59 protein-coding genes and 1 other RNA gene (2 of these 60 cut by a window edge) are annotated in these 57,326 nt (G+C 45.1%); 41 read left to right on the forward strand and 19 right to left on the reverse strand.

Annotation, left to right across the window (positions count from 1 at the left end; genetic code table 11):
• The 8 genes from K6Y31_RS14655 to tldD form a co-directional block, all read left to right on the forward strand.
• A protein-coding gene (locus K6Y31_RS14655) for a rod shape-determining protein (RefSeq protein ID WP_232799954.1) crosses the window boundary here: on the forward strand, positions 1-904 show its 3' portion. The gene continues 143 nt to the left of window position 1, outside the view; only the last 904 of its 1,047 coding nucleotides appear in the window; the start codon falls outside the window, past its left edge; its stop codon occupies positions 902-904.
• A gap of 251 nt (positions 905-1,155) precedes the next feature.
• On the forward strand, positions 1,156-2,061 hold the full coding sequence (mreC, locus tag K6Y31_RS14660) for a rod shape-determining protein MreC (protein ID WP_232799953.1): 906 nt from the start codon (positions 1,156-1,158) through the stop codon (positions 2,059-2,061).
• Positions 2,054-2,536: a rod shape-determining protein MreD gene (gene mreD, locus K6Y31_RS14665; RefSeq protein WP_232799952.1), complete on the forward strand. Its 483-nt coding sequence runs from the start codon at positions 2,054-2,056 to the stop codon at positions 2,534-2,536. Before mreC ends, mreD begins: the two co-directional genes overlap by 8 nt.
• Complete coding sequence (locus tag K6Y31_RS14670) at positions 2,536-3,099, forward strand: Maf family protein (RefSeq protein WP_233053707.1); 564 nt, start codon at positions 2,536-2,538, stop codon at positions 3,097-3,099. The genes mreD and K6Y31_RS14670 overlap by 1 nt, the downstream gene beginning before the upstream one ends.
• A 245-nt stretch (positions 3,100-3,344) precedes the next feature.
• Positions 3,345-4,814 (forward strand): ribonuclease G, encoded by a 1,470-nt coding sequence (rng, locus tag K6Y31_RS14675; protein ID WP_233053708.1) that lies wholly within the window; start codon positions 3,345-3,347, stop codon positions 4,812-4,814.
• 8 nt (positions 4,815-4,822) lie between these two features.
• Positions 4,823-8,743, forward strand: a complete 3,921-nt coding sequence (locus K6Y31_RS14680) for a YhdP family protein (RefSeq protein ID WP_233053709.1) — start codon at positions 4,823-4,825, stop codon at positions 8,741-8,743.
• Positions 8,694-9,527: a carbon-nitrogen hydrolase family protein gene (locus tag K6Y31_RS14685; protein WP_233053710.1), complete on the forward strand. Its 834-nt coding sequence runs from the start codon at positions 8,694-8,696 to the stop codon at positions 9,525-9,527. The genes K6Y31_RS14680 and K6Y31_RS14685 overlap by 50 nt, the downstream gene beginning before the upstream one ends.
• 2 nt (positions 9,528-9,529) lie before the next feature.
• Positions 9,530-10,975, forward strand: a complete 1,446-nt coding sequence (tldD, locus tag K6Y31_RS14690) for a metalloprotease TldD (protein ID WP_233053711.1) — start codon at positions 9,530-9,532, stop codon at positions 10,973-10,975.
• Positions 10,976-11,110: 135 nt separating this feature from the next.
• On the opposite strand, the gene yjgA is transcribed toward tldD, so the two are convergent.
• Complete coding sequence (gene yjgA, locus K6Y31_RS14695; RefSeq protein ID WP_232799946.1) at positions 11,111-11,620, reverse strand: ribosome biogenesis factor YjgA; 510 nt, start codon at positions 11,618-11,620, stop codon at positions 11,111-11,113.
• A 108-nt stretch (positions 11,621-11,728) separates the two neighbouring features.
• Here yjgA and pmbA point away from each other — a divergent pair, with 108 nt between their 5' ends.
• Complete coding sequence (gene pmbA / locus K6Y31_RS14700; protein ID WP_233053712.1) at positions 11,729-13,072, forward strand: metalloprotease PmbA; 1,344 nt, start codon at positions 11,729-11,731, stop codon at positions 13,070-13,072.
• A 128-nt stretch (positions 13,073-13,200) separates the two neighbouring features.
• Here pmbA and mgtE read toward each other — a convergent pair whose 3' ends face one another.
• From mgtE to K6Y31_RS14755, 11 genes are read right to left on the reverse strand one after another with little or no spacing between them, the layout of a single operon-like run.
• The gene (gene mgtE, locus K6Y31_RS14705; RefSeq protein ID WP_233053713.1) at positions 13,201-14,562 is read right to left on the reverse strand and encodes a magnesium transporter; all 1,362 of its coding nucleotides are present in this window, start codon (positions 14,560-14,562) and stop codon (positions 13,201-13,203) included.
• 56 nt (positions 14,563-14,618) lie between these two features.
• The gene (locus K6Y31_RS14710) at positions 14,619-14,894 is read right to left on the reverse strand and encodes an HPr family phosphocarrier protein (protein WP_233053714.1); all 276 of its coding nucleotides are present in this window, start codon (positions 14,892-14,894) and stop codon (positions 14,619-14,621) included.
• Positions 14,894-15,739: an RNase adapter RapZ gene (gene rapZ, locus K6Y31_RS14715; RefSeq protein ID WP_233053715.1), complete on the reverse strand. Its 846-nt coding sequence runs from the start codon at positions 15,737-15,739 to the stop codon at positions 14,894-14,896. Before rapZ ends, K6Y31_RS14710 begins: the two co-directional genes overlap by 1 nt.
• A gap of 10 nt (positions 15,740-15,749) precedes the next feature.
• A complete protein-coding gene (ptsN, locus tag K6Y31_RS14720; RefSeq protein WP_233053716.1) occupies positions 15,750-16,196 on the reverse strand; it encodes a PTS IIA-like nitrogen regulatory protein PtsN in 447 nt (148 codons plus the stop codon).
• An 8-nt stretch (positions 16,197-16,204) separates the two neighbouring features.
• The gene (gene hpf, locus K6Y31_RS14725) at positions 16,205-16,492 is read right to left on the reverse strand and encodes a ribosome hibernation promoting factor (RefSeq protein WP_233053717.1); all 288 of its coding nucleotides are present in this window, start codon (positions 16,490-16,492) and stop codon (positions 16,205-16,207) included.
• 20 nt (positions 16,493-16,512) lie between these two features.
• Positions 16,513-17,964 (reverse strand): RNA polymerase factor sigma-54, encoded by a 1,452-nt coding sequence (locus K6Y31_RS14730; protein WP_233053718.1) that lies wholly within the window; start codon positions 17,962-17,964, stop codon positions 16,513-16,515.
• 51 nt (positions 17,965-18,015) lie between these two features.
• Complete coding sequence (gene lptB / locus K6Y31_RS14735) at positions 18,016-18,741, reverse strand: LPS export ABC transporter ATP-binding protein (protein WP_233053719.1); 726 nt, start codon at positions 18,739-18,741, stop codon at positions 18,016-18,018.
• Positions 18,741-19,286 (reverse strand): lipopolysaccharide transport periplasmic protein LptA, encoded by a 546-nt coding sequence (gene lptA / locus K6Y31_RS14740; RefSeq protein WP_233053720.1) that lies wholly within the window; start codon positions 19,284-19,286, stop codon positions 18,741-18,743. The genes lptB and lptA overlap by 1 nt, the downstream gene beginning before the upstream one ends.
• Complete coding sequence (lptC, locus tag K6Y31_RS14745; RefSeq protein WP_233053721.1) at positions 19,273-19,827, reverse strand: LPS export ABC transporter periplasmic protein LptC; 555 nt, start codon at positions 19,825-19,827, stop codon at positions 19,273-19,275. Before lptC ends, lptA begins: the two co-directional genes overlap by 14 nt.
• Positions 19,824-20,372 (reverse strand): 3-deoxy-manno-octulosonate-8-phosphatase KdsC, encoded by a 549-nt coding sequence (gene kdsC / locus K6Y31_RS14750; RefSeq protein WP_233053722.1) that lies wholly within the window; start codon positions 20,370-20,372, stop codon positions 19,824-19,826. Before kdsC ends, lptC begins: the two co-directional genes overlap by 4 nt.
• Before the next feature lie 32 nt (positions 20,373-20,404).
• Positions 20,405-21,382, reverse strand: a complete 978-nt coding sequence (locus tag K6Y31_RS14755; protein WP_232799934.1) for a calcium/sodium antiporter — start codon at positions 21,380-21,382, stop codon at positions 20,405-20,407.
• A 125-nt stretch (positions 21,383-21,507) separates the two neighbouring features.
• Here K6Y31_RS14755 and K6Y31_RS14760 point away from each other — a divergent pair, with 125 nt between their 5' ends.
• The 7 genes from K6Y31_RS14760 to murA all read left to right on the forward strand — a co-directional run bounded on the left by K6Y31_RS14760 (position 21,508) and on the right by murA (position 26,145).
• Positions 21,508-22,302 (forward strand): ATP-binding cassette domain-containing protein, encoded by a 795-nt coding sequence (locus tag K6Y31_RS14760; protein WP_233053723.1) that lies wholly within the window; start codon positions 21,508-21,510, stop codon positions 22,300-22,302.
• Positions 22,299-23,072: a lipid asymmetry maintenance ABC transporter permease subunit MlaE gene (mlaE, locus tag K6Y31_RS14765; RefSeq protein WP_233053724.1), complete on the forward strand. Its 774-nt coding sequence runs from the start codon at positions 22,299-22,301 to the stop codon at positions 23,070-23,072. Before K6Y31_RS14760 ends, mlaE begins: the two co-directional genes overlap by 4 nt.
• Positions 23,073-23,087: 15 nt before the next feature.
• On the forward strand, positions 23,088-23,564 hold the full coding sequence (mlaD, locus tag K6Y31_RS14770; protein WP_233053725.1) for an outer membrane lipid asymmetry maintenance protein MlaD: 477 nt from the start codon (positions 23,088-23,090) through the stop codon (positions 23,562-23,564).
• 3 nt (positions 23,565-23,567) lie between these two features.
• The gene (locus K6Y31_RS14775) at positions 23,568-24,188 is read left to right on the forward strand and encodes an MlaC/ttg2D family ABC transporter substrate-binding protein (RefSeq protein ID WP_233053726.1); all 621 of its coding nucleotides are present in this window, start codon (positions 23,568-23,570) and stop codon (positions 24,186-24,188) included.
• Entirely contained in the window at positions 24,189-24,449 is a 261-nt protein-coding gene (locus tag K6Y31_RS14780) for an STAS domain-containing protein (RefSeq protein WP_233053727.1), read from the forward strand.
• A gap of 172 nt (positions 24,450-24,621) precedes the next feature.
• A complete protein-coding gene (locus tag K6Y31_RS14785; protein WP_233053728.1) occupies positions 24,622-24,879 on the forward strand; it encodes a BolA family protein in 258 nt (85 codons plus the stop codon).
• Between the two features lie 12 nt (positions 24,880-24,891).
• A complete protein-coding gene (gene murA, locus K6Y31_RS14790) occupies positions 24,892-26,145 on the forward strand; it encodes a UDP-N-acetylglucosamine 1-carboxyvinyltransferase (RefSeq protein WP_233053729.1) in 1,254 nt (417 codons plus the stop codon).
• A 71-nt stretch (positions 26,146-26,216) separates the two neighbouring features.
• Here the strand turns inward: murA and degS are convergent, their stop codons facing one another.
• The 3 genes from degS to K6Y31_RS14805 form a co-directional block, all read right to left on the reverse strand.
• Positions 26,217-27,308, reverse strand: coding sequence for an outer membrane-stress sensor serine endopeptidase DegS (gene degS, locus K6Y31_RS14795; RefSeq protein WP_233053730.1), 1,092 nt, complete (start codon positions 27,306-27,308; stop codon positions 26,217-26,219).
• A gap of 94 nt (positions 27,309-27,402) precedes the next feature.
• Positions 27,403-28,764: a Do family serine endopeptidase gene (locus K6Y31_RS14800; protein WP_233053731.1), complete on the reverse strand. Its 1,362-nt coding sequence runs from the start codon at positions 28,762-28,764 to the stop codon at positions 27,403-27,405.
• Positions 28,765-28,887: 123 nt separating this feature from the next.
• Complete coding sequence (locus K6Y31_RS14805; RefSeq protein WP_233053732.1) at positions 28,888-29,454, reverse strand: Z-ring associated ZapG family protein; 567 nt, start codon at positions 29,452-29,454, stop codon at positions 28,888-28,890.
• Positions 29,455-29,684: 230 nt separating this feature from the next.
• Here K6Y31_RS14805 and zapE point away from each other — a divergent pair, with 230 nt between their 5' ends.
• From zapE to K6Y31_RS14845, 8 genes are all read left to right on the forward strand, one after another.
• A complete protein-coding gene (gene zapE / locus K6Y31_RS14810; RefSeq protein WP_233053763.1) occupies positions 29,685-30,791 on the forward strand; it encodes a cell division protein ZapE in 1,107 nt (368 codons plus the stop codon).
• 208 nt (positions 30,792-30,999) lie between these two features.
• A complete protein-coding gene (rplM, locus tag K6Y31_RS14815; protein ID WP_232799922.1) occupies positions 31,000-31,428 on the forward strand; it encodes a 50S ribosomal protein L13 in 429 nt (142 codons plus the stop codon).
• A gap of 16 nt (positions 31,429-31,444) precedes the next feature.
• Positions 31,445-31,834, forward strand: a complete 390-nt coding sequence (gene rpsI, locus K6Y31_RS14820; protein WP_232799921.1) for a 30S ribosomal protein S9 — start codon at positions 31,445-31,447, stop codon at positions 31,832-31,834.
• Between the two features lie 302 nt (positions 31,835-32,136).
• Positions 32,137-32,727 carry a ubiquinol-cytochrome c reductase iron-sulfur subunit gene (gene petA, locus K6Y31_RS14825; RefSeq protein WP_233053733.1) on the forward strand — a complete coding sequence of 197 codons (591 nt, stop codon included), beginning with the start codon at positions 32,137-32,139 and terminating at the stop codon, positions 32,725-32,727.
• Positions 32,727-34,004, forward strand: coding sequence for a cytochrome b (locus K6Y31_RS14830; RefSeq protein ID WP_233053734.1), 1,278 nt, complete (start codon positions 32,727-32,729; stop codon positions 34,002-34,004). Before petA ends, K6Y31_RS14830 begins: the two co-directional genes overlap by 1 nt.
• Positions 34,004-34,741, forward strand: coding sequence for a cytochrome c1 (locus K6Y31_RS14835; protein ID WP_233053735.1), 738 nt, complete (start codon positions 34,004-34,006; stop codon positions 34,739-34,741). The genes K6Y31_RS14830 and K6Y31_RS14835 overlap by 1 nt, the downstream gene beginning before the upstream one ends.
• A gap of 87 nt (positions 34,742-34,828) precedes the next feature.
• The gene (sspA, locus tag K6Y31_RS14840) at positions 34,829-35,464 is read left to right on the forward strand and encodes a stringent starvation protein SspA (protein WP_233053736.1); all 636 of its coding nucleotides are present in this window, start codon (positions 34,829-34,831) and stop codon (positions 35,462-35,464) included.
• Positions 35,465-35,474: 10 nt separating this feature from the next.
• Complete coding sequence (locus K6Y31_RS14845) at positions 35,475-35,879, forward strand: ClpXP protease specificity-enhancing factor (protein ID WP_233053737.1); 405 nt, start codon at positions 35,475-35,477, stop codon at positions 35,877-35,879.
• 48 nt (positions 35,880-35,927) lie between these two features.
• On the opposite strand, the gene dolP is transcribed toward K6Y31_RS14845, so the two are convergent.
• Genes dolP through K6Y31_RS14865 form a run of 4 tightly spaced genes read right to left on the reverse strand, consistent with a single transcriptional unit; the run spans position 35,928 to position 39,488 of the window.
• Positions 35,928-36,506 (reverse strand): division/outer membrane stress-associated lipid-binding lipoprotein, encoded by a 579-nt coding sequence (dolP, locus tag K6Y31_RS14850; protein ID WP_233053738.1) that lies wholly within the window; start codon positions 36,504-36,506, stop codon positions 35,928-35,930.
• Between the two features lie 8 nt (positions 36,507-36,514).
• Entirely contained in the window at positions 36,515-37,102 is a 588-nt protein-coding gene (locus tag K6Y31_RS14855) for an SIS domain-containing protein (RefSeq protein WP_233053739.1), read from the reverse strand.
• A 6-nt stretch (positions 37,103-37,108) separates the two neighbouring features.
• On the reverse strand, positions 37,109-37,462 hold the full coding sequence (locus tag K6Y31_RS14860) for a YraN family protein (RefSeq protein ID WP_233053740.1): 354 nt from the start codon (positions 37,460-37,462) through the stop codon (positions 37,109-37,111).
• Complete coding sequence (locus K6Y31_RS14865) at positions 37,446-39,488, reverse strand: penicillin-binding protein activator (RefSeq protein WP_233053741.1); 2,043 nt, start codon at positions 39,486-39,488, stop codon at positions 37,446-37,448. Before K6Y31_RS14865 ends, K6Y31_RS14860 begins: the two co-directional genes overlap by 17 nt.
• A 172-nt stretch (positions 39,489-39,660) precedes the next feature.
• Between K6Y31_RS14865 and rsmI the strand changes: the two genes are divergently transcribed.
• The 17 genes from rsmI to lpxC form a co-directional block, all read left to right on the forward strand.
• Complete coding sequence (gene rsmI, locus K6Y31_RS14870) at positions 39,661-40,497, forward strand: 16S rRNA (cytidine(1402)-2'-O)-methyltransferase (protein WP_233053742.1); 837 nt, start codon at positions 39,661-39,663, stop codon at positions 40,495-40,497.
• Between the two features lie 68 nt (positions 40,498-40,565).
• An RNA gene (gene rnpB / locus K6Y31_RS14875) (RNase P RNA component class A) lies at positions 40,566-40,925 on the forward strand.
• A gap of 321 nt (positions 40,926-41,246) precedes the next feature.
• The gene (gene mraZ / locus K6Y31_RS14880; RefSeq protein WP_233053743.1) at positions 41,247-41,705 is read left to right on the forward strand and encodes a division/cell wall cluster transcriptional repressor MraZ; all 459 of its coding nucleotides are present in this window, start codon (positions 41,247-41,249) and stop codon (positions 41,703-41,705) included.
• Positions 41,705-42,649 (forward strand): 16S rRNA (cytosine(1402)-N(4))-methyltransferase RsmH, encoded by a 945-nt coding sequence (gene rsmH, locus K6Y31_RS14885; protein WP_233053744.1) that lies wholly within the window; start codon positions 41,705-41,707, stop codon positions 42,647-42,649. Before mraZ ends, rsmH begins: the two co-directional genes overlap by 1 nt.
• The gene (gene ftsL, locus K6Y31_RS14890; RefSeq protein ID WP_233053745.1) at positions 42,646-42,957 is read left to right on the forward strand and encodes a cell division protein FtsL; all 312 of its coding nucleotides are present in this window, start codon (positions 42,646-42,648) and stop codon (positions 42,955-42,957) included. Before rsmH ends, ftsL begins: the two co-directional genes overlap by 4 nt.
• Positions 42,954-44,684 carry a penicillin-binding transpeptidase domain-containing protein gene (locus tag K6Y31_RS14895; protein ID WP_233053746.1) on the forward strand — a complete coding sequence of 577 codons (1,731 nt, stop codon included), beginning with the start codon at positions 42,954-42,956 and terminating at the stop codon, positions 44,682-44,684. Before ftsL ends, K6Y31_RS14895 begins: the two co-directional genes overlap by 4 nt.
• A 1-nt stretch (position 44,685) precedes the next feature.
• On the forward strand, positions 44,686-46,170 hold the full coding sequence (gene murE, locus K6Y31_RS14900; protein WP_233053747.1) for a UDP-N-acetylmuramoyl-L-alanyl-D-glutamate--2,6-diaminopimelate ligase: 1,485 nt from the start codon (positions 44,686-44,688) through the stop codon (positions 46,168-46,170).
• A gap of 40 nt (positions 46,171-46,210) precedes the next feature.
• Positions 46,211-47,587, forward strand: coding sequence for a UDP-N-acetylmuramoyl-tripeptide--D-alanyl-D-alanine ligase (locus K6Y31_RS14905; protein WP_233053748.1), 1,377 nt, complete (start codon positions 46,211-46,213; stop codon positions 47,585-47,587).
• Positions 47,581-48,663, forward strand: a complete 1,083-nt coding sequence (gene mraY / locus K6Y31_RS14910; protein WP_233053749.1) for a phospho-N-acetylmuramoyl-pentapeptide-transferase — start codon at positions 47,581-47,583, stop codon at positions 48,661-48,663. The genes K6Y31_RS14905 and mraY overlap by 7 nt, the downstream gene beginning before the upstream one ends.
• Before the next feature lie 26 nt (positions 48,664-48,689).
• The gene (gene murD, locus K6Y31_RS14915; RefSeq protein ID WP_233053750.1) at positions 48,690-50,003 is read left to right on the forward strand and encodes a UDP-N-acetylmuramoyl-L-alanine--D-glutamate ligase; all 1,314 of its coding nucleotides are present in this window, start codon (positions 48,690-48,692) and stop codon (positions 50,001-50,003) included.
• Entirely contained in the window at positions 49,994-51,166 is a 1,173-nt protein-coding gene (gene ftsW, locus K6Y31_RS14920; RefSeq protein WP_233053751.1) for a cell division protein FtsW, read from the forward strand. Before murD ends, ftsW begins: the two co-directional genes overlap by 10 nt.
• Positions 51,156-52,253 (forward strand): undecaprenyldiphospho-muramoylpentapeptide beta-N-acetylglucosaminyltransferase, encoded by a 1,098-nt coding sequence (gene murG / locus K6Y31_RS14925; RefSeq protein WP_233053752.1) that lies wholly within the window; start codon positions 51,156-51,158, stop codon positions 52,251-52,253. Before ftsW ends, murG begins: the two co-directional genes overlap by 11 nt.
• A complete protein-coding gene (murC, locus tag K6Y31_RS14930) occupies positions 52,253-53,716 on the forward strand; it encodes a UDP-N-acetylmuramate--L-alanine ligase (protein WP_233053753.1) in 1,464 nt (487 codons plus the stop codon). Before murG ends, murC begins: the two co-directional genes overlap by 1 nt.
• A gap of 164 nt (positions 53,717-53,880) precedes the next feature.
• A complete protein-coding gene (locus K6Y31_RS14935; RefSeq protein ID WP_233053754.1) occupies positions 53,881-54,687 on the forward strand; it encodes a cell division protein FtsQ/DivIB in 807 nt (268 codons plus the stop codon).
• Positions 54,668-55,924 (forward strand): cell division protein FtsA, encoded by a 1,257-nt coding sequence (gene ftsA, locus K6Y31_RS14940; protein ID WP_232799899.1) that lies wholly within the window; start codon positions 54,668-54,670, stop codon positions 55,922-55,924. The genes K6Y31_RS14935 and ftsA overlap by 20 nt, the downstream gene beginning before the upstream one ends.
• A 39-nt stretch (positions 55,925-55,963) precedes the next feature.
• Positions 55,964-57,133, forward strand: a complete 1,170-nt coding sequence (gene ftsZ / locus K6Y31_RS14945; protein WP_233053755.1) for a cell division protein FtsZ — start codon at positions 55,964-55,966, stop codon at positions 57,131-57,133.
• A gap of 173 nt (positions 57,134-57,306) precedes the next feature.
• Positions 57,307-57,326, forward strand: partial view of a UDP-3-O-acyl-N-acetylglucosamine deacetylase gene (gene lpxC, locus K6Y31_RS14950; RefSeq protein ID WP_233053756.1) — the 5' portion only. The gene runs 895 nt beyond the window's last position; the window shows 20 of its 915 coding nt (coding positions 1-20); its start codon is at positions 57,307-57,309; its stop codon lies off the right edge, out of view.

Raw genomic sequence — 57,326 nt, forward strand, 5'->3', positions numbered from 1 at the left:
TGGTCCAAAGAGTGTTGCTGCTGTGGGTAGTGATGCAAAGCAAATGTTAGGCCGTACGCCGGGTAACATTAAAGCGATTCGTCCGATGAAAGACGGGGTTATTGCCGACTTTTATGTGACCGAAAAAATGCTGCAACACTTCATCAAGCAAGTTCATAATAATAATTTTCTGCGCCCTAGCCCTCGTGTACTGGTATGTGTGCCTTGTGGTTCAACGCAAGTAGAGCGCCGTGCTATTCGTGAATCGGCTCAAGGAGCGGGTGCGCGTGAAGTGTACTTAATTGATGAGCCAATGGCGGCTGCAATTGGTGCGGGTTTGCCGGTTTCTGAAGCAACTGGCTCGATGGTTGTTGATATTGGTGGTGGTACCACAGAAGTGGCGATCATTTCATTAAATGGTGTGGTTTATTCTTCATCGGTGCGCATTGGTGGTGACAAGTTTGATGACGCTATCATTAACTACGTCCGTCGTAATTATGGCAGCTTAATTGGTGAAGCAACGGCAGAGCGTATTAAACACTCTATTGGTAGCGCTTATCCGGGCGATGAAGTAAAAGAAATTGAAGTGCGCGGTCGTAACCTAGCAGAAGGTGTACCAAGAAGTTTTACGCTGAACAGTAATGAGATTTTAGAGGCACTGCAAGAGCCATTGACGGGTATTGTCAGTGCTGTCATGGTGGCTCTAGAGCAATCGCCACCTGAATTGGCATCGGATATTTCTGAGCGTGGTATGGTGTTAACGGGCGGTGGCGCTTTATTGCAAGATCTTGACCGTTTATTAATGGAAGAAACCGGCATTCCAGTAGTGGTAGCAGACGATCCGCTAACCTGCGTTGCGCGCGGCGGTGGTAAAGCCCTTGAAATGATTGATATGCATGGTGGCGATTTATTCAATTACGAATAAACTTTAAAGCTGTGATTAACCATTAACATTGTTGTAAAACGAGGAACAGGATGTTCCTCGCTAATGTGTCAACTTAGCTTGGCAAAATGGTGCAGGTGATTGGAACGCCTTAAATCAAAACAAGTTAGGTAATGAAATTAGTGCGCGGCTATCTTTTTTGTCTCTCATGCTGCGATGATGATTTACCCTTTTTTTTCGTGTCGCGATCTCTTCGTGTATTTTGGAGCGACCTTGTTTTTTAGCGATAATTCATGAAACCTATGTTTGGCCGAGGGCCATCTCTACAACTTAGGTTGCTACTCGCGGTAGTAGCATCCGTTTCGTTGATCTTTCTGGACAGTAAATTAGATCTGTTCTCCCCCTATCGAGTTTTTCTCAATTCTTTGGTTAGTCCACTGCAGTACATGGCCAACGCGCCGAGTCAGCTATTTGATACAGTGGCTGGAAAGGTGATCAGTCGTGAGCAACTGCAAGCAAAAAACCAAGAATTAGAGCAGCAAGTGTTTTTGATCCGCAGTGATTTGCTGCAGATGGAAAACTTGAAAGAAGAAAACAATCGCTTGCGTCAATTATTAGGATCTCCCGTGCGTCAAGATGCGCGTAAAATGGTGGCTGAAATCATGGAAGTGGATTCAGACCCTTTTACCCATCAAGTGGTGATCGATAAAGGATCGTTAAACGGGGTATTTGAAGGCCAACCTGTGGTCAATGACCAAGGGGTGGTTGGTCAAGTATTACGGGTGGGCAGTACCACTAGTCGAGTACTGCTGATTACCGATAACAGTCACGGTATTCCGGTTCGCTTCCAGCGTAATGATATTCGAGCTTTAGCCAACGGCACTGGTGACTTAGAACGTTTAGATATTCCATTTATCCCACATAGTACTGATATTAAGGAAGGCGACATGTTGGTGACGTCAGGCTTAGGTGGGCGTTTTCCTGAAGGTTACCCTATCGCTGTGATTGACCGCTTTGAGTACGATGAAGGCATGCCTTATGCGCGTGTGGATGCTAAACCAGTCGTATCCCTTGACCGAATTCGCTATTTGCTGCTGCTGTGGCCCAGTGAGTCGCCAGATCCAGTTGTAACCCCTGAACCCGCTGTATCGCCTGAGCCAGATAATGCGCCAGCTAAATCGGAGGCTACCAATGGATAGAGCAAACAGCCGCGGCATGATTTATTTATCAATCATTGTTGCCATGATGCTAGCGATTTTACCACTACCAGCCCAGCTTGATGCGTTTAGACCGGATTGGTTAACCTTGGTTATTCTGTATTGGGTACTGGCATTACCCCATCGGGTTAATGTTGGCACGGCTTGGGTGGCGGGCCTTATCTTAGATATTTTATTAGGTTCAACCTTAGGTGTGCGCGCGCTAGGCTTGGCGGTGATCACCTATGTTTGCGCCATGAATTATCAATTGATCCGTAACTTTTCTGTTTGGCAACAAGCTGTGGTGATTGGCGTATTGACGGTGAGTTGTAAGTTGTTGATCTTTTGGGCAGAGCATTTAGTATCGGACATTATTCTGGTACCGCAATACTTCTGGTCGATTATTTCCACCATGTTGATTTGGCCTTGGGTATTTCTGATTTTACGGCGTACACGACGCCATTTTGGAGTGAGTTAATGGCACAGGTTTATCTTGCTTCGGCATCGCCACGTCGCGCCGAGTTGTTGACCCAACTTGGTGTGAGCTATGAATTAGTATTGCCTAACATTCCTGAGCAACGCTTAGGCAGTGAAGATCCTGAGCAGTATGTTAGACGCTTAGCATTGGCTAAGGCTCGCGCTGGCGAGGCATTAACGGCCGGCGATAAGCCCGTATTAGGCTCAGATACCATAGTCGTGATGGGGGAAAATGTACTAGAAAAACCCCTCGATTTTAATGACGCATGTCGGATTTGGCGTCAGTTATCGGCTAAAAAACATCAGGTTATGACTGCTGTTGCTTTAGTTCATGGTGATCTTGAACAAGTTGTTTGCGTCATAACTGAAGTAGAATTTGCGCACTTATCTGAATCAGATATGCAGCAATATTGGGACTCGGGAGAGCCCCAAGATAAAGCGGGTGCTTATGGCATTCAAGGGCTAGGTGGACAATTTGTGGTGGCCATTAATGGCAGTTACAGTGCTGTTGTTGGCTTGCCTTTGCACCAAACAAAGGCTTTAATTAAACAGTTTATTCAATAGCTTAAACCAATCAAAAAAATGACAGTTTAGCTTGTTATGTAGGCAAAATATCGCCCGCTAGGTTTTAATTGCGATGGTTGCGATTGTGCCAGTAATCGCCATATTGATGACAATATAAACAGGCTGGCAACCAGTATGATGAATAGAATGTTAACCTTGATTGGTAGTGGATTTTGAGCCGATTTTAATTTTTTTAACCGAGCTGGGGTGACATTGACTGTGATGACCAGACCATGGAATGCCTTATGAATGTTGAATTATTAATCAATGTGACCCCAAGTGAAACCCGCGTCGCCATTGTTGAAAGTGGTATTTTGCAAGAAATGCATATTGAGCGCCAAGCTAAGTTAGGCATCGTTGGTAATATCTATAAAGGCAAAGTGAGTCGCGTCTTGCCCGGTATGCAGGCTGCTTTTGTCGATATTGGCTTAGATAAAGCGGCTTTTTTACATGCTTCAGATATAGTCCCTCATACTGAGTGTGTCGCTAAGGTAGAAAAGGAACACTTCCAAGCTGGCAATATTGCTGAGTTAGTGCGTCAAGGCCAAGACATTATGGTACAAGTGGTAAAAGATCCCCTTGGCACTAAAGGCGCTAGGTTAACCACAGATATCACTCTTCCTTCTCGTTATTTAGTATTTATGCCCGGCAGTGCGCATGTTGGTGTGTCACAGCGCATTGAAAGTGAAACGGAGCGTGAGCGCTTAAAAGAGCTTACATCCAGTCATGTTAACGAACTCGGCGGTTTTATCATCCGCACCGCCGCTGAAGGGGCGGGCGCAGAAGAGTTACGACAAGATGCCGAGTTTTTACAACGTTTGTGGCGTAAAATTTTAAGCCGTAAAAGCAGTCATAAAGCCTGCAGCATTTTATATGAAGATTTAGGCTTGGCATTTCGTGTATTGCGCGATTTTGTCGGCACGGCAATCGAGCGTATTCGCATCGATTCAAAACAAACCTTTGATGAGTTAACCTTATTCACCCGTGAATTTGTCCCAGAACTCACCACGCGACTAGAGTACTATCCCGGCGATCGGCCAATCTTTGATATTTTCGATGTTGAAAATGAAACGCAGCGCGCCCTCGATCGCAAAGTCGAGCTTAAATCTGGTGGCTATTTGATTATTGATCAAACAGAGGCGATGACCACCATAGATATTAATACTGGTGCTTTTGTTGGCCATCGAAACCTAGAAGAAACTATTTTTAATACCAATACCGAAGCGACTCAGGCCATCGCCCGTCAGCTTAGGTTGCGTAATTTAGGCGGTATTATCATTATTGATTTTATCGACATGCAGTCAGAAGAGCATCAGCGTCGTGTATTACATAGCTTAGAGCAAGCGCTAGCAAAAGATCGCGCTAAAACCAATATTAGTGGCTTCTCTCAGCTTGGTTTAGTTGAAATGACGCGTAAACGCACACGTGAGAGCTTAGAGCATATTTTGTGTTCAGAGTGCCCTGAATGTAACGGCCGAGGCCGCGTGAAGACTGTTGAAACTGTTAGTTATGAAATATTACGCGAGATCATGCGAGTCAACCGGGCTTATGATTCTGACCGCTTTTTGGTCTACGCCTCAAGTGCCGTTTCTGAGAGTCTATTAGGCGATGAATCCCATAGCTTAGCTGAACTAGAGGTTTTTATCGGCAAGCAGGTGAAGGTTCGCCCTGAGCTACTTTATGCTCAAGAGCAGTTTGACGTTGTGATGATGTAGGTGAAGGAGTGAGGCAGTTTAGCTTACGTTGGTTGCGCCGTTTTTGGTTGGGCTTTGCCATTGTTCTTGTGCTCTTTACCATTGCCATCAGTTTATTTCGGGCCATGTTGCCCATGCTCAACAGCTATAAAGATGATTTGAATGCTTGGTTTCTGACTGAGCATCAACTTAATATCCAGCTCGATAGTCTTGATGCTACCTGGGATCGCTATGGTCCTGCTTTGGTTGTGCTAGATGCCACTTGGTTGCCAGCATCTGACGAGCCTTTTGATGTCACCATCGCACAAACTCGCATTCGATTGGATTTGCTGAAAAGTGTGCAACAAAAACAGTGGGTATTTAGCCGTATCGCCCTTTCTGGCGTGAAACTAAACTTATACCTTGATCGCTTTGGTACAACTGACTCTCCTTCTGCCCCTTTAAATAGCCAAGTTTGGCAATCTGTTCTGTTAGAGAAAATTCAAGACTTTGTTATTTTGGATAGCCAAATTGTCCTACATGCTGAACACTCTCCGAACACTATCTTTAACATAGAACAACTGAGTTGGCTCAATCTAGATGAGCGCCACCAAGGGGTTGGCAAAGGGCGGATTGGAGAAGGGGGGCAAGATAGTGAATTTAATTTTGTGCTCGATATTAAGGAAACCTCATCGCCATTATTCAGTGACTGGCTTGGTCAGTTATATGTTGAAGGTGAAACCCTTAACTTGGTACCATTGCTAGCTAAAAGGGTGGCAGAGCATAGCGAGTTGCTTGCTGCCAATGTTAATTTTAAAGCGTGGGCAGACTTTTCTTTTCAAGGCGTAACTCGTGCTCAATTACACATCCAACCTTCTCAATTAGCATGGCAGAGTCAGCAGCAAGGGCATCAACTCACCGTTAACTCTGGCTTGATAAGGTGGTGGCCAACAGAGGCGGGATGGCAGATTGATGGCAGTGAATTCAATGTATCATCAACGGCTGTGCCGCGCGACAATACTAAAGCAGTCGAATCAACTTTATCGCCTGAAAAAAAAGCACAAACGTTACTTAATTCCACGTTTAATTTTCAGTTTTATCAGCATAATGGTTTTTTAGTTGGGTCATTGGGTGAGATTGAGCTTGCGCCGTTCTTAGCACTGGGCTCGTTATTTGCTGATCCGTTAGCCAATAAAGACAGTTGGTGGACAAACGCTAAGCCGATGGCTAAAGCGCAAGGCTCGCAAGTGCTATACCAAATGAAATCAGGGCAGTACCTCGCCCATAGTGTTATTTCGGATATTAACCTTAAGGCCAATGCTGGTTTGCCAAGCTTACAGGGCGCGATGGTTCAAGTGTTGGCGTCTGAAGTAGGTGGCCGCCTATCGTTGGCGTTGACGGATACGAAGCTTGATTTTACAAAGCAGTTTCAAGCGCCAATTAAGGTTGGTCGCCTGAGTGTGCCGCTACGCTGGTCATACGGCTTACGCGGGCCCACGTTAAGCAGCGATAACGTTTTATTTAGTAATCAAGACTTAACTTGGCAAGGCCAATTTAAGCTGGACTGGTCTAATGGTGGTTCGCCGTTTTTATCGTTATACAGTGAAGCTAACGTTAAGCGCGCCAGTGAAGCCGACAAGTATTTTCCGATCCAATGGATGGGGCAAAATGTGTATGACTATTTACAGCCAACGATTGCTGCCGGTGAGGTAGAAACAGCGAAGATACTGTGGCATGGTCGGCTCGATCAATATCCTTATAACAAGGGTGAAGGGGTATTTCAGGCTTGGGTGCCGTTGACTGATACGGAATTCCATTTTTATCCCGGTTGGCCACCGTTAAGTAAAATGCAGATTAACTTGCTGTTTGAAAACGCGGGATTGTTCCTTGAAAGCTCAGATGCGACGCTAATGAAAGCGCGCTCTGACAAAATTAGCGGCACCATTGCGCACTTTGCGCCCGACGCCAGTTTAGAAATTAACGCGACTATTCAAGGTGATAGTCGTGATATCAGTGATTACTTACAAGCGTCGCCTTTGGCTGATTCGGTCGGGGTAGCACTTGAAAAAGTGGTGGTGTCAGGGCCAATTAGCGGTGATTTAAAACTTGGTATTCCTCTTAATGGTGGTCCTGCCAAGGTGAGCGGCGCGATAGCATTAAACAAGAATAGGGTGAACATTCCATTAAGCGCTGACAAGCAGCAGGAGTTAGAGCTTACTCAAGTGACTGGGCAGTTTGAATTTGACCAGGGTAACTTAAATAACGGAGCGATTAAGGCCAACTGGCAACAGCAACCGGTAACGGTGCGCTTTAGCGCTGAGCAGCAAGCCAATGACTACCAAGCTAAGGTCAATGTGCTAGCCGACTGGTCTGCTGAAAAGCTGAATAAGCAATGGTCGGCTTTACAACCGCTGGACTTAAACGGGCACTTGGGCTGGCAAGCTAGTCTCAATTATAAAAGCTTTGCCCAAGGCGGTTACCACTACAATTTACAGCTTTCATCGGACACCCGAGGCCTTGGGATCGGGCTGCCCGCGCCAATGAATAAAAATAGCCTGCGCGATTGGCCTTTGTCGATTAAGCTAGCAGGGAGTGAGAAAGGCAGTGAGTTAAACGCTGAGTTAGAGAATAAACTATTTATTCGCGCCTCGATGAATGCAAAAAATGCAGCAGAAAGCCGCTGGTGGTTGCACTTTGGCCAAACGTTGCCAAGTCAGTCTCCGGCTCGCTCAAAAGCCGTGAGCGTGGCCTTGAACCAACTTGATTTAGACCCTTGGTTGGTGTGGTGGCAGCAGCAAAGTTGGCCTCAAACGAACGCACCACAGAACGATTGGCAGCCCGACTTTATCAAGGTTAACGTGAATGAAGTGCAGTTTTGGCAACAAGCTGTGTATGGTTTGTCGATGAGTGCGCGTCGCGATCCGCAGCAGTGGGCGTTAACGCTGACATCTGATAAAGGCAAAGGCAAGATTGTTGATACTGCTGATTTACTCTCGATTGATTTTCAGCGCCTGCATTTACCTGATCTTGTGGTACCTAGCGCTGGAATGTCTGGTCAGCCATCACCTTGGTCTTGGCAACACCTGAAAAACACGCAACTGAGTTGTCAAAAGTGTCAAATAGGCAGTACTAACTTAGGCCAGGTGCAAGGGCAGTTTACCCGTCATAGCAAGGGTATTAAGCTCGATAATTTAAGCTTGTTATACGGCCACTCTGATGTACATATGACCGGCGACTGGTCGGGTGAAAAGCAGCAACAAACCCGTATAAATATTGCAATACAGAGCCAAAATATTGCTCGGTTTGCGCAAACGCAGGGCTATGATAGCCCGATGAAGGAGACCTCCGGGGTGGCTGACTTTGAATTAAGTTGGTTGGGAAGTCCGAATATGTTCAATACCTCCAGTCTTAACGGTAAGGTGAAGTTGGCGACAAATACGGGCTATATTGCTGATGTGAGTGATAAAGGTACACGGTTATTTAGCTTACTTAGCCTAGACTCCATTCGCAGAAAGTTAAACTTAGATTTTCGTGACGTATTTGTCGACGGCTTATATTTTGATTCGATCAAGAGCACGGCAAATATCACGAATGGCTTAGTTAATAGTGATGACTTTATACTTGATGCGGCGGCGGGGCGACTAGAAGGGAGAGGTCAGCTCGATCTTAACCGTTGGCAAATGGATTATCAGATGTCTTTTTACCCTGATGTGACTTCAAGCCTACCTGTGCTAGCGGCTTTCACACTCACTCCAGTGACAGGGCTGTATGTATTGCTGCTATCGAAAATTTTTGAGCCGGCAGTCGATATCATTTCAGGAGTTAATTTTAGTCTTAAAGGTGATATTTCTAACCCTGAAATTAGTGAAATAGGTCGTGAAAAAGGGGTGGTCGAAATACCGAGAGAAATTAAGGAGTCTTATGAACAACGTATCACTGATTCAGTTGATAAGCTGCAGCAAATCCGCTGACAACCTCGCTCGGATTGAACAACTCCTATATCAATTAGCGCCTAAACCGAAACAATGGGTGTTACTCCCCGAAAATGCGATTATTTTTGGTGTTAAACAAGACTATTTAGCTGCCAAAGAAAAGTTAGGTGCAGGGCCGTTACAAGATGCTTTAGCAAAGCTTGCTCAGCGTTTTAATATTTATTTAGTTTGCGGCAGCTTTCCGATAGAGAGTGAGGAGGCGGATCGAGTTTACACCTCAAGCCTCGTTTTTTCACCGCAAGGGCAGCTCATTAAGCATTACCATAAATTGCATTTGTTTGATGCTCAAGTGGCTGATGGCAAAGGCAGTTATCAAGAGTCTGATACCTTCAAGCCCGGCAACCAGCTGGCTTACCTTAATGAAAACGGCCTAACCCTTGGCCTGACTATCTGTTACGATTTACGTTTTCCAGCTTTGTTTCAGCAGCTAAGGCTGGCGGGAGCACAAGTGATATTTGTCCCGGCGGCGTTCACTTATGTTACGGGTAAAGCGCATTGGTTGCCTCTGTTACAGGCTCGGGCGATAGAAACTCAGTGTTATATTGTTGCTGCCAACCAAGGTGGCGATCATAGCAAGGAGCGACAAACTTGGGGTCATTCCTGTATTATTGACCCCTGGGGTGAAATAGTTGAACAATTAGAATTAGGTGAAGGGGTGCTAAGTGCCGCTGTTGACCTGACTAAACTGGAAGATATTCGCCGTCGTATGCCTGTTATGGAACATCAACGTATAGTTGGGCAAAGACTCAACAAAAAGGATTAAGAATGAGCTTTGAAACCGTTTGTCAGCACTTGTTAGGGCCAACAGAATTAAATGGCGACAAATTAGAATCGGTACTGGCGAGTATGTACCAGCATGATTTGGATTACGCTGATTTGTTTTTTCAATCAAGTCGCCATGAAAGCTGGGTACTTGAAGACGGTATTGTCAAAGAAGGCAGTTTTAACATTGAAAAAGGCGTCGGGGTTCGCGCGGTCAGTGGTGAAAAAACGGGTTTCGCTTATTCTGACCAACTTAGTTTTGCCGCCTTACAACAGGCAGCCAATGCTGCTCGAGGCATTGCCGGCGCGGGTCAATCGGGTAAGGTTAAAATTTTAACACCCACTCATGGCAAGATTATTTATCCAGAATTAGACCCCCTTGACTGTCTTGAAAAAGAAGCCAAAATCAACTTGCTGAAATCGGTTGATGCGTATGCGCGCAGTTTAAACCCCGCCGTCACGCAAGTGATTGTGAGCATGGCTGCGGTGTATGAAGAAATGTTAGTGGCTGCCAGCGATGGCACATTCGCTGCTGATATACGGCCTTTAATTCGATTTAACTGTTCGGTGTTAGCCGAAAGAAATGGCCGTCGTGAGCGTGGCAGTGCCGGTGGCGGTGGTCGCTACAGCATGGTGTACTTTACCGAGCAAGTTGAAGGCCAAGAGCGCGCGTTTGGTTATGCTAAAGAAGCGGTGCGTCAAGCCTTGGTCAATTTAGAAGCGGTTGATGCTCCTGCCGGCGCGATGCCTGTGGTATTGGGATCAGGTTGGCCCGGCGTGTTACTTCATGAGGCCGTTGGCCATGGATTGGAAGGTGACTTTAACCGTAAAGGTGCATCGGCTTTCTCTGGTCGCATTGGTGAAAAGGTTGCTTCTGAACATTGTACTATCGTTGATGATGCTACCCTTGCTAATCGTCGTGGCTCGTTAAGTGTTGACGATGAAGGTACCGAGGGGCAATACACAGTATTAATCGAAAACGGTATCTTAAAAGGTTACATGCAAGACAAGCTCAATGCGCGCTTAATGGGCGTAGCGCCAACCGGTAATGGTCGCCGTGAGTCTTATGCGCACCTACCAATGCCACGCATGACTAACACTTATATGTTGCCAGGCAAGTACGAGCATGATGAATTGATTGCCAGTGTGAAAAAAGGCATTTACGCGCCTAATTTTGGTGGTGGTCAGGTAGATATCACCTCAGGTAAGTTTGTGTTCACTGCATCTGAAGCTTATTTAATCGAAAATGGTAAAGTGACTACGCCGATTAAAGGTGCAACCTTGATTGGTAATGGCCCAGAAGCCATGTCGAAAGTGTCGATGGTAGGGAATAACTTAGCGTTAGATCCCGGTGTTGGCGTGTGCGGCAAAGATGGCCAAAGTGTGCCTGTGGGGGTTGGACAGCCGTCATTGAAATTAGATGAATTAACCATTGGTGGCACTAACTAGCAGAGAAAGCTATTTTTAATTAGGTAGTTACTAACTGAGAAAATTAAAGTAACACAACAAAAAGCATTACTGCTTTTTGTTGTGTAGCGCTTTCTTTAAACCATTTAACCAGTGTCTATGTTGCCATTAAACGATTTAGCCCTGCTTATCGACCATAATTTCACGCAAGTATTTAAATAATTCACGTGAGGATTTTGGTGGTTTATTACCCGCCGCTTCTTTGTTGGCTTGGCGCACTAGCTGGCGTAACTTTTGACGCTCAAAGCTAGGTTGCTGCTCCATTAAACGCGAGATAGCCTCATCACCTTCACTGATTAATTCATCGCGCAGCAATTCAAGTTGATGAAAAGCGTGAGTTGCGGCTTGGTGTTTATTGGTTAATACGTCTAGCGCTGCTTCGATAGGCTCCGGATCTTCTGAGCGCATTAACTTACCAATGTATTGTAATTGGCGGCGCAATGCTTCGTGTTTATTACTGATTTTATGTGCCAGCTTGATAGCGTCAGATAGATTATCAGACAGTGGAATGTTTTTGAGTTGACTCGGGCTCAAGCTAACCAAGCGGGCCCCGAGCTTTTGCAGTGCTTCACTTTCTTGCTTAAGTTGCGTTTTACTGATGATGTCGTTTTCGTCTTCTGGATGCATATTGGTTCATTCTTGTAGGTTTGATATGACTATCTTACCAGCAAATTGTCGCAAGCTCCTCATGTCATGATATGCTTGGCAGAAATGTATCGGAGTAGAAGAAATAACATGGAGCCAACAAGTCTGATTGCACAAGAACAAGACCAGTTAGAGCAAGCAGTTGCTGACGCGGTCTTGATGGCAAAAAAACTCGGGGCAGACCAAGCAGAGGTCGCAGTTAGTCGTCAAACGGGAATATCGGTTAATACCCGAATGGCAGAAGTGGAAAACATTGAATTTAACCATGATGGCGCACTGGGCATTAGTGTTTATGTCGATGGTCGTAAAGGTAATTCATCCACTTCAGATATCAGCAAGGAATCAATAGCGCGTGCCGTTGAGGCGGCAATTGACATTGCTAAACATACCAGCCAAGACCCCTTTTCAGGGTTGGCTGATGCCGATTTACTTGAACGTCAACCGCAAGATTTAGACTTGTTTCATCCTGCTTCACTCGATCCCGAATCAGGCTTAGCCCTTGCTAAGCAGTGTGAAGAATTCGCGCTGGCGGCAGATAGCCGCATTGTTAATTCTGATGGCGCCAGTTTTAGCAGCCATTTAGGCATTAAAGTCTATGGTAATAGTCATGACTACGTACAAAGCTATTTGTCTAGCCGCCATAGTTTAAGTTGTATGTTAATCGCGCAACAAGGCGATGAAATGCAACGAGATTATAGTTACACCATGACCCGTAATATTGCTGATATGTGGCGTCCAGAACGGGTCGCACAAGAAGCCGTCGAACGTACAGTGGCGCGCTTAGGTGCACGGAAAATCGACACCTGTAACTGTCCGGTGCTATTTTCTGCCGATAGTGCGGTAAGCTTGTTTGGCCATTTAGTTAATGCCATAAGTGGCGGTAGTCTTTACCGTAAATCGTCGTTTTTATTAGACAGCTTAGGCACGCAAGTGTTTCCAAGTTGGCTTAATATTAGCGAGCGACCGCATATTAAATCGGGCCTTGCTAGCTCACCGTTTGATGCTGAAGGGGTAAAAACTCAAGATCGTGAGATTATCTCAGGTGGCGATTTAAATACTTACCTGCTAACCAGTTATTCCGCTCGTAAACTTGGCATGACGACGACTGGCCATGCCGGTGGTATTCATAACTGGTTTGTACAAAGTAACCAAGGTGACTTTAAAGACATGTTGCGCCAGTTAGGCACGGGTTTGTATGTGACTGAGCTAATGGGGCAAGGGGTTAACGCTGTATCGGGTGATTACTCTCGTGGCGCAGCGGGCTTTTGGGTTGAAAACGGTGAACTGGCTTTCCCGGTTCATGAAATCACTATTGCAGGTAACTTGAAAGACATGTTTATGGGGATTCAGGCCGTTGGCAGTGATATCGATACGCGCAGCAGCCTGCAAACAGGCTCGGTGCTGATTGACAATATGAAGATCGCGGGCAGTTAATTGTTATCGCTCGCCTCGAATGAAGCGTAAATAAAACTGAACAAGCTCCTCAGATTTATACTGGGTTGAGATTAAAAGGCCGTGGCGTTACTCGTTACGGCCTTTTTATTTACAGGGGAGGTTGAATTCTAGGCTCGTAAAAAGATCGTCGCCATGCCTAAAAATGAAAACAGGCCCACTACATCGGTTACCGTAGTGAGCGCCATACCGCCCGCAAGGGCAGGGTCTATTTTAAGTTTGTTCATGATCAATGGAATACAAACGCCGGCTAAGCCAGCCACTGATAAGTTGATGAACATGGCCCCGGCGATTACGTAGCCAATGTTCACGTCGCCCTTCCAAATAACCACCGCCACAGCCACAAGCAGTGCCCAAATTAAACCATTTAATAAACCGATGGCGGCCTCTTTCATAATCAAAGTGCGAGCGTTCGAGTCACCGATGTGGCCAACGGCCATGCCGCGAATAACCAGTGCCAAGGTTTGATTGCCGGCAATACCGCCCATGCTGGGGACGATGGTCATTAATACTGCAAGAGTGGCAATTTCGGATAAGGTGGCTTCAAACATATTAGACACAGACGAGGCTAGTAATGCGGCGCCAAGGTTTACGGTTAACCAGATAGTACGGCGCTTGGTACTTTTTAAAATGGGCGCAAAGGTATCTTCATCATCATCCATCCCCGCCATCCCCATCATTTTGTGGTCGGCGTCTTCACGGATAATGTCGACTACGTCATCGATAGTGATACGTCCGAGCAGGCGGTCATTTTGATCGACTACAGGGGCACTGATTAAATCACGGCGTTCAAATATTTTGGCCACTTCTATTTCGGCCATCGCAACAGGAATGCTTTTGCGGGTGTTATCCATCACATCCATTACGGTGGAGGCGGTATCCACCGTGAGTAAGGTGGCTAGTGCAACTTCACCAATGAGCTTATCGTGTTTATTGACCACATAGAGGGCATCGGTGGCCTCTGGTAGCTCACCTTTCAAACGTAAATAGCGTAACACCACATCAATAGTGACATCAGGTCTGAGCGTGATGGTGTCAGTGTTCATTACGCTGCCGGCGGTATCTTCAGGGTAGCCTAAGGCTTGTTCAAGACGATGCCGGTCTTGGGCGTCCATTTGCGCCAATACTTCTTGATAGGCCGAGTCATTTAGACCGCTAAGGACATAGGCAAGATCATCGGTGTCCATGCCTTCGGTTGCGGCAACCAGATTTTCCGTATCCATTAAGGCAAGGATACTGTCTCGAGCGTCTTCGTTTAGCTCTTCGAGGATTTCACCTTGTTGCTCAGAGTCGGTGAGTTGCCAAATGTTTTTACGCTCTGCGTGGGGACAAGATTCAAGTAGTAGGGCAATATCTTCAGGGGGAAGTTGCTGTAACATGCGGCGAACATGAACAAACATACCACTGCTCAAGGCTTTGTTAACTTCGACTAGGCGCTCATGTGTGCTCAGGTTGACTAGATTATCTAGCATCCACTTTTCCCCTTGGTGCATGTTATCAATAGGCGATAACTAATGAATTTTAATTATTATTCTTCTTCTTCAAATTTGTCTTCTATCAGTTGTTTTACTGCTTCTAATGCGCATTCAGCATCGGCCCCTTCAGCTTGGATGACGATTTGTTGGCCCTGACAGGTTTCTAGCATTAATAAGCCCATGACACTGGCTGCAGAAGCAGATTTATCACCGTGAACTAAGGTAACAACGGCGTCAAATTTTAACGCTAATTCAGCCAGTTTTACAGCCGCTCGTGCATGTAAGCCCAATTTGTTTTTAATGGTGATATGTTGCTCTAGCTGAGGCATTAACGTTTTTCCAAGGTGCGATGACGAACTTGTACTTGTTGTTCGTGGCGAAAGAATTCGGCGATTTTCTCGGCGATAAATACCGATCTATGTTGGCCGCCGGTACAGCCGATAGCGATAGTGACATAGCTGCGGTTGTTGCGTTCAAGATGAGGTAACCAAGTGCCGATGAGATTTTCTATTTGCCAGATAAATTTCATCACTAGAGGTTGTTCAGTTAAGTAGTGCTGAACTTCAGCATCGAGTCCAGTCTGTGGCTTGAGCTCTGGGATCCAGTGTGGATTAGGCAAAAAACGCGCATCAAAAACATAGTCTGCATCTTTTGGTAAGCCATTTTTAAAGCCAAATGATTCAATCACTAATACCAGTTCATGGCTTTTTTGGCCAAGGACACGCTGTTTGACTAGCTCGCTAAGCTCATGGATTGACATATCACTGGTATCGATACGTAAATCTGCCGATTCAGAGATAGGCTCGAGTAAGGTGGTTTCTTGATCGATCGCTTGAGATAGCGATAATTGCATTTTTGCTAGTGGATGCAATCGCCGTGTTTCACTGTAGCGGCGCACTAAAATACTGCTACTGGCATCAAGAAACAGCGTGGTGAGATCAACTGTTGTTTTTAAATCATCAATGACGTGATGTAATTCACTTGGGTCAAGGGGGAGGTTACGGACATCGATACTAACGGCTACGGCATCGTAGCTGTCTTTCAGGCTGGTGATTAAATCGGGCAGTAAGGGTAGAGGTAGGTTATCAACACAGTAATAGCCTAAGTCTTCCAATACTCTTAAAGCAACGGTTTTACCTGATCCGGAGCGGCCACTGACGATGGTGAGTTTCATATTGCTCCCGTTATGATGCGCAAATGAGTTCGAATAACTCCGCATCTGTTTTAGCCGCGCGAAGTTGGCGACAAATTTGTTTGTCAGAAAGTTTACCAGCGATAAGTGACAAGGTCTTTAAATGTTGGCTACACTGGCTTTCTGGAACGAGAACGGCAAACAATAAATCCACGGGCTGATTGTCGATAGCACTAAAATCGATAGCGGTCTCACACTGGATGAAAACCCCGGTAACAGGATAATCATCACTGATGCGAGCGTGCGGGATCGCAATGCCTGCACCAACACCTGTGGTGCCAAGACGCTCCCGTGTTAGTAGGTTTTCAAATACGACTTTCGGGTCGATGTTGAGTTTTTGTCCTGCTAACTCACTGATGATTTCCAGTGCTTTTTTCTTGCTTGAACAAGAGACTGCACTCAAGGTGCAGTCTGGGGTTAATAATTCATTTATATCCATATTTAATTTTAAGACTGTTTCAGCTTTTCCTTATGTTTGATTACCTGGCGATCAAGTTTGTCAACTAACGAATCAATCGCGGCATACATATCAGTGTCGTGCGAGTTAGCAAACACTTCACCGCCGGAAAGATGCAGTTTAGCTTCGGCTATTTGATTCAACTTTTCGACGTTTAATATCACTTGTGCCGAGTTAATACTATCAAAATGACGCTCTAATTTAGAGAACTTAGTTTCAACGTAGGTGCGCATTGAGTCGGTGATGTCGATATGGTGGCCAGATAGATTAATTTGCATAAACATTCTCCTGTTGCAGCCTAAAGTAGGCTTTTACGTTGGTTAGAAGGCGGGATGTTCAAAGACTCGCGATATTTAGCGATGGTTCTTCGCGCAACCTTAATGCCTTGGTCAGCAAGCAGTTGAGTAATTTTACTGTCACTTAGGGGCTTGGCAGGGGTTTCTGCTGCCACTAATTTTTTAATTAAGGCCCTAATGGCGGTGGATGAACATTCGCCACCACTTTCTGTTGCAACATGGCTAGAGAAGAAATACTTCAACTCAAAGATGCCACGCGGCGTGTGCATGAACTTTTGCGTGGTGACACGCGAAATAGTGGACTCGTGCATTTCCACGGCTTCCGCGACATCGTTTAATACCATGGGTTTCATTGCTTCATCGCCGTATTCAAAAAAAGCAACTTGATGCTGTACGATACAGTTGGCCACTTTTAACAAGGTGTCGTTGCGGCTCTCTAAACTTTTGATAAACCACTTGGCTTCTTGTAGGTGTGAGCGAATAAACTGGCTGTCATCGGTGTTTTTGGTTTGCTTAGCAAAGGAAGCGTATTGGTCATTAACGCGAATTTTTGGCATACAATCTGGGTTAAGCTCAACCACCCAGCGACCTGATTTTTTTTGCACCGAGACATCCGGCACTATGTATTGAGCATCCATTTCAACAATAGCATTGCCCGGTCTTGGCTCTAAGGTATGGATCAAGCGCATGACTTCGCGCAGGTCATCTTCTTTTAATTTGGTTTTACGACTAAGGGTGCGAAAGTCTCGGTTAGCCAGTAAGTCCATGTGCTCGCGGATCACCATAATGGCTTCTTCTAACCAAAGTGTGCCTTTTTCAATTTGATTAAGCTGGATTAACATGCATTCTTGTGCGGAACGAGCACCAACGCCGAGAGGATCAAAATGCTGTAATCGTTTTAGTACAGCTTCTACTTCGTCGAGTTCAACCTCAAGAAAGTCAGAAATAACACTGTCTAAAATATCTTCGCTGGAAACGGTCAGATAACCGGATTCATCAATGGCATCGATAATGGCAAAGGCGATAGCGCGGTCGGTTTCACTAAAGGGGGTTAATTCCATTTGCCAGATGAGGTGGTCATGTAAGTTAGCTGAGGTTTCACCTTGATAAATAAAATCGGCATCATCGCCACCTGAGCCGACACCTGAAGTGCTTGAGCCGGTGCCGGTGGTAAAGGTGTCGTCCCATGTTGAGTCAGTGGGTAGATCATCAGGAATGTCATTTTGCGCCATCGCCTCAGACGTTTCGAGTTGGCTAGAGGTGTCGTTATCGTAGCTTTGCTCTTCGTTACTGTGGTCGTTTTCTTCTACCTCTAACAGCGGATTTGATTCAAGGGCTTCTTGAATTTCTTGCTGTAAATCTAATGTAGAAAGCTGCAACAAGCGAATGGCTTGTTGTAGCTGAGGGGTCATAGTTAACTGCTGACCTAAACGCAACTGTAGGGTTGGCTTCATTAAATTCCTGTTAGATATAAATCTTTAGATAACGGTTGTTACCTATAAAAACTATAGCTTGAATTGATCGCCTAAGTAGACTCGTTTTACTTGTTCGTTTTGTAAAATGTCTTCTGGCTTGCCGGCGGCAATCATTTCTCCATGACTCACTATATAGGAATATTCACATACATCTAGTGTTTCCCTCACATTATGGTCAGTGATTAATACACCTAACCCTCTGTCTCGTAAGTGTTCTATGATCTTTTTTATATCTATTACTGAGATGGGGTCAACCCCTGCAAATGGCTCATCAAGTAAGATAAACTGAGGGTCAGCAGCCAAGGCTCTGGCGATTTCAACGCGGCGCCTTTCTCCTCCAGAAAGAGACATTCCTTTACTGTCTTTTATGTGAGTAATGTGGAACTCTTCGAGCAATTCGTTCAATCTATCTTGTTTTTGCTCTGTTGATAGTTCATCTCGGATCTCTAAGATGGCCATAATGTTTTGCGCTACCGTTAAGCGGCGAAAAATAGAGGCTTCTTGTGGCAAATAGCCAATACCTTTTTGTGCACGTACGTGCATCGGTTGGCTAGATATTTCTTCATCATCAATAAATATCTGGCCTTCGTCGCGCTTTACTAAACCAACCACCATGTAAAATGTTGTCGTTTTACCTGCGCCATTGGGGCCGAGTAAACCAACAATTTGTCCGGTGTTCACTTGTAAACTGACGCCATTCACTACACGACGATTCTTATAACTTTTCGCTAAGTCTTTTGCTTGGAGTAATGCCATTATTGCGCCGCTTTATTTGTTGATTTATCTATTGATTTATCTGATGACTTTGAGCTTTTCTTACTATCGACTTGAGCCGGTAAAAATACGGTGCGGGTTTGATTTTCGCCTTTTTGGCCTTCAATCTGGCGGGTATCAATGTTGTAGGTGATGGTTTCAGCAGTGTAGTTACTGTCTAATTGCTTCAAAGAGGCGTTTTGACTCAAAATAATTTGATTGTTTTTCTTCAGGTAACGGATTTTTTTTGCTTTGGCTTCTACTGGTTTACCATCGTCCATCATTTGATAAAAAGTGGCTGGATTACCAGTGGCGATCATCTCTTCTTCACCGGGCTTATGGCGGATGCCAACCAATTTATTAGCGGTCAGCTTAATCGACCCTTGGGTGACCACGACGTTACCTAAAAAGGTGGTTGTGTTGCTGTCAAGGTCGGCCGTATTGGAATTGGCTCGGATAACAATTTCTTGCTTTGAGTCTGACTGAAGCGCATAAGTGGGGGCGCTTAGTAATACCATTGATGCGAGTAATAGATTAAGGTTTTTCATTTAAATAAGTCGCCGTTACTTGGTTTAATAAACTGATGGTTTTACCTGATAATTGACCAAATAATCCCGTGCCTTTTTGTTGCATTTGATCGCCATATAAGGTGACTAAGTCATCGGAATGGATTTCATTTTTTATTAAATCTAGGGTGAGCTTGTCGGTGGTGATCAGGTTAATATGCTGGTCGTGCGTCAAGTTGGTGATGGTGACGTTGTTACTCAGTTCAAAGGTGTGTTGGTCGAATAAAATGCCATCGTCACCGGTGATTTGCCATTGCGTTTTATCTTCATTACGAAATAACAATAGCACTGGCTTAGTAAAAATCGTTTTTAGGTCTTGCTGGTAATAATGCATTTGTGTGGCAAAAAGCCGATAGTCAATTTGACCAGTTTGGGTAAAGACCGCCCCTTTAACTTCATTGGCAATAAAATATGCCTCAGAAGGATCGCGCTCAGCAATAGGCGTTTCACTGCGTTTAAAAAATTGCCAAGCAGCAAGAGAGACAATAAACAGAACGGATAACCAGATATTGAGCTTTTTCATACACTGGTTCCCTGCGCGTGAGCTAATTCTCCCCGCACATGTAATAGCAAATCGCAGAGCTCGCGCACAGCACCAAAGCCGCCTTTTATTGTTGTAACATAGTGAGCTTGTTGCTGCACTATTGGGTGTGCATCCGCTACGGCTACTGCTAAGCCAACCTGATTCATCACGGGTAAATCAATCACGTCATCACCGATATAAGCGACTTCATCCGGATTAAGGTTTAACTGCGTGAGTAATTGCTGGAAAGCAATAAGCTTATTATCTTGGCCTTGAAAAATATGAGAAACGCCCAGAGCGCTCATTCGGTTGTTAACAATGGTGGACTTACGTCCGGTGATCACCGCTACTTCTATACCAGCATGAAGCACGGCCTTGATACCGAAGCCATCTCGGGTGTGAAATGCTTTGAGCTCCTCGCCGTTGTTGCCCATGTAAATTCGGCCATCAGAGAACACCCCATCAATATCGCAAATAAGCAGCTTAGTATGAACCAGCTGCTGATGTTGCTGTGCGGTAATGGTGCCATATGGGGTGTTTAGCATAAAAAGCCCTAATTACATAAGTTTGAATAAAATTACATAGTGTAAAACAATAAAACTTGGTACGCGATAAAGCAGGCTAATAATAATCCGCCTTCAACGCGGGTAATTTCTTTTATTTTACCGTTACCTGCCACTATTAATAATAAAACGGTGACGCCTAACATGTAATACATATCACGCCCCGCTGCGCTAGCGTCTATGGTTCCTGGTGCTAAAATACCTGGAATAGCTAACACAGCTAAGATATTAAAAATATTTGAACCGACAATGTTTCCTAATGCAAGATCGCCTTCTTTCTTCAATACACTGGCAATACAAGCGGCTAGCTCTGGCAAGCTGGTACCAATGGCAATAATAGTTAAGCCGATGACCAAATCTGATATGCCAAAATGTTTCGCGATAACGACCGCTGAACCCACGAGTTCATTAGAGCTGTATATTAATAAGCCTAAGCCAAACACCAACCAAAATGCCGCTTTCCAAAACGGTATGTCAGAGGGAATCTCATCTTCTAGCTCTTCAACAAGTGGATCATTGGTGTTTGGATTTTTTAACGCCATCCAAGTTAAGCCGCCAATCGTCGCAAAAAAGCCAATAATTAACACCGTTCCTTCACCGCGCGTTAACTCTAGATCCCATAATAACCACGCCGCCAATAGGCTAGTCACCATGACCATAGGCAACTCACGACGCATGGTGGAAGATGCGACTAGCATTGGCCGCAATAGTGCGGTTAAGCCTAATACTAAGGTAATATTGGTAATGTTGGAGCCAATGGCATTGCCAATGGCTGTGTTAGGAGCGCCATTTAAACTAGCACTCGCAGCCACCATCATTTCTGGCGCTGATGATCCCATTGCGACTATGGTTAAGCCTATGATAAGAGGAGATATGCCTAAGTTTCGTGCGATGGCGGCGGCACCAAAGACAAATTTGTCGGCGCTCCATACTAATGCTGCTAGGCTAACAACGAGTATTAAGACATTAAGCCAAAGGATATTCGCTTCCATAGTTCCTTTCTAAAAGTGTGATCCGAAAAAGGTATTTTCCCGTTTCTGGTCTCAAATGTGAAGCGTTTGAGTATGTTTATTATTAAGCATAAAATAGTGGGCTGTATTTTAAGGTGAAATATATAATGGGACAGCTAGTTCAGATCCGTGATATGAGTTTTGCTCGAGAGCAGCGGATATTGTTCGATAACCTCAATTTGGATATCGCACAAGGTAAAATTACGGCCATTTTAGGTCCCAGTGGTATAGGTAAAACCACGTTGCTAAAATTAATCGGTGGGCAATTAACGCCATCTTCGGGGGATATTTTATTTTCCGGTGAAAGTGTCTGTCGTGCTAAGCGCGCTCAGCTATATCAAATGCGGCGTAAAATGGGGTTATTATTTCAAAGTGGCGCCTTGTTCCCTGAGTTAACGGTGTTTGAGAATGTGGCATTTCCGCTTCGTGAACACACACAGCTGACAGAGCCTGTGTTACAAACGTTAGTTAGAATGAAGTTGGAATCGGTTGGTTTACGTGGTGCAGAGCAGTTAATGGCCACGGAACTCTCTGGTGGTATGGGGCGGCGAGTTGCGTTAGCAAGGGCAACAGCGCTTGATCCTGAGCTAATGATGTATGATGAGCCGTTTGCAGGGCAAGACCCGATTTCTATGGGCGTGTTGTTAAAACTGATCCGTGATTTAAACCAAAGCTTAGGGCTAACTTCTATCGTAGTTAGCCATGATGTGACAGAGGTTCTCGAAATTGCCGATTATGTTTACGTGTTGGCGGATAAAACGATTATTGCCCAAGGAACGGCTGACGGGATTAAGTCTAATCAAGACCCTAGACTGGTTCAATTTATTAATGGATTGCCCAACGGGCCAGTGCCGTTCCATTATCCCGCGAGCGATTTTTTAAAGGATTTAGCAGCGCAGTGATTAATCAAATTCAACGAATAGGGGAACGAAGCATTAACTTTGTGACCCGCCTTGGTGTCGCAGGATTAATGCTCGTGAATGCATTATTCAGTCAACCAAATTGGAAGTTTTTACGTTTAGTGGGGCTGCAAGTTTACAATTTAGGCGTACTCTCGCTGCCTATTATTTTGGTCGCCGGGTTATTTATCGGCATGGTCTTAGGCCTACAAGGCTATAATGTGCTAGTTAGTTATGGCGCAGAGCAAAGTCTGGGTACGATGGTCGCGTTATCTTTATTACGTGAACTGGGGCCGGTGGTGACGGCATTGTTATTTGCCGGTCGTGCAGGCTCGGCATTAACCGCTGAGGTTGGGCTAATGAAGGCCACTGAGCAAATCTCGAGTATGGAGATGATGGCGGTAGATCCTTTTAAACGCATTATTGCCCCGCGCTTTTGGGCTGGCGTGTTATCAATGCCTGTGCTGGCTTTTATGTTCTCCATGATAGCTATATGGGGCGGCAGTTTTGTTGGGGTTGATTGGAAAGGTATAGATAGCGGTGGCTTTTGGTCGGTAATGCAAGCCAGTGTCGATATTCACCAAGATATTTTTTACGGTTTTATTAAAAGTACGGTGTTTGCTTTTGTTATTGTATGGGTGGCCTTGTACAACGGCTATTATGCTAAGCCTTCGTCTGCTGGTATCAGTGAGGCGACAACGCGAACCGTGGTAAATGCGTCTTTAATGGTGTTGGCGCTTGATTTTATATTAACCATTTTGATGTATGGTTAAGCTTAGGAAACAAAAATGACAGAGAAAAAATTACATTTAGCAGTGGGGAGCTTTGTTTTAGCGGGCTGTTTTGCTTTAGTTTTATTAGTCGTGCAAGTTGCTGGATTTTCCTTTACTCAAGACCAAGGCTCTTATACCTTGAAGGCGAAGTTCGACAATATTGGCGGATTAAAGGTTCGCTCACCGGTTAAGTTAGGTGGCGTTGTGGTTGGGCGTGTTGAAGCGATCTCCCTTGATGCCAAAAGTTATACTCCGGTTGTGACCTTAAGAATGGACCAGCAATATGGCTTTTATCCAGAAACCAGCTCTCTTTCGATTTTGACCGCGGGGCTATTGGGTGAGCAATTTATCGGTTTGCGTCCTGGCTTTATGGATGACGATATTGAGTTACTCGGCGAAGGGGATTTTATTGATGACACTAAATCTGCTTTGGTACTCGAAGATTTGATCGGACAGTTTTTATTTTCAATTCAAGATAACAGTAAGGAATAAAACATGTTATTGCGCTTTTTGTTGCCATTATGTTTACTGCTTTCTACCAATATGGCGATCGCTGCTAGCCTGAAAGAATACCAAGATCCTTATCAACTAATCGAAGAAGTAGCGGGTAAAGCTTTTGCTCGGGTCAAACATGAAAAAGCTTTAATGGAAAAAGATCCCGCTCATGCTGAGGATATTGTCCGAGAAGAGTTACTATTTTATGTTGATTCAAAGTATTCGGCTTATAAAGTCGTCGGGCCGGAACTGAGAAATACCACGCCAGAGCAAAGGGAAAACTTTGTCGCTGCATTTAAAGAGCACATGGTAAAAACCTACTCAACGGTTCTGTTTAAATATGATCAACAAGTTTTACAATTTGATGCAAGAGAGTCGTTTGCCGGTAAGAAAATAGTGACCGTGCCGGTGCGCTTTGTGCAAGCGGGCTCACCAGACATCAATGTGTCATTTAAGCTACGTTTAGACAAAAGCACTCAATCATGGCGGGTGTTTGATGTAATTGCTGAAGGCGTAAGTTTATTATCAACTAAGCAATCTGAGTTAGGTAGTTTGATTCGTAAAGATGGTATTGACAGTGTGACTGCGCAACTCATCGCCAAAAGTAATGAAAATAAATAGATGCTAGATTTCACACTAAAACAGCAAATCCTTTCTATTACTGGAGCCTTGGTCACCGAGCAAGTGGCCGGACAGGCTCCGAGTATCTTAACTGATTTTGATAAAATAGATCTTGCCGGTGTCAGTGAATTTGACTCTGCAGGCTTAGCTTGGTTAGTCACGTTTTATGCCCCCCTTGGCTGTGAATTTATCAATTTACCTTCAAGTTTACGCAAGCTTGCTGATTTATATGGATTAACCCCCTTGTTTGAACCTTCGTAAGGTGCCGATAAAAGCGTGATTGTTAACAAAAACCAGAATAATCACGCGTTAGCGGTTTAACTTAGACGCAATTGGTGATAAAACAGCTGACTTTTATGGCCTGTCAGACTGATCTCTGCCGTCAGCGAGCCAAAGTTTCACGTATTTTTCTTAATAAAAGTAGGATTTTACTATGGATCCAAAAGAAATAGAGGCGAAGTTATTAGCCGCACTGCCACTAGAGGCATGTTATGTCAAAGGTGAGGGCAGTCACTTTCAAGTGATCGCTGTTTCTGACATGTTTGAAGACATGAGTCGCGTAAAAAAACAGCAAACCATCTACGCTCCCTTGATGGAAGAAATTGCTGCAAACACGATCCATGCTTTGAGCATTAAAGCTTTTACGCCGCAGCAATGGCAAAAAGAAAAAATATTTAATCAGCCGTCCTGAATCGAGGTATGAATGGATAAGTTTTTAATCAAAGGTGGTTGCACCTTAAATGGTGATGTAACCATCTCTGGCGCTAAAAACGCTGCGTTACCAATTTTATTTGCCACCTTATTATCAAACCACGAAGTGGTGATTTCTAACGTACCTAAACTACGTGATATTAAAACCACATTGGCTTTATTGCGTGAGTTAGGGGCAACTGCAGAGCAAAACGAAGACGTGGTGATCAACGCTGGCGGCGTGCATCATCAAAAAGCGCCATATGATTTGGTTAAAACCATGCGCGCTTCTATTTTAGCTCTTGGGCCTTTGGTTGCTAAATACGGCAAAGCAGATGTGTCTTTACCGGGTGGTTGTGCGATTGGTGCACGCCCAGTGAATTTACATATTCATGGCTTAGAGCTGATGGGGGCCAATATCGTTGTTGAGGATGGTTACATCAAAGCGCGTGTTGATGGCCGCTTGAAAGGCGCTCACATCGTGATGGATATGGTTAGCGTAACGGGTACTGAGAACCTCATGATGGCAGCTGCATTAGCAGATGGCACAACGGTTATTGATAATGCCGCGCGTGAGCCTGAAGTCGTCGACCTTGCTAACTTTATTAATGCCCTTGGCGGTAAAGTGTCAGGAGCGGGTACCGATAGTATTACTATTGAAGGTGTTGAAGCCTTAACGGGTGGTCAATATGAAGTACAGCCTGATCGCATTGAAACAGGGACTTTTCTTGTTGCTGCAGCAGTAACAGGTGGCAAGATCACTTGTCATAAGACCAGTCCGCGTTTACTTGAGGCGGTGTTGGCTAAACTAGAAGAAGCGGGTGCGTTAGTGGAGTCGGGTGATGACTGGATTTCATGTGATATGCGCGGCCGGACACTGAAATCAGTCAATGTTAAAACCGTGCCTTACCCAGGTTTCCCCACTGACATGCAAGCGCAGTTTACCGTGCTTAACGTCGTGGCTGAAGGTGCTGGACGCGTCACCGAGACTATTTTTGAAAACCGCTTTATGCATGTGCCGGAACTACAGCGCATGGGTGCAGACGTAGAGCTGGAAGGTAACACGGCCATTTGTGCTTACACTGAGCAGCTTTCTGGTGCGCAAGTCATGGCTACTGATTTACGTGCTTCAGCGAGTCTAGTGATTGCCGGCTTAGTGGCAAAAGGTGATACCATCGTTGATCGTATTTATCACATTGATCGTGGTTATGAGTGCATTGAAAATAAACTCATTCCTTTAGGCGCAACGATGGAGCGTATTGCTTAACATCGCGCTTTAAACATTAAAACGGCCGCTTAATTGCGGCCGTTTTTTTATCGTGCTGAAAAATGTACATTTTATTCTTTCAGCTGCAGTTCATCGTAGTCTGCGACCTCGATAGCCAATTCAATTTCTTTCCCTTCCCTTAACAGCTTAACTTTTACTTCCTCGCCCGGGCGTACTTCTGCCACCCGATCTAATACGTCCGTAACGCCCGTAACAGGCATTTGATTAATGGCAAGCATCACATCTGACGCTTTTACACCCGCTAAACTTGCTGGCCCACCGTCCATTACACCTGTGATCATAATGCCTTTTTGTGCTTCTAGGCCCCACAGTTTTGCCATCAAAGGGTTAACAGGGCCCCCGATCACCCCAATTGAGCCTCGGATAACTCGACCATCACGGATCAAGTTGTCCATGATCCTTTCGGCTAATAAATAAGGCACGGCAAAGCTAATACCATAACTGTCTAAAGTCTGTGTTACGTGGAATGCAGAGGTATTAATACCCACCATTTCACCACGACTGTTGATTAAGGCTCCACCTGAATTACCTCGATTGATAGCGGCATCGGTTTGTAAAAAGTCTTGTCGTCCTGTAGAGCTAATGCCAGTGCGACCGGTGGCGCTTATGATCCCCTGAGTCACTGTTTGACCGATGTTGTAGGGATTGCCAATGGCTAGTACCACATCGCCGACTTTGGGTGAATAAGTTGGGTTTTGCGGGATCACGGGCAAGTTTTCAGCTTCTATTTGCAGCACCGCTAAGTCGGTGATGGCATCACTGCCAATCATTTGAGCGGTGAGTAAGCGACCATCTTGCAAGGCAACCAGTACTTGATCTGCTTTTTCAACCACGTGCATGTTGGTTAAGATATAGCCTTTGTCACTCATGATAATGCCAGAGCCAAGGCCGGTAGGTCTAAGTTCAGGCTGGCTATTGATATTAGACCGCTGATAATCCTGAGAGTAGATGTTAACGACAGCGGGGGCCGCTCTACGTACTGCGCTGCTGTAACTCTCGACTTGTCTGCTGTAAGTTTCAATTTGCTCCGCAAATGGCAATTCATGATTATTGCGCAGTGGCGGGAAAAAAATAAGTAGAAACACAGCGATCAGTAAACCAATGCTAATGGACTTTATTAAATAGCTGAGAACAGAAGGCATTTTTAGTATTTACGTTAGGATAAAGATGCAGAATAACAAAAATGTAGCAAAAAAAAACGCCCACGTTGCGGGCGTTTGCTGAAAGTTACGCTATTTAGCGGATCACACGATATAAAGAAGCGTTGCCGCGCTTGATGTTGAGGGCAAGAACGGACGGCTTATCTTCGATAATCTTACGTAAGTCAGCCATATCTTTGGTGCGTAAACGGTTAATGCCGACAATCACATCGCCTTCTTCCAAGCCTGCTAACGCAGCGGGAGAGTTAGGGAGCACTTTGCTGATTAAGACACCTTGAACTTTATCTTTTGGATCGGTGCTACTTAAAGTTGCGCCTTCTAGCGCTGGGTGCAATGAATTAGCGGCGATATTGGAATCTTTGGCTTCTTGCAAAGTTACTTTGAAATCTTGTTCTTTGCCGTCGCGCACTAAAGTTAACGTGATCTCTTTGCCTGCGCCTAAGGTGGCGACTTTAGCGCGAAGTTCATTAAATGAACGGATTTTTTGTTGGTTGAGTTTAATGATGATGTCACCCGCTTGCAGCCCTGCTTCTTCTGCCGCGGAGTCAGCCATGACTTGATTAACAAAAGCGCCATGTTGGGTGTCATAGCCAAATGCTTCTGCTAGTTCGGGGGTAAGCTCTCCCCCCGTAATGCCTAATAGACCTCGGCGAACCTCACCAAACTCTAAAATCTGTGCTGACAGGTTTTTCACCATGTTAACAGGGATAGCGAAGCCAATGCCTATGTTACCGCCATTGGGGCCTAAAATAGCGGTATTAATGCCAATTAACTCGCCGCGCAGGTTAAGCAATGCACCGCCGGAGTTACCGCTATTAATTGCAGCATCGGTCTGGATGAAGTTTTCATAGTTCTCAATGTTTAAGCCACTACGACCGAGTGCACTCACAATGCCTGAAGTGACCGTTTGACCTAAACCAAAAGGGTTACCAATGGCAATGGTAAAGTCACCCACGCGTAGCTCATCAGAGTTGGCAAGCTTAATGGCAGTCAAGTTTTTGGCCTCTATCTGTAACAACGCGATATCGGTTTGCTGATCTTCACCAATTTTTTTTGCGGTGTATTCCTTACCGTTGTTTAGTGTGACTTTAATTTCATCAGCTTGATGGATCACATGATAGTTAGTAATCACATACCCTTTTTTGGCATCGATAATAACGCCAGATCCTAACCCCCTAAACGGTTGTTTAGCTCCTTCAGCTAAAGCATCTGGACCGAAAAAGTGACGAAAAGGTTCTGGTATGCTTTGCCGTGAAACTTTGGTGCCTGCAACGGAAATATTGACTACCGCAGGGCTGACTTCTTCAAGTAACGGGGCAAGGCTGGGCAGTTCTTGTCCTTGTATCGCCACCGGGTGAGCGGCCTGTGCTGATAAGCTACCAAAGGCTAAGGCAGTTGAAAGGGCAACAGCAGTAAAAATTGAAATCGGTTTTTTCATCTCGCTTGCTCTCCTAGAGTCAAAGTTACTCAATTTATACCTTTAATAGAGTCTAAAATTAACAACCTGTTCAGTTCTTTACAGTACTTTACCCAAGTTGACATTGCTTCACGCAAGGCACTTTTAAGGCACTTTTTCAGGCGACTTCTGTGTTATTTCCTCAACTTGACTAGGGTCTGTTTGGTTTTTTTCAAGATTAGCCGCGGTGGTATTTTCGATATCAGCGTTATCCGAATGTTGAGCAGATGTGTCACCTTCCTGTGCGTTTAGTTCAGTGGCTTTTGTTTCAAGTTCGTGGATGTCATTTGAGGTAGTGTCATCGACGCGTTTGTTACGTCTAAAAATTGAAATATTACGGTTAGCTTCTGCTTCAGGTAGCAGCTGTTCGGATTGCTGTGCCATATATTGATATAAGGTTTGATATTGGTTCGCGATGCTGTCCATTAAATCGGCTGTTTTAGCAAAGTGGGTCGATACTTGTTGCTGATATTTGCTTTGGTCGTTCGTTTGTTGTTTTATTTGCGCTTGGCATTTTTCCAATTGATGTTGGTAGTCATTCATTTTTTGTTGCTGGGAAGTAACCTGTTTTTCAAATTGGGCGGCTTGTTTATTACTCGGGAAGCGACGGCCAATCATAAAGCCAATAATAAGGGCGAAAATAAAAGTACTGATTAATGTAATTTCTGTCATATCTACTCCAACTCACTGAAAATACGTTTACACCATTGATATACCACAAAGCGCACGACATGGATCTTAACGTGACTTGAGTATATACCCAATCAAGCATCTCCAGGCTGATTGGGTATATACAAAGCGACCTAAACTGTTGCAATATTGTGATCGAGCGGTTTGCAACCGATTACGATGCGAAGCGCAAGTTTATACCTGATGAACCTGTATGGATATTAATAAAGCCTGTGACGCCATTACTCAAGTACCAAAGTGACTTAAAACAAGATGATTTCTTTTATGATGCCGCCCAAGAACAAGCTGTGTTCGCTCTTGAGCGCCTTTATCAAGATTTAATTAAGCCTACTCCGAGTGCTAAATCAGTGGGCTGGCTTGATAAGATTAAGCAAAAATTTCAGCCACCAGAGCCTGTTGAAACCATTAAGGGTTTATATTTTTGGGGCGGAGTAGGGCGAGGTAAAACTTATTTAGTCGATACATTTTTTGATTGTTTACCCTTTTCGCAAAAAATGCGAGTGCACTTTCACCGCTTTATGCATCGCGTGCATCAAGAGCTGGGTTTATTAAAAAACCAAGAAGATCCTTTGCTTATTATTGCTGATAAGTTATCTGCTGAAGCAAGAGTGATTTGCTTTGACGAGTTTTTTGTTTCTGATATCACTGATGCCATGTTGTTGGGCACCTTGTTCGAGGCTTTGTTTGAGCGTGGCGTGGTGTTGGTGGCGACTTCAAACATTATTCCTGACGAGCTGTATCGTAATGGCTTACAGCGTGCTCGTTTTTTACCTGCGATTAAACTGATCAATGAAAACTGTGAAATCGTCAACGTTGATAGCGGCATTGATTATCGTATGCGAACCTTAGAGCAGGCCGAAATCTACCACTCACCCCTTGATCAAAAAGCGGAAGAAAACCTCAACCGCTATTTTCAGCAACTTTCCTGCGAACCAAGGCAATATGAACACCATATAGAAGTACTTAATCGTCAGATTCCGGTGCGAGCAGAGGCTGATAGTGTACTGTTTATTGAGTTTTCTGCTTTATGTGTCAGCGCACGTAGTCAAGTTGACTACATTGAATTGTCGAAAATATATCACACCGTGTTATTGGCGAGTGTGACCGTCATGGGCGGTGACAGTGATGATGCCGCGCGGCGCTTTATTGCCATGGTCGATGAGTTTTATGAGCGTCATGTCACTTTGATCATTTCCGCGGAAGTGGCCATGGATAAACTTTACCAAGGTGGTCGCTTGAGTTTTGAGTTTCAACGTTGCCTTTCTCGGTTACAAGAAATGCAAAGTACGGAATATTTGGCTCGAGAGCATCTGGCATAAATATCTGTGGGCAAAATAGCAGCAAAAAAGGATGATTTCTAAAAAGCTTTTCCGTATAATCTTGCGACCCCCAGTTACAATCACCAACTTTGGTGGATTTGTTGGCACCAAGTGTTCGTATTCGAAGGGGTACGAAGGTGGTATTTAATCGCTACTTTGAATTAAGTAGTCATTTCGTAACATTTTTTAATTTTTGGGTAAGAGTTTAATGAAAACTTTTGTTGCAAAACCAGAGAGCGTTCAACGCGACTGGTATGTGGTAGATGCTGAAGGTAAAACTTTAGGTCGTTTAGCTACTGAAATCGCTTCTCGTTTACGCGGTAAGCATAAAGCAGAATACACTCCACACGTTGACACTGGTGATTACATCATCGTTGTAAACTGTGAGAAAATTGCCGTAACTGGTAATAAAGCTGCAGGTAAGATTTATCACTCTCACACTGGTTACCCAGGTGGTTTGAAATCTATCTCTTTCGAAAAGCTAATCGAAAAAGCGCCAGAGCGTGTTATTCAATCAGCTGTTAAAGGTATGTTGCCAAAAGGCCCTCTAGGCCGTGCAATGTTCCGTAAATTGAAAGTTTACGCGGGTTCTGAGCATCAACATTCGGCTCAACAACCACAAGTTTTAGACATCTAATACGGAATTCAGGCAAATGGCAAATCAATACTACGGCACTGGTCGTCGCAAAAGCTCTACTGCTCGCGTTTTCCTAAAAGCGGGTAGCGGTAATCTAACTATCAACGATCGTACTCTTGAAGAGTTCTTCGGTCGTGAAACGTCTCGCATGGTTGTTAATCAACCTCTTGAGCTAGTTCAACTAACTGATAAGTTTGATATCAAAGTTACAGTTAAAGGTGGTGGTACTACTGGTCAAGCGGGTGCAATCCGTCACGGTATCACTCGTGCACTTATGGAATACGACGAGACACTACGCGCTGAATTGCGTGCAGCTGGCTTCGTAACTCGTGATGCACGTAAAGTTGAACGTAAGAAAGTGGGTCTACACAAAGCGCGTAAGCGTCCACAATTCTCAAAACGTTAATTTTCGTTTATCGAGTATGCAAAACCCGGCTTATGTCGGGTTTTTTTGTTTTAGGGTGATTGATCTTTCTGGCTGCTATTTCGTTAAATTGTAAACAAACGTGGCAAGTCTCAGAATTGGATGCTGAAAAAATGTTAAAGACATTATCAGCTTGTCAAATTGCGCCTATTTCTTTAGAATTCACACGATTTTTCTGTGACAATTGTACCGACCCCGTAATGCAGAAATCTGCTTAAACGCTAGAATTGATTTACCGCAAGGGAAATAATAATAATCGCGGAGTCCGTAGGGAGAGTTTTTGGATGAGCAATGCGCCTGTGAATACTGGCCGACGTATGTTTCTTACTGCGACAACAGCTGTTGTCGGAGCGGTAGGAGCTGCGGGAGTCGCCGTGCCATTTATCAAATCATGGAACCCGAGTGCAAAAGCCAAAGCGGCTGGTGCACCGGTGGAAGTGGATGTAAGTAAAATAGAGCCCGGCCAACTAATTCGTGTTGAATGGCAGGGAAAACCTGTTTGGGTTGTTTCCCGTACAGATGCTGCAATGAAAGATCTTGCAGCTCACGATGACAAATTACGAGATCCTAATTCCGAGGAACCTCAACAGCCTGATTATGCGACTAACCCCGCACGTTCAATCAGACCTGATATATTTGTTGCTGTAGGTATTTGTACCCACTTAGGCTGTTCGCCAACTTATTTACCCGACGGTTTTGGTGAATTGGTTGAAGGCGTTAAAAGTGGATTCTTCTGTCCGTGTCACGGCTCTAAGTTTGACATGGCAGGACGAGTGTTTCAAAACGTACCAGCGCCGTTGAACTTAGTGATACCTCCTTATCATTTCAAAGATGATAATACCGTACTTGTGGGTGTATCAGAGGGAGATGCATAATGATTAAAGGACTAGTGACAGGTGTTATCGATTGGGTAGATGCACGCATCCCCATGACAGACACTTGGAATAAACATTTAGCCCAATACCCAACCCCAATTAACTTTAACTTCTGGTACTTCTTTGGCTCGTTGGCCATGTTGGTACTAGTGAACCAAATTCTTACCGGGATTTGGTTAACGATGAACTACAACCCTTCTGCTGAAGGTGCGTTTGCTTCAATCGAATACATCATGCGTGATGTCGAATACGGCTGGTTGTTGCGTTACATGCACTCAACGGGCGCGTCATTCTTCTTTATCGTTGTTTACCTGCATATGTTCCGCGGCCTAATTTATGGTTCATACCAAAAGCCACGTGAGCTGATCTGGGTATTCGGTATGCTGATCTTCCTTGTGCTAATGGCCGAAGCCTTCATGGGGTACTTACTGCCATGGGGCCAAATGTCATTCTGGGGGGCGCAAGTTATTATCTCGCTGTTTGGCGCCATTCCAATTATTGGTGATGACCTAACGCAGTGGATCCGTGGTGACTTTGTTATATCGGGAGCAACCCTAACGCGTTTCTTCGCGCTGCATGTGGTCGCTTTACCGCTAGTACTTGTGGTCTTAGTGTTCTTGCACATTGTCGCATTACATGAAGTGGGCTCGAATAACCCTGAAGGTATTGAGATTAAGAAGAAAAAAGGCTCAGTTCCAGAAAGTGAACTAAGTCCATTCAAATACCACAAGCAATTTTCTGGTAAAAAAGACATTGTTGATGCCGCACCTTTCTTCCCATACTTTGTGGTAAAAGATGTGGTAGGCGTAGCAGTATTCTTATTCCTATTTGCCGGCGTCATATTCTTTTGGCCTGAAGGCGGCGGCTATTTTCTTGAGCCACCAAACTTTGAGCCAGCAAATGGCCTTAAAACGCCTGCGCATATTGCACCGGTTTGGTACTACACGCCATTCTACGCGATACTACGTGCAATCCCTGATAAGTTAATTGGTGTGATTGTATTTGGTAGTTCTGTGTTGATTCTTGTGTTCTTACCTTGGTTTGACCGTTGTAAGGTTCGTTCAATTCGCTACCGTAGTACACTACATAAGCTGAATATTACACAGTTCACTATTTGTTTTATCGTGTTAGGTATTTTGGGTGCGTTACCAGCAACACCGCTTTACACTTTGATCTCTCAAATATGTTCATTTGGTTATTTCGCCTTCTTTGCCTTGCTGTTTATTTACAGTAAGAATGAGAAATGTAAGCCAGTGCCAGAGAGGATCACCAAATAATGAAAAAGTTACTTATTACTTTATTTGCTCTGTTGCCTAGCTTAGTGTTTGCAGCAGGTCCGAGTATTCCTCTGGATAAAGCAAACTATGATTTAACGGATAAAGCATCGCTGCAAAACGGTGCTAAACTGTTTATCAATTATTGTTTAGGTTGCCACACCATGGGCTATCAACGTTATGAGCGTGTTGCAAATGACTTAGATATTCCTGACGACCTGATGTTAGATAATTTAATGTTCACCGATCAAAAAATTGGTGACTTAATGACTAACTCAATGCATAAAAAACAAGCGTCTAAATGGTTTGGTGCTGCGCCACCGGATTTAACCTTGGTTGCTCGTGTACGCGGCGCTGATTGGTTGTATACTTACTTACGTTCGTTCTATGCCGATCCTAGACGACCATTTGGCGTGAATAACACCGTTTTTCCTGATGTGGGTATGCCTCATGTGCTGGAAGAATTACAAGGTGTGCCAAATGCGGTATTCGAGACTGAGATGGTTGATGGGGTTGAGCATAAAACCTTAGTTTCAATCGAAGCTGATGGCAGCGGTGAACTTAGTAAAGATGAATATAACCAAGCTGTGTTAGATATGGTAAACTTCTTGGTCTATTCGGGTGAACCGATGCGTGTTGAGCGTGAACGCTTAGGGATATTTGTCCTTGGCTTTATCTTTATCTTCTTCATTATTGCTTACTTGCTGAAGAAAGAGTTCTGGCGCGACGTCCATCATTAGACGAATCGATAATAAAATGTGTTATTAATGGCAATGGGGGTTTAACCCTCATTGCCTTTTTATGTTTTTGAAGAGTTGGAGGATTAAATGGCAGTTGCTGCTAATAAACGCTCTGTGATGACCCTATTTTCAGGTGCATCCGATTTATACAGTCATCAGGTTCGCATTGTGCTGGCTGAAAAAGGCGTCAGTGTCGAAATCACGCAGGTTGATCCAGACAATTTACCGACTGAACTGGTGGAGCTTAATCCATACAATTCAGTTCCTACTCTGATAGACCGTGAACTGATTCTTTATGAATCACACATTATCATGGAATACCTTGATGAACGTTTTCCTCATCCACCACTAATGCCTGTTTACCCGGTTGCTCGTGGTAACAGTCGTCTCATGATGCATCGCATTAAAAATGATTGGTACACCTTAGTTGAACTAATCATGAAAGGCAATGCTGAGCAAGCCCAAGCGGCACGTGCAAAATTGAAAGAGTCACTAACAACAATTGCACCTGTGTTTGATGAGATGGACTACTTCATGAGTGAAGAGTTCACCTTGGTTGATTGTTACATGGCACCGCTATTATGGCGTTTACCGGAACTGGGTATCGAGTTAAATGGCCCAGCGATGAAAGGCTTGAAAGGCTATATGATCCGTATTTTTGATCGTGAGTCATTCCAAGCGGCTTTAACAGAGACAGAGCGCGATATTCGCGTACTTATCTAATATGAGTGAAATGACACCTAATCGCCCTTACCTACTGAGGGCATTTTTTGACTGGATCTTAGATAATGACATGACCCCTCACTTAGTGGTCAGTGCATTTCTACCTCACGTAAACGTGCCAGAGCAGTTTATTAAAGATGGCAAGATTGTCTTAAATATTGCTCCGGGAGCGGTGACAGCTTTTGAAATGGATAAAGAGGCCGTTAGTTTTAATGCGCGTTTTTCAGGCTCACCGTTTCAAGTATACATTCCTATGTATGCGGTAGAAGCGATTTATGCGCGTGAAAATGGCGCTGGAACCATGTTTCCTGCGGAGCCTTTTTACGAGGCTCAGTTAGCGGAAGAGGCGCCAACAGAGCCGTCAGCGCCAAGTTCCTCTCGCAAGGGAAAGCCGGGTCTACGTGTTGTGAAATAAAAAAAACCGCTGAAAAGCGGTTTTTTTATATGTGCCACCACCATTAGGCTATTCGGCAACGTATTCAAACACCTTCACTACACGCTTCACGCCTTTAACGTGACGGGCAATTTCCACTGCTTTTTGGGCTTCTTTCTCGGTGACCAGACCAATTAGAAAGACTTCGGCATCTTCAGTAACGACTTTGATCTTTAATGTATTAATTTCTGGATCGTCTAAGATTAGCGACTTAGTTTTAGTGGTGATCCAAGTATCCGATGTCTGCCTGCCTAAACCGATAGGGTTATTCAGTCTTAGTTCGTTAAATACCCGGCGAACACCGGATATATCAGCGACAATTTTTTCAGCCTGATTTTGGTACTCGGCTGTTGGCGTTTGCCCTACGAGTAATACATTGCCATTATTTGCGATGCTTGAGATGCGGGATGCTTTATACAAGGCTTCATTTTTGGCCAGAAGGTGGGCCGCTTTTAGCTCTATATTTTGATCATCAAGCTGAGTGCCCACACTGCGGCGATCATTAGCGACAACGGCGGTCGTTGCAGCGCCTGCAACAAATAGACCGGCACAGCCTTGTAATAAAGTCAGGCTAGCGATTAAAGCAATACTTAAGTGTTTCTTCATCATGTTAATGCTCAACTGTCGGTGGAAAATAAAGTTTGGTCGATCAAATCACTAATACAATTTAATACAAACAAATGCATTTCTTCGATACGACAACCCTTAGGAGAAGGGGTTCTAATCTCAACATCTGTTTCACTCAATAGTCCGGCCATTTCGCCACCATCACCGCCGGTCAATGCAACTATTTTCATGTCACGGCTAACCGCAGCTTCCACTGCTTTGATAACATTTCGACTGTTTCCCCCATGGGAGATAGCTAAAAGTATATCGCCACCTTGCGCTAACGCACGGACCTGTTTAGCATAAATTTCGTCAAAATGGGTGTCAGTGGCAATTGCCGAAATTAAGGTTGAGTCGGGCGTGATGGAAATCGCCGGTAAACTGGGTCGCTCGGTTTCAAATTTATTCAATAAATGTGAAGCAAAAATCTGTGCCAATGCGGCATTACCACCATTGCCACATACAATGATTTTATTGCCACTCAGTAAGCTGTGCACCATCATCAATGCCGCTTTTTCTATGTATTCAGGCAGGGCTTCAGCCGCGGCAATCTTAGTTTGAATGCTTTCGGTAAAGTTTTCTTTTATTTTGTCGCGCACCTTAAATTACTCCTGAAATGCGTTTTGTAACCAAATGGGGGCTTGTTGTGACTCAAAGGCGACCACATCAAAGCGGCAATAAACCTCAAAGGGCCGCTGCATTAGATAAGACTTAGCCGCTTTGATGATGCGTCGCTGTTTGCTTCTTGTTACAGAGGCAAGTGCGCCGCCAAATTCAGCACCAGCACGATAGCGAACTTCGACAAAGACTAAGGTATCACCATGCTGCATGATGAGGTCGATTTCACCAAATCGACTGGTGTAATTTTTACAGACAAGGCTTAGGCCTGCACTGATCAAAAAGTCGCAGGCCTGTTGCTCATATTGATCGCCAGTTTGGCGTTTAATAATTGCTCTCATCTGTTGGTACAGATTCATCTATTGTATCGGGAGCTTCAATTAAAACCTCTTCATCAAAGCTGATGCGGCTTTCGTCATCTAACAAAGGGTTCGAGCTGCTATTGTCATTCACTGATTTGGCGGTGCCATACTGGCCAGTATCTTGGCTGATCGTTAAAGGTGATACGAGTATGCGCTCACCATTCTCATAGCTGGCCCACGCGAGGTAATTATCAATAAAGGCATCGCCATCTAAGCGTAGCGTACCTGACAAACCTTGAACTTGATAATTAGGATCCGCGCGTAATGCTGCAAGTTCAGGGATAAGATGCCAAGCATCGATGCCCATCGCATAGAAACGTAAGTCATCTAAATTGCGATCAGGCCAAAGCATTTTTGCTTCGGTTAATACTGGGTTATCCGGTTCGAGTATAACGGGAAGATCACTATAAAGGACGCCTTTTAAGTCTTGTTTTTCTGAATGATTCATATTTTCTGGGTGGCTGCGCGCGCCAGAATAGATTTGAATCGGTGGTAAACGCGGGTCAACCGTGACATCTAAGAATGGCTTAAACATACGCAGCTCAATAGGTTGAGCGACCACGTAAAAGGCATCTATGTCTTGGCGATGATGGGTGTTGCTTTTAACATCAAAAGCCACTTGTTGCTTAACGCGATTACTGCGACCTTTGCTCAGTTCGCCATGCATTAAGCTGGGCACAAATTTTTGCAGTTGATTGCGATTCAAAAAGTAATGGATTTCTGGCGTATTGCCCGTGAGCTGTTGCCATTTATCACTAAATGCGGTTGCCATACGCGCACCAAAACTGCCCTTGGCTGCGACCACTACCGGGTAGGTTCGGCCATCATCAAACATCTTTTGCGCTGTTTGCTCTGCTTCCCCTTCTGGCGAAAGAGAGAAGAAAAACTGCTGATTGTTCTGACGAATACCTTCAACACGATTAAGCGCAAGCATCGGCAACTCGGTATTCAAATTAACCAGACTTTCTACGTTGCTTTTTAATAGTGGCCCAACAATAAAATTACTGCCTTGATTTAATGCGGTTTGGTATAAACTTGCCATGTCGGAGGCATTGGTATCATAAAAATTAACCACCGAAATAGAGTTGCTATCGGTATAAGCCTTGAGCATCCCATCACGAACGGCTTGGCCCTGAACTTCATATTTTCCCGTTAATGGTAAGAAGACGGCAACGTTATCAGTAGTAAGAGGTTGCGAATTGAAATCTTGTAGTAGGGCGGTTGGCAAATATAGCGATCCCGGATGCGCCACAAACTGACTTTGCCAGAAAGCCACTTGTTGTTTCAGTACGTCAGGCTGAATGCTGTATTGCTTACTAATCAGGCCTAGCTCTAACCAAGCGAGAATATTACTATCCACTGTTTGTTGTGACAGTTCACGCAATTGATCCTGATTATGGCGCGCCATTAATTGCCAAATGGTGTCATTATTGGCTTGGATTTGCTCGGCGCTGGTTAGATACTCTCCAAGTTGCATTTGACTGAACATCGCCGCGGTGATTTGACCTTGTTCTTGTTCAGCGCGACCTTTTAGTGTGAGGTAGCTTGGCCAAGCAGATTGATCTAAATATTGGGTATCTATTTGTCTTAGTTGTGCCAAAGTGCGATCGGTATTACCTTCGCCAGCAAAGCTTTGCGCCTGAATAAGGTTTTTTTCTGCCAGCTGTTTCGGTGACAGAGGCTGCTTTTCGAGCTGTTGTAATACCGCAAGGGCCTGTTGAGTATGGCCACCTGAAAGAAAAGAACGGGCCGCAAGTAATTGCCAGTTAACGTTATTAGCCCCGACAGTCTTGGTCGCTTGTTCTAAGTAGTAGTCTGAGGTAGCCGTTAATGGCGCCATGACCGCAGGCGGCGTGAGTTCACTGGCTGTCTTGGATTGGTCTGTACTGGTACAGGCGCTTAATACAAGAAGAGTCGTTAAACAAAGGCTGGTGCGTGTTACACTAAAAGACTTAAAAAAAGGGTTCAAAACCATTAGCTCACTTTCCACTATAAATGTGCGCATAGTTTAATCGTCTGATGTTTTTTTAACAATGATTGCAACGATAACAGTGGGAATTTATTCATGTTTGCTTGTTTTTAATGGGTTTACTCATAGCTGAATAAACGTGATTAAAGCAAACAGCAATAAAAACAATCGCGAACGGGCTGCAGCGCTCAAAGGATTAACCAATAAAATGTTAGAAACATCTACTCTATTTATCGTGCCAACCCCGATTGGCAATATTCAAGATATTACCGAGCGCGCCATTGCCGTGTTAAATCAAGTTGATTTAATTGCCGCAGAAGATACTCGCCACACTGCTAAGCTACTTAACCATTATCAAATCAGTAAACCTTGCTTTGCACTGCATGATCATAATGAGCAACAAAAATCAGCCACCTTAATTGCTAAAATGCAACAGGGGCAGAATATTGCGCTCGTCTCAGATGCTGGAACACCGTTGATCAGCGATCCGGGTTATCATTTAGTCAATGATTGTCGCGCTGCGGGGATTAAAGTGGTGCCCTTGCCTGGCCCATGTGCTGCTATCACTGCGTTAAGCGCATCTGGCTTGCCTTCAGATCGATTTTCTTTTGAAGGTTTTTTGCCGGCCAAAGATAAAGCAAAAACAGATACCTTAACGGCGCTATTGGAAGAGCCTCGAACGATGATTTTCTACGAATCACCGCGCCGTGTGCTCGATACGGTAGAGAAAATCATTAGCGTGATGGGGCCTGATAAGAAAATAGTATTGGCACGAGAGTTAAGTAAAACCTTTGAAACCATTCATGGTGGCCCTGCAGGTGAAGTATTGCCTTGGCTATTAGAAGATGAAAACCGTCGTCGCGGTGAGTTTGTGCTATTAATAGCGGGTTTTAAAGCCGATCCCAATGCGTTATCGCAAGCGGTACTGCAAACCTTAACCTTATTAAGCAAAGAGCTCCCACTGAAAAAGGCAGCCGCTCTTACTGCTGAGATCCATCAAGTAAAGAAAAATGCTTTATATAAGTGGGGACTTGAACACTTGTAACTGCGACAGCATTCCAGCTGTTGGCTTGGCATTGCTATTTGTCAGACACCCCGCTATAATCCGCGCCCTGAGTTGACTAGACCGTCGTCGCTTATTTATTTTCGAATAAATGAGGGGAGGAAAGTCCGGGCTCCACAGGGCAGGGTGCCAGCTAACGGCTGGGAGGCGCGAGCCTACGACAAGTGCAGCAGAGAGCAAACCGCCTAAGCGCGTAAGCGCCGGTAAGGGTGAAAGGGTGCGGTAAGAGCGCACCGCGCAGCTGGTAACAGTTTGTGGCAGGGTAAACTCCACCCGGAGCAAGACCAAATAGGCTTCCTTAAGGTATGGCCCATATCGGAAGCGGGTAGGTTGCTTGAGCCAGTGAGTGATTGCTGGCCTAGACGAATGACGGTTCACGACAGAACCCGGCTTATCGGTCAACTCACCAAATTCAGCCAGGTAGATGAAAATCTACCTGGCTTTTTTTGTGGCTAAAAAATGCTTGAAAATCAACGGCACTCAATTCTAAGTCCTTGTTGAAGATGAATTATTTTTCACAAAGTTGAATGCCAAGATATTTTCCATCTTTTGCTTGCCTGTTTAATTCATCTAAATCATAGGCTTCCTGAACTTGCTTGGATTTTAAGCAAAATAATGCGACATGGAATCACGATCCCTGCTTGCATTGGTTGAAAACAGCCTTAAAATTAGTATTCGTGGGGAAAAGTGTCATTTTGTGGGAAATTTGATTTATTAGGGGTATATAACACGTGCTACGGGGTGCCCATGCAATCAACCTAGATTCGAAAGGGCGATTTGCAATTCCGACCAAATACCGAGATTGGCTTTCTGATGAATGCCAAGGTCAACTGGTATGCACAGTGGATATCAACTCAACGAGCTTATTACTTTACCCACTCAATGAATGGCTAGAAATAGAAAAGAAATTAAGCAAACTGTCGAGCATGAACCCTCAAGAGCGCAGACTGCAGCGCTTATTGTTGGGATATGCCACAGACTGCGAATTAGATAAAGCAGGGCGGGTATTATTAACTGCACCGCTACGACAGTACGCTGGCCTCGATAAAAAGATGATGTTAGTCGGCCAGCTAAATAAATTTGAACTTTGGGATGATGCTAAGTGGCTGCAGCAAGTTGAACAAGATTTGTTAGCTCAGCAACTCAGTAATGAAGCGCTTTCCGAAGGATTACAGGAATTTTCTCTTTAATGACAACAGCATTTGCCCATACCACCGTTTTATTAGATGAAGCCGTTGCTGGTTTGAATATCCAGCCAGACGGCATTTATGTGGATTGTACTTTTGGTCGCGGCGGTCATTCGCGTCACATATTATCGCAACTTGGCGATACAGGCCGTTTGATTGCAATCGATCGTGATCCACAAGCGATTGCCGTTGGTAATGCGCTGGCCGCAGAAGACTCGCGTTTTCAAATAGTACATGGCCCATTCTCTGGTTTAGCGGATTACATTGAAGAGCTGGGCCTCACTGGGCAAGTTGATGGCGTGCTAATGGACTTAGGTGTTTCTTCGCCTCAGCTTGATGACGCTGAACGTGGTTTTAGTTTTTTACGTGATGGTCCTTTGGACATGCGCATGGATCCCACTTCAGGGATCAGTGCGGCAGATTGGTTAGCCAAAGCGGACGTGGATGACATTGCTTGGGTATTAAAAACTTTTGGTGAAGAGCGTCATGCCCGCAAAATTGCCAGTGCTATTGTGATGGACAGAGTGGAACGTGAACCTTATACCCGCACTAAACCGTTAGCAGAAATGATTGCGCGGGTGAATCCCAGTAAAGAAAAAAACAAACATCCTGCTACGCGCTGTTTCCAAGCTATTCGTATTTATATTAACAGCGAGTTAGAAGAGATAGATAAAGCGTTAATGGGCTCATTAGCGGTATTAAAGCCAGAAGGGCGTTTATCAGTGATCAGCTTCCATTCGTTAGAAGATCGCATGGTTAAACGTTTTATTCGTAATCAAGAAAAAGGTCCAGAGGTACCCGCGGGGCTTCCTCTCACGGAAGATCAGTTGAACCGAGACCGCACACTAAAATCAGTGGGTAAGGCGTTAAAACCCGGCCCGTTAGAGATAGAACACAATCCTCGCGCAAGAAGTTCAGTGTTGCGCGTTGCTAAAAGGTTAGCATGATATTTAAGCCGAGTTTATTGCAGATCGTGGTTAGCGATCTGCTTAAACATAAGTTCACTCTTTTAATTGCCGTTGCCGTGGTTGCCAGCGCTTTTTCAGTGATCTTGGCGACTCATGAAACGCGTTTAATGACCGCAAAACGTGAAATGCTGCGCGGGGAAAAAGATAATTTAGACATTGAATGGCGTAACTTGTTGTTAGAACAGAACGCTTTAGTGGAGCACAGTCGAATTCGTCGTATTGCTAATGAGCAGTTAAATATGCATCGTGCCACCGGAAAATACGAGCAAGTGGTTGAGTTACCATGATAAAACGTAACCCGAAAGCGAAACCTAATTTTATTAACTGGCGCTTTATGACCGTGTCGGTAGTGATAGTTATGGTGTTTTCATCACTATTGGCTCGTGCTGCTTATATTCAAATTATTGAGCCTGACCGATTACAAAAAGAGGGCGATTTACGCAGTCTTCGCACCACTTCAACCCAAGTGCAGCGCGGCATTATTAGTGACCGTAATGGCCAACCCCTTGCTATCAGTGTGCCAGTACAGGCGGTTTGGGCCGATCCTAAAGTGATCCATGAAAAAGGCAGCTTGAGTAATACCAAAGCTTGGCAGGCGCTATCTGATGTTTTGTCTATTGAAACAAATAAACTCATTGAAAAAGTAAAGAACCCAAAAAAGCGTTTCATTTACTTACAGCGTCAGGTCAGCCCTGCAATGGCGCAATATGTTAAGCAGCTAGCCTTGCCGGGGGTTTATTTAAAGCCTGAATCGCGTCGCTTTTATCCAACCGGTGAAATTAGCTCACAAATCATCGGTTTTACTAACGTTGATGATAAAGGCCAAGAAGGCATCGAAAAAACCTACGACGATTGGTTGACGGGGATCCCCGGACAACGCCAAGTGCGCAAAGACCGTCATGGCCGAGTGATTGAAGACATTGCAGTGGTCAAAGAAGCGCAGCAGGCCAAGGACATCACTTTAAGTATTGATCAGCGCATTCAATCCATCGCTTATCGAGCCTTGAAAAAATACGTCAAGCTTAACAAAGCCACTTCTGGCTCTGCCGTCGTAATAGATGTTACCAACGGTGAAGTGTTGGCCATGGTTAACTCGCCTTCATTTAATCCTAATAACCGTGGCCAATATCAAAGCTTTCGGGTGCGCAATCGCGCCATCACTGATACCTTTGAGCCGGGCTCCACGGTGAAGCCATTTGTTATCGCCAGTGCATTGATCAATAAAGTAGTAGAGCCAGATGACATTATTGATACCTCTCCTGGGTGGATGCGCATTGGTGGCCGCCGCGTAGCGGATCATCGTAATTACGGCAAAATGGACCTAACCATGATATTGCAAAAGTCGAGTAATATCGGGGTGAGTAAATTAGCGTTGGAGCTTACCGCACCGCGTTTGCAAGCCACTTTTGCTGATGTTGGTCTTGGCTCTGATACGGGCATAGGTTTAATTGGTGAAACATCCGGTGTCCTGCCCATGCGCCGGCGTTGGTCTGACTTTGAATTAGCCACCATGTCATTTGGCTATGCCATCACCGCGAACACACTGCAACTGGCGCAAGCTTATGCGATTTTGGCTAGCGGCGGCGTGAGTTATCCTCTTTCTATGATTAAGCGTGACGAAAAGCCGCAAGGTGAGCAAGTCATTCCAAGAGAAACGGCGTTACAAGTGATTAGCATGCTTGAAAGTGTGACTAAATTAGGCGGCACGGGAACTCAAGCACAAGTGGAAGGTTATCGCGTGGCTGGCAAAACCGGAACTTCTCGTAAAGCGGTGGCCGGTGGCTATGGCGATGACTATGTCGCGGTGTTTGCCGGGGTTGCACCAGTATCTAACCCTAAACTAGCGATTGCGGTGATAGTGAATGAACCAAAAGGCGATCGCTATTATGGTGGCGATGTTGCTGCACCAGTATTTGCTGAAGTAATGGACGGCTCGTTGCAGCTGTTGAATGTTGCCCCCGATGATAAAGAAGTTCGTTTAAGTCGTCATCAACCGATGGCGCAGGAGCAATAAGATGCAGTTATCTGATTTAATACATTCACTACCTGACTCGTTGGCTGCGCTTAACATTAAGGGGATCTGCCTTGATAGTCGAAAAGTGACCAAGGGCGACTTGTTTATTGCTATTGCGGGATCGCAACAAGATGCGTCCGCCTTTGTACCACAAGCGATTGCCAATGGCGCCGTCGCGGCATTGGTGGAAACAGATAAACCCGAGCTTGATCGTCATCAGATGACCCAAGAGCAGGCCGAGCCAGTTGTTTATGTTTACCAATTAGGCCAGCAAGTATCAGCCATTGCAGGGCGCTTTTACCTGCATCCAGCCGATAATATGTCATTAATTGGCGTCACAGGAACCAACGGTAAAAGCACTATTTGCGCGCTTATCGCTAATTGGCTGACTTTACTTGGCGCCAAAGCTGGCATGCTCGGCACATTAGGTAATGGCCTGTTTGGTCAGCTTCGCCAAGGTTTAAATACCACGGGAAGCCCGATTGAAATCCAGCATGAATTGCAAAAAATGCACGAGCAAGGTGCTAGCCATGTGGCAATGGAAGTTTCTTCTCACGGATTAGTACAAAACCGAGTGACAGCGCTGCCATTTAATACCGCCATTTTTACTAATTTAACCCGTGATCATTTAGATTATCACCGCACCATGGATGCCTACGGCAAAGCGAAGAAACAGTTATTTGAGTTTGCTAGCTTGCAGCACAAAATTATTAATGCGGATGACGCAATAGGGCAAGCTTGGTTAGCGAAAATGCCTGATGCCGTTAGCGTTGGCTTCCATAAGCCGATTGCTCATCAAGGCCGTTTTTTGCAAATTATTGACGCGCAATATCTGAGTAATGGCATCCAATTCACTTTTGACTCGAGCTGGGGCGAAGGGCAAATTAGCGCGCCACTTTATGCCAAATTCAATGTGTCTAATTTAGCTTGTGCATTAGTTGCGCTGTTATGCCAAGGGTATGAATTGTCTGAATTAGTGCCTCAGGCACCGCAATTAGATGCTGTCGATGGTCGTATGGCATATATCTCTGCGCCAAATAAACCTGCTTTTGTGGTGGATTATGCGCATACCCCAGATGCACTCGCGCAAGCGCTGCAAGGCTTAAAGCTACACTGCGAGAGCAAGCTTTGGCTGTTATTTGGCTGCGGCGGTGATCGCGACAAGGGTAAGAGACCAGAAATGGCACAGGCCGCGCAAGCTTACGCCAATCAGATTATCGTGGTGGATGACAATCCACGAACAGAAAGCCCAACGGCCATTGTGGAAGACATTTTAGCGGGCTTTACCACGACAGAGAATGTTCAAGTGATCCATGATCGCAAGCAAGCGCTTTCTTACGCTTTGACTCATGCCGATGTAACGGATGTGATTTTAGTGGCAGGGAAAGGCCACGAAACGTACCAAATTATAGGTTATGAAACCTTGTATTACAGCGATCGTGAAGCGATCGAAACTTTATTAGTGGGTGAATCATGTACTGTTTAGTGACAGTTAATGTCATCTCATATTTATTAGTAGGTAAATCATGATCCGTTTAAATCTTACTGAGATTGCAGCTGCGGTTGATGGGCAACTAAATGGTGATAACTGCGTTATTAGCAATGTCACTACCGATACGCGCCACATTAGCGTGGGTGACTTATTTATTGCCCTAGTGGGCGCTTCGTTTGATGGCCACGAGTTTGCATTACAAGCCAAGGCGTTGGGGGCTGCGGCACTGATCGTTGAACGTGAAGTCGATTGCGGTTTACCCCAGATTATTGTGGCAGATACGCTACACGCTCTAGGCGCATTAGGCGCTTATGTGAAAGCCCAAGTGAACCCTAAAACCATTGCTATAACAGGTAGTAACGGTAAAACCACCACTAAAGAAATGGTGGCCGCTATTTTAGGTTGTGAAGGCCAAGTGCTGGCAACGGCAGGCAACTTTAATAATGAAATCGGGGTGCCATTAACCTTACTTCGCCTAACCCATGAACATCAGTTTGCGGTGATTGAATTAGGTGCGAATCATAAAGGTGAAATTGCCTACACCAGTTCATTAGTCAAACCTAATGTTGCCTTGATTAATAACGTAATGCCGGCGCATATTGAAGGTTTTGGCTCTATTCAAGGGGTCGCGCAAGCTAAAAGTGAAATCTTCTCTGGTTTACAAGATCACGGCGTTGCCATTGTTAATGGTGACAGCGAATACCTTGGCTATTGGCAACAGCGAGTTAAAGATAAGTCGTTGAAATGGTTTTCAACTCAAGATCAAAATGCACACGTATTTGCCAGTAATATTCAGCTTGATCAGCAAGGGTTAGCATCCTTTATGTTGCATGCTCCGCAAGGTGAGCAACAAATTAGCCTACCAGTACCGGGCTTACATAATGTTGCCAACGCCCTTGCTGCTGCCAGTTTGTGTTTAGAGTTAGGTATTAGCTTGGCGACCATCGCGACCGGTTTTGGTCATATGCAATGTGCTAAAGGCCGGCTAAATGTGCTGCAAGTACGCGATGGCTTAACTGTTATCGATGATACCTACAATGCTAATTTGGCCTCGGCTAAGGCGGCTATCGATTTACTTAGTATTTACCCCGGGAAGCAAATCTTTGTGGTTGGCGACATGGGAGAGTTGGGCGACGAAGCGCGTATTTATCATCAAGAGCTCGGTGAATATGCCCTAGCTAAAGGCATTACCGCGGTGGCTGCGGTAGGGGTATTAAGTTTAAACACCGCTGAAGGCGCGGGCGCTATTGGCCATTATTTTTCCGAGAAGTCAGCCTTATATACTTGGTTAGACGCTCAGTTACTCTCTCAAGATCAAACCATTAGCATATTAGTGAAAGGTTCACGCAGTGCCCATATGGAAGAAGTCGTTGCATTTTTAAATCAAAGTCAAAAGGCACAAGCATGTTAGTTTGGTTGGCGGAGCAGTTAACTGCCCAATTTTCGTTTTTTAATGTTTTTTCATACCTGACTTTTCGTGCGGTTATGAGTGTATTAACGGCGCTAGTGGTGTCATTGTGGATGGGGCCTAAATTGATTCGTCGATTGCAAATGATGCAAATTGGACAAGTTGTGCGCCACGATGGCCCAGAATCGCACTTTAGTAAACGTGGTACACCAACCATGGGCGGGGTGTTAATTGTTGCAGCGATCGCCGTTTCCACCTTGCTATGGGCTCGACTTGATAATAGTTACATTTGGGTGCTGCTATTTGTGCTGTTTAGTTTTGCGGCTATCGGCTTTGTTGACGACTACCGTAAGGTAGTGCACAAAAATACCGACGGATTAATTGCGCGTTGGAAGTATTTTTGGCTTTCTGCCGCGGCGCTCTCGGTGGCAGCCTTTTTATATTTCACCGCGAACAGTGATGGTCAAACTCAGCTTGTTGTACCTTTTTTTAAAGAGGTGATGCCACAGCTAGGCTTGTTTTTTATTATTTGGACTTACTTTGTCATTGTTGGCAGTAGTAATGCGGTGAACTTAACTGATGGCCTTGATGGCCTTGCTATCATGCCAACTGTCATGGTAGCGGCAGCGTTTGGTATTATTGCCTATCTTACCGGCAACGCGAATTTTTCTTCCTACTTATTTATTCCTCACATTCCGCAAGCGAGTGAGGTATTAGTAGTTTGTATGGCTATTGTGGGGGCGGGATTAGGCTTTTTATGGTTTAACACTTACCCCGCGCAAGTGTTTATGGGGGATGTAGGTTCGCTTTCCTTAGGGGCATTACTCGGTACCATCGCGGTACTGGTGCGTCAAGAGATTCTTTTAGTGATCATGGGCGGGGTATTCGTCATGGAAACGCTGTCGGTGATTTTGCAAGTTGGCTCTTATAAACTGCGCCGCCAACGAATTTTCCGCATGGCACCAATCCACCATCATTATGAGTTAAAAGGTTGGCCTGAGCCGCGCGTGATAGTGCGTTTTTGGATTATCACCTTGGTGTTGGTTCTCGTGGGCTTAGTAACGTTGAAGTTACGCTAATCAATAAAGGTTAACGGAAGTTGAATATGAAACAGCAAAATGTAGTTATTTTAGGTTTAGGTATAACAGGATTGTCCTGTGTTCACTATTGCCTAAAGCAAGGCGTTTTGCCTGTTGTGATCGATACCCGCGCTCAACCTCCGGGGCAAGATCAGCTTCCTGACCATGTCACCCTTTATGCGGGTGAAGTCCCACAAACGGTTCTTAATCAAGCCGATTTAATTGTGGCAAGCCCAGGGATTGCACTAGCGTCACCAGCACTAACAGAAGCGGCCGCGGCGGGCGTTGAAATCATCGGTGATATTGAGCTGTTTGCCCGCGCAGTGAAAGCGCCGGTGATAGCCATTACAGGTTCTAATGGTAAAAGTACCGTGACCAGCCTCGTGGGGGAAATGGCATTGCAAGCTGGTGTTAACGTGGGAGTTGGCGGTAACATCGGTGTACCAGCACTATCTTTACTCGAACAAGATTGCGACTTATACGTACTTGAGCTGTCTAGTTTTCAACTCGAAACCACCCATAGTTTGCAGCCCTGTATTGCTACGGTATTGAACGTAACCGAAGATCACATGGATCGCTATGACTCCTTTGATGCCTACCGCCAAGCTAAGTTAACCATCTATCAAGGTGCTGAGCAGGTATTAATCAACCGTGATGACCCACTGACATTCCCTGAAAAAACGTCTGCGCAGTTAGTGTCTTTTGGCACCGATGCCGAGTCGGATTATGGTTTACTCGCCACTGAACGGGGCCTTGGCCTGACTTATTGTGGTGAGGTATTGGTTTATGCTGATGAATTAGCCCTTTCAGGCCTCCATAACATCGCTAATGTACTAGCGGCGTTAGCCCTTGTTGATGCGGCGGGCGTTGATCGCCAAGCCGCACTTCGCGCCGCGAAAACCTACACTGGATTGGCGCATCGCTGTGAGTTTATTAAAGAGGTGAACGGCGTTCGTTGGATTAACGATTCGAAAGCCACTAATGTCGGAGCGACCTTAGCGGCCATTGATGGTTTAGCGCCAGTGATCCAAGGGAAACTGCACCTGATTGCCGGTGGTGATGGTAAAGGCGGTGACTTTTCACCGTTAAAAGAAGCTTTTGAACAACAAATTGCCAGCGTAGTTTGCTTTGGTCAAGACAAGCAGCAGATTGCCAGCTTAAACAGCAAATGTGCGGTGGTGAATGATTTAGCTGAGGCGGTGGCTTATTGCGCCAAAGTGGCACAGCCGGCAGATTGGGTATTGTTATCGCCAGCATGTGCCAGTTTAGATATGTTTACTAACTACATGGCTCGCGGCGATGCCTTTCGCGCGTTGGTCGAGGAGTTGCCATGTCACTAAGCAGCTTTAAAAGCTGGCTTTTTCCAGCGACCACAAGCAGCTTATATGATCGCCAGTTGTTGGTGTTGGCGCTCAGTTTAATTGTGATTGGGATGATCATGGTGGCTTCGGCGTCGATTCCTGAAGGCATTGCAATCAACAACGACCCAATGATGTTTGTAAAACGCCATGCCATTTTTGCTTTTGCCGCCTTAGTGGTTGGGGCGTTGGTATTAATGCTGCCAGTGAGTTTTTGGCAAGAAAACAGTGGCCGATTTTTGTTGCTGGCTATTGTGATGCTGATTGCGGTGTTGGTTATCGGTCGCAGTGTTAATGGGGCAGTGCGCTGGATTGGCATCGGGCCGATAAATATTCAGCCTGCTGAATTTGCTAAGTTTGCCTTGTTTGCCTACTTGGCAAGCTATTTGGCGCGTCGTAAGCAAGAGGTACAAGAAACCCTAAAAGGCTTCTTCAAGCCTTTGATAGTGCTGTTTGTATTAGCTGTTTTATTACTATCGCAGCCGGATTTTGGCTCGGTGGTGGTGATGATGGTAACCACTATTGGTTTATTGTTTTTGGCGGGCGCTAAGCTGGGTCAATTTATCGCGATTTTTATCACTGGGGTGTCAGCTGTGATCTTGTTGATCGTGCTTGAGCCTTACCGGATGCGCCGTGTCACTTCGTTTTTAGACCCTTGGCAAGATCCTTTTGGTAGTGGCTATCAATTAACACAATCTTTAATGGCATTTGGCCGGGGTGGCTGGTTTGGCCAAGGCTTAGGTAATTCAGTGCAAAAGCTTGAGTATTTACCTGAAGCTCATACCGACTTTGTATTTGCCATTTTAGCCGAGGAAATGGGCTTTATTGGCGTAGTTGTAGTGCTGAGTTTATTACTTTGGTTGGCGATTAAAGCGCTATTAATCGGCAAAAAAGCCTTACAGCACGATCAGCTTTACAGTGGCTATTTAGCTATGGCGATTGGCATTTGGTTTAGTTTTCAAACCGCGGTGAATATTGGCGCAGCTGCGGGGATTTTACCAACCAAAGGACTGACCTTACCTTTGGTAAGTTATGGTGGCTCGAGTTTATTAATGATGGCGCTGGCGGTGGCTGTTTTACTTCGGATTGATTATGAATTTCGCCGTGATACTAGCCAAGCGCGAGAGGTAAAGCATGACAAATAATGCTGTTAAGAAAACATTGTTAGTGATGGCAGGTGGCACTGGTGGACATGTGTTCCCTGGCATTGCGGTTGCCAAAGAGTTAGCGCAGCAAGGCTGGCATATACACTGGCTGGGCACAGCCGACAGAATGGAAGCGCAACTGGTTCCACAGCACGGTTATAACATTAGCTTTATCGATATTGCGGGTGTGCGTGGTAATGGGTTAAAGCGGTTAGTGTTAGCGCCATTTAGAATTGTTAAATCTATCCTACAAGCGCGTCAGGTATTAAAAGAACAGCAGCCAGATGTGGTGCTTGGCATGGGTGGATTTGCTAGTGGCCCGGGCGGCATCGCGGCTTGGTTGGGTGGTGTGCCGTTAGTTCTTCATGAGCAAAATGCCGCCGCGGGAATGACCAATCGCATTTTAGCGAAGTTTGCCAAGCGGGTTTTAGCTGCGTTTGCCAATACGGTAAATTTACCTAAAGCAGAGCGAGTGGGCAACCCGGTGCGTCAAGAAGTGGTCGCCCTAGGCAAGCAGTTATTATCAGAGCCAAGCTTGCCGCTAAATATTTTAGTGGTGGGTGGTAGCTTGGGGGCCAAGGTATTAAATGATACTTTGCCGCAAGTTTTAGCCCATTTACCAGATGGCAGTGTTCAAATTAGGCATCAGACCGGCAGAGGAAACAGTGATCGTGTCAAGCTGGCTTATGCTGAGTCTTATAGCCAAGCAGCCACCACTATCGATGTGTCCGATTTTATCGACGATATGGCGCAAGCTTATCAGTGGGCTGATTTTGTGGTTTGTCGCGCGGGTGCGTTAACCGTCTCAGAGTTAGCGGTCGCGGGCGTTCCTGCTATTTTTGTGCCCTTACCCCATGCTGTCGATGACCATCAAACCAAAAATGCTTTGAGCTTAGTAAACAATGGCGCCGCTATCTTAATGCCACAAACTGAGTTAACCGCGAGTGCTCTCGCTAACGAAATATACAATTTTACCCAGCAGCCAACGCAATTGCTTGAAATGGCAACTAAAGCGCGCGAACAAGGGATTGTGGATGCGACCTTGCGTGTGGCTGCAATATGTAATGAATTAACCGAGAAGAAGTAATGATTAACGTTGAACTAGATAAAATTAGAGCCATGATCCCTGAAATGCGTCGCGTAGAGCATATCCATTTTGTGGGTATTGGTGGTGCAGGTATGGGCGGCATCGCCGAGGTGTTACTGTATGAAGGTTACAAAATTACCGGCTCTGATATTGGTGAAAACCAAGTTGTGCAACGTTTACGTGGCTTAGGCGCGAGTATTACCATTGGTCATGGTGCTGATAATATTGCGGGGGCGTCTGTGGTGGTGGTATCAACAGCTATCGATAAACAAAACCCTGAAATTATTGCGGCGCAAGAATTACGTATTCCGATCGTGCGCCGCGCCGAGATGCTAGCCGAGTTAATGCGCTACCGCCACGGTGTTGCGATTGCCGGCACTCACGGTAAAACCACCACAACCAGCCTAATCGCCAGTATTTATGGTGAAGCCGAGCGAGATCCTACCTTTGTTATTGGTGGCTTGCTTAACAGTGCTGGCACTAACGCAAAATTAGGGGCCAGTCGTTACCTTATTGCAGAAGCTGATGAAAGTGATGCATCATTCTTGCACCTGCAGCCAATGGTCTCTGTGGTGACCAATATTGAAGCTGACCACATGGATACTTACCAAGGTGACTTTGAGGTGTTGAAAAACACCTTTATTGAATTTTTACACAATCTGCCATTTTACGGTGTGGCGGTATTATGTATTGATGACGAAGTTGTCGAGTCACTACTGCCTCGCATCGGTCGCCATTATGTGACTTACGGTTTTTCGGATGTAGCCGATGTGCGAATTTCTGATTTTGTGCAAACCGCAAGTTCATGTCAGTTTAATGTTCATCGCAAAGACAAAGAGCCACTGGCTATCTCCTTGAACCTACCGGGTCGTCATAACGCCCTTAATGCGGCAGCGGCGATAGCGGTAGCCTGTGAAGACAATATTGAAGACGATGCGATTCTAGCGGCGCTAGAGAAATTTGCTGGTATTGGTCGTCGCTTTGAACATTATGGTGAGTTTGAAACGGGCAAAGGCAAAGTTATGCTGGTGGATGATTATGGTCATCACCCTAGCGAAGTATTGGCGACTATCAAAGCAGCAAAAGCGGGCTGGCCAGAGCGCCGTTTAGTGATGGCTTACCAGCCCCATCGCTTTACTCGTACGCGCGACTTATATGAAGATTTTGCTAATGTGCTGTCGCAAGTTGACCAGTTAATTTTACTTGATGTTTACGCCGCGGGTGAGCAACCCATTCCGGGGGCCGATAGCCGCGCTTTATGCAGAACCATACGTCAACGAAGTGATAAAGAGCCCATTCATGTCCCCACGGTGCAAGAGTTGCCTGCGGTGTTAGCCGACATAATGCAAGACGGCGATCTGGTTTTGACGCAAGGGGCTGGCAATATTGGTGGTGCGGTAAAAGAATTAGCCGAATTTGAGTTGAATGTTGCAGCAATGAAGCGCTCTGCAATGGTAGATTAGCGACTATTACTCATATTTATTCAGGTTTGGATGTTTTATTGTGCTTTGACGCAGTAATTACATTGAACCCAGAACAATGCTCGATATAATGCAGCGTTTACAGGCTTTTTTGAAGTAGAAACAAAGCGTAATTTGTGTTCATAACATCGGTAGAAGGGAAGTGAGTGGCTGAACGTGTCGCTAAGCAAAAAAAAAGCCGTGCTGATGTGGCCACTGAATCTGATTCAGCGGTGCCGCATTCACAAAGTCGTGCTGCATTTTTCGCTGGCTTATTGTTCTTTTTACTGGTGGTAGTTGGGTTATATTGGACGGGTTTGACTGTGGCGCAGTGGCTGACAGATCAAAAGAGATTACCCATGAGCGAGCTGATAGTACTCGGTGAGCGCCAATATGTGAGTGATGATGAAGTTCGCCAAGTGCTGTTGGCTATTCCTGATTCACAAAATTTTTTCACCTTAGATGTGGCGCAATTACAAGAGAACTTAGAATCGCTGCCTTGGGTTTACTCTGCGTCAATACGTAAGCGCTGGCCAGATAGATTAAAAGTGTTTTTACAAGAGCAAACAGTGAGTGCGTATTGGAATGAAGAAGACTTGTTAAATAAGCAAGGCGAGGTTTTCAATGCACCACAAGACAAAATAACCGAACAGTTGGTGTATTTATACGGGCCAAACCAAAGTTCGGTAGAAGTATTAGAAGTATATAAACAGCTAGAAAGCTTGCTGATGCTGAATGGCTTTAATATTGAAGCCCTTGAACTGACCCATCGCTACGCATGGAATATACAGCTTAAGCAAGGCATTGAGTTAAAACTTGGCCGCGAACAACGAGTCGATAGAGTACAACGATTTATTGATATTTATCCTTTACTGGATGCTGAAAAAGTAGCTTATGTCGATTTACGTTATGACACCGGCGTAGCAGTAGGATGGAAACCAAAAAGAGAGCCAGATGACCAAAGCAACGGATAAAAAATTAATAGTTGGCTTAGATATAGGTAGCACGAAAGTTGCTGCCCTGATCGGTGAGGTTTTACCCGATGGCGAGTTAAATATTATTGGCATGGGAACGCATCAGTCTAAGGGCATGGACAAAGGTGGCGTGAATGATCTGGACTCGGTGGTCAAGTCTGTCGAGCGCGCATTGCGTGAAGCAGAGTTAATGGCAGATTGTCAGATTTCTTCAGTCTACTTAGGTATCTCAGGCAAGCATATTAGTTGCCAAAACGAAATTGGCATGGTGCCCATTTCTGATGAAGAAGTGACTCAGGATGACGTTGACAATGTGATCCACACCGCTAAATCGGTGCGGATCCGCGATGAACATCGAATTTTACACGTGTTGGCGCAAGAGTTTGCCATTGACTATCAAGAGGGCATTAAAAACCCCGTTGGTTTATCCGGGGTGCGGATGCAGGCCAAGGTGCATTTGATCACCTGTCATAACGACATGGCAAAAAATATTGTGAAAGCAGTCGAACGATGCGATTTAAAAGTTGACCAACTTATTTTTTCTGCGCTGGCTTCAAGCTATGCCGTGTTAACTGAAGATGAAAAAGAATTGGGTGTATGCGTGGTCGATATCGGCGGCGGCACCATGGATTTAGCAGTATTCACCGGAGGTGCACTGCGTCATACTGCCGTGATCCCTTACGCTGGCCATGCGGTGACCAGTGATATTGCTTATGCCTTTGGTACGCCGCCGTCAGATGCGGAAGTAGTAAAGGTAAAATATGGCTGTGCGATGGGCTCATTAGTCAGTCGTGAAGACACCATTGAAGTGCCAAGTGTCGGCGGGCGACCCGCGCGTAGCCTACAACGGCAAACACTGGCAGAGGTGATTGAGCCTCGTTATAGCGAATTATTAGGCTTGGTAAAGCAAGAGCTTGATAAGCTACAAGAAAAGTTAAAAAAGCAAGGGGTTAAACACCAGCTTGCAGCAGGCGTTGTGCTGACAGGAGGTGCGGCGCAAATTGAGGGCTTAGTTGAGAGTGCTGAAGTGACTTTTCAATCTCAGGTTCGAGTAGGCAAGCCACTCAATGTTAAAGGGTTAACGGAGTATGTAGACTCACCAGTTTTTTCAACCGTGGTTGGATTACTACAGTATCAAAAGGCAAACCAGATCACCACTTGGCAAGAGAAAGAGCAGAGCCAAGGGGTTGGTTCATTCGTTAAGCGAGTGCATAGCTGGTTTAAAGGCGAATTTTAAATTTTTTGCGAACAGGCAAAGGTAAACGGAGAGAGAGTTATGTTTGAAATAATGGACAGTCATGCAGACGAAGCTGTCATCAAGGTCGTTGGTGTAGGTGGCGGCGGTGGCAATGCTGTTGAACATATGTTGACTCAAAACATTGAAGGTGTTGAGTTTATTTCGGTGAATACTGATGCGCAGGCACTGCGTAATTCAAATGCAGGGACCACATTACAAATTGGCTCTGGTATCACCAAAGGCTTAGGTGCGGGCGCTAACCCAGAAGTGGGTCGTGAAGCTGCACTGGAAGACCGTGAAGCCATTAAAGAATTACTTGAAGGTTCAGATATGATCTTTATTGCTGCCGGTATGGGCGGTGGTACGGGTACCGGAGCTGCCCCAGTAGTAGCAAGTATCGCTAAAGAGCTTGGCATTTTGACCGTAGCGGTGGTGACTAAGCCATTCGCTTTTGAAGGTAAAAAGCGCTTAAGCTATGCCGAGCAAGGTATTGAGCAATTAGCGACGGAAGTGGATTCATTAATCACCATTCCAAATGACAAGCTACTAAAAGTATTGGGCCGTGGTATCAGTTTATTGGACGCGTTCAAAGCAGCTAACAACGTCTTATTTGGCGCCGTGCAAGGTATTGCTGAGTTGATTACTCGCACTGGTTTGATCAACGTGGATTTTGCCGACGTACGCACCGTAATGAAAGAAATGGGTACGGCAATGATGGGTACCGGTGTGGCTCGTGGCGACGACCGTGCTGAAGAAGCGGCGGATGCAGCTATTTCTAGTCCATTGCTAGAAGATGTCGACTTAGCAGGTGCGCGCGGTATTCTAGTGAACATCACTGCTGGTTTTGATATCACCATTGAAGAGTTTGAGACAGTCGGTAATGCAGTGCGTACATTCGCATCTGAAAATGCCACTGTGGTTGTTGGTGCGGTAATTGACCCAGAGATGTCTGATGAGCTACGCGTAACCGTTGTTGCTACGGGGATTGGCGGTGAGCGTAAGCCAGATATCACATTGGTTAACCCTAAGCCAGCTGCGCGTGAAACAGCAGTTAATACAGCGGTTGTTAATGAGTCGTCTTCTGCTGCGGTACAGCAACAAGCGGTTGCTAAACCAGCTGAAGAGCCAAAAGCGAAACCTGCTGCAGAAGCCAAATCGGACATTGACTATTTAGATATTCCTGCTTTTTTAAGAAAACAAGCAGACTAAATAATCATCATATTTGGAAATTCCGTGACATGTGTTAACATGTTGCGTAATAACGCGTGAAATACAGTCTATTATCGAGTATGGCCCCTACAAAAGTAGGCGTTTATCTATATATCGAATACTGGGTGATGACGCTATTATTTATACGACTGTGTTGAAATACGGAAGACTCAATGATTAAACAAAGAACATT

Source organism: Motilimonas cestriensis (genome assembly GCF_021295315.1).
Taxonomy (GTDB): Bacteria; Pseudomonadota; Gammaproteobacteria; order Enterobacterales; family CBDFNC01; genus Motilimonas; species Motilimonas cestriensis.

Bases quoted from the DNA above. Each gene is read 5' to 3' on its own strand.
- mreC (WP_232799953.1), top strand. From the start codon at position 1,156: ATGAAACCTATGTTTGGCCGAGGGCCATCTCTACAACTTAGGTTGCTA.
- mreD (WP_232799952.1), top strand. From the start codon at position 2,054: ATGGATAGAGCAAACAGCCGCGGCATGATTTATTTATCAATCATTGTT.
- K6Y31_RS14670 (WP_233053707.1), top strand. From the start codon at position 2,536: ATGGCACAGGTTTATCTTGCTTCGGCATCGCCACGTCGCGCCGAGTTG.
- rng (WP_233053708.1), top strand. From the start codon at position 3,345: ATGAATGTTGAATTATTAATCAATGTGACCCCAAGTGAAACCCGCGTC.
- K6Y31_RS14685 (WP_233053710.1), top strand. From the start codon at position 8,694: ATGAACAACGTATCACTGATTCAGTTGATAAGCTGCAGCAAATCCGCT.
- tldD (WP_233053711.1), top strand. From the start codon at position 9,530: ATGAGCTTTGAAACCGTTTGTCAGCACTTGTTAGGGCCAACAGAATTA.
- yjgA (WP_232799946.1), bottom strand. From the start codon at position 11,620: ATGCATCCAGAAGACGAAAACGACATCATCAGTAAAACGCAACTTAAG.
- pmbA (WP_233053712.1), top strand. From the start codon at position 11,729: ATGGAGCCAACAAGTCTGATTGCACAAGAACAAGACCAGTTAGAGCAA.
- mgtE (WP_233053713.1), bottom strand. From the start codon at position 14,562: ATGCTAGATAATCTAGTCAACCTGAGCACACATGAGCGCCTAGTCGAA.
- K6Y31_RS14710 (WP_233053714.1), bottom strand. From the start codon at position 14,894: ATGCCTCAGCTAGAGCAACATATCACCATTAAAAACAAATTGGGCTTA.
- rapZ (WP_233053715.1), bottom strand. From the start codon at position 15,739: ATGAAACTCACCATCGTCAGTGGCCGCTCCGGATCAGGTAAAACCGTT.
- ptsN (WP_233053716.1), bottom strand. From the start codon at position 16,196: ATGGATATAAATGAATTATTAACCCCAGACTGCACCTTGAGTGCAGTC.
- hpf (WP_233053717.1), bottom strand. From the start codon at position 16,492: ATGCAAATTAATCTATCTGGCCACCATATCGACATCACCGACTCAATG.
- K6Y31_RS14730 (WP_233053718.1), bottom strand. From the start codon at position 17,964: ATGAAGCCAACCCTACAGTTGCGTTTAGGTCAGCAGTTAACTATGACC.
- lptB (WP_233053719.1), bottom strand. From the start codon at position 18,741: ATGGCATTACTCCAAGCAAAAGACTTAGCGAAAAGTTATAAGAATCGT.
- lptA (WP_233053720.1), bottom strand. From the start codon at position 19,286: ATGAAAAACCTTAATCTATTACTCGCATCAATGGTATTACTAAGCGCC.
- lptC (WP_233053721.1), bottom strand. From the start codon at position 19,827: ATGAAAAAGCTCAATATCTGGTTATCCGTTCTGTTTATTGTCTCTCTT.
- kdsC (WP_233053722.1), bottom strand. From the start codon at position 20,372: ATGCTAAACACCCCATATGGCACCATTACCGCACAGCAACATCAGCAG.
- K6Y31_RS14755 (WP_232799934.1), bottom strand. From the start codon at position 21,382: ATGGAAGCGAATATCCTTTGGCTTAATGTCTTAATACTCGTTGTTAGC.
- K6Y31_RS14760 (WP_233053723.1), top strand. From the start codon at position 21,508: ATGGGACAGCTAGTTCAGATCCGTGATATGAGTTTTGCTCGAGAGCAG.
- mlaD (WP_233053725.1), top strand. From the start codon at position 23,088: ATGACAGAGAAAAAATTACATTTAGCAGTGGGGAGCTTTGTTTTAGCG.
- K6Y31_RS14775 (WP_233053726.1), top strand. From the start codon at position 23,568: ATGTTATTGCGCTTTTTGTTGCCATTATGTTTACTGCTTTCTACCAAT.
- K6Y31_RS14780 (WP_233053727.1), top strand. From the start codon at position 24,189: ATGCTAGATTTCACACTAAAACAGCAAATCCTTTCTATTACTGGAGCC.
- K6Y31_RS14785 (WP_233053728.1), top strand. From the start codon at position 24,622: ATGGATCCAAAAGAAATAGAGGCGAAGTTATTAGCCGCACTGCCACTA.
- murA (WP_233053729.1), top strand. From the start codon at position 24,892: ATGGATAAGTTTTTAATCAAAGGTGGTTGCACCTTAAATGGTGATGTA.
- degS (WP_233053730.1), bottom strand. From the start codon at position 27,308: ATGCCTTCTGTTCTCAGCTATTTAATAAAGTCCATTAGCATTGGTTTA.
- K6Y31_RS14800 (WP_233053731.1), bottom strand. From the start codon at position 28,764: ATGAAAAAACCGATTTCAATTTTTACTGCTGTTGCCCTTTCAACTGCC.
- K6Y31_RS14805 (WP_233053732.1), bottom strand. From the start codon at position 29,454: ATGACAGAAATTACATTAATCAGTACTTTTATTTTCGCCCTTATTATT.
- rplM (WP_232799922.1), top strand. From the start codon at position 31,000: ATGAAAACTTTTGTTGCAAAACCAGAGAGCGTTCAACGCGACTGGTAT.
- rpsI (WP_232799921.1), top strand. From the start codon at position 31,445: ATGGCAAATCAATACTACGGCACTGGTCGTCGCAAAAGCTCTACTGCT.
- petA (WP_233053733.1), top strand. From the start codon at position 32,137: ATGAGCAATGCGCCTGTGAATACTGGCCGACGTATGTTTCTTACTGCG.
- K6Y31_RS14830 (WP_233053734.1), top strand. From the start codon at position 32,727: ATGATTAAAGGACTAGTGACAGGTGTTATCGATTGGGTAGATGCACGC.
- K6Y31_RS14835 (WP_233053735.1), top strand. From the start codon at position 34,004: ATGAAAAAGTTACTTATTACTTTATTTGCTCTGTTGCCTAGCTTAGTG.
- sspA (WP_233053736.1), top strand. From the start codon at position 34,829: ATGGCAGTTGCTGCTAATAAACGCTCTGTGATGACCCTATTTTCAGGT.
- K6Y31_RS14845 (WP_233053737.1), top strand. From the start codon at position 35,475: ATGACACCTAATCGCCCTTACCTACTGAGGGCATTTTTTGACTGGATC.
- dolP (WP_233053738.1), bottom strand. From the start codon at position 36,506: ATGATGAAGAAACACTTAAGTATTGCTTTAATCGCTAGCCTGACTTTA.
- K6Y31_RS14860 (WP_233053740.1), bottom strand. From the start codon at position 37,462: ATGAGAGCAATTATTAAACGCCAAACTGGCGATCAATATGAGCAACAG.
- K6Y31_RS14865 (WP_233053741.1), bottom strand. From the start codon at position 39,488: ATGCGCACATTTATAGTGGAAAGTGAGCTAATGGTTTTGAACCCTTTT.
- rsmI (WP_233053742.1), top strand. From the start codon at position 39,661: ATGTTAGAAACATCTACTCTATTTATCGTGCCAACCCCGATTGGCAAT.
- rsmH (WP_233053744.1), top strand. From the start codon at position 41,705: ATGACAACAGCATTTGCCCATACCACCGTTTTATTAGATGAAGCCGTT.
- ftsL (WP_233053745.1), top strand. From the start codon at position 42,646: ATGATATTTAAGCCGAGTTTATTGCAGATCGTGGTTAGCGATCTGCTT.
- K6Y31_RS14895 (WP_233053746.1), top strand. From the start codon at position 42,954: ATGATAAAACGTAACCCGAAAGCGAAACCTAATTTTATTAACTGGCGC.
- murE (WP_233053747.1), top strand. From the start codon at position 44,686: ATGCAGTTATCTGATTTAATACATTCACTACCTGACTCGTTGGCTGCG.
- K6Y31_RS14905 (WP_233053748.1), top strand. From the start codon at position 46,211: ATGATCCGTTTAAATCTTACTGAGATTGCAGCTGCGGTTGATGGGCAA.
- mraY (WP_233053749.1), top strand. From the start codon at position 47,581: ATGTTAGTTTGGTTGGCGGAGCAGTTAACTGCCCAATTTTCGTTTTTT.
- murD (WP_233053750.1), top strand. From the start codon at position 48,690: ATGAAACAGCAAAATGTAGTTATTTTAGGTTTAGGTATAACAGGATTG.
- ftsW (WP_233053751.1), top strand. From the start codon at position 49,994: ATGTCACTAAGCAGCTTTAAAAGCTGGCTTTTTCCAGCGACCACAAGC.
- murG (WP_233053752.1), top strand. From the start codon at position 51,156: ATGACAAATAATGCTGTTAAGAAAACATTGTTAGTGATGGCAGGTGGC.
- murC (WP_233053753.1), top strand. From the start codon at position 52,253: ATGATTAACGTTGAACTAGATAAAATTAGAGCCATGATCCCTGAAATG.
- ftsA (WP_232799899.1), top strand. From the start codon at position 54,668: ATGACCAAAGCAACGGATAAAAAATTAATAGTTGGCTTAGATATAGGT.
- ftsZ (WP_233053755.1), top strand. From the start codon at position 55,964: ATGTTTGAAATAATGGACAGTCATGCAGACGAAGCTGTCATCAAGGTC.